The following is a 57,671-nucleotide window of genomic DNA, read 5'->3' as shown; positions in this document are numbered from 1 at the left end:
AAGAGAAAATAGCAGGTTTGCCGATTCCGGACAGTACCTTCTGGTTCCACCAAACCGCCCTTACCAATGAATCTGCAGACCGGCCAAAGGCCCCTGCTGCAGTGCATCATAGGCATAGGTGTCCCTTCCCGAGCCGCTGTCAAAATCGTAATCGAGCCAGCGGTAGCCGAAAAAGACGGCTCCCCAGTCATTGAACCGGTAATCCAGTATCAAACTCGCGTTCCAGACGAAATCTGAATCACCGGCTCCGATGTCCAACCGGCTGAGCAGCGTCCACTCCTCATTGAAATACGTCCAAAGCCTTATGCCGCCAAAGACATCCCACCAGTCTTCCTTGGCGCTGATCAGTTCCACTCCGCTGCCGGCCTTGGTTTCAAGTTTCTGATAGGCCCAGCGCGCCCCGACAATCGGCTCTACTTCAGTATTCCCCCAGGTGGCCACCCGGTAACCAGTGCCCAGTTCACCCGCCTGGATAGTAAAATCTATATCTACGGTTCCTCCACCCGGTGTTGACGCGCCCGGCTCCAGCTTCACATACTGGTACTCGGAAAAGAGCACCAGATCGTTTTTATGAGCCTCGAAATGCACGGTAAATACCGCACCCAGATTTTCCAGGACATTGTCTGTGAAATCCAGGTCAAGAGGTGCCTCCACCGGCCCGATCTGGGCGGTACCGTCGACACTTATGCCCCAAAGAAACATCGGCGCCAACATGTAGTGCCATTCGTTCGAGCGCCGGTCGGAGCCTGCCTGTACCGAGGCTGTGGTACCGCACCAGATCAATAGCGGCGCCAAAAGTCCCAAAATAATCCGCTTCATTTCTCTCCTCCAGCCTCATTTGATAGAATATCCTGAAATAGTGACACTATTTCTACAGGCATCTGTTGGAACAAACCAGTTCATCCGCCAATCACCACGTTTTGCCGAACCCACTTTCTCCACCTTAACCTGACAATCAAACACACCATCAGGTTTTGTCATTATTCAAAATATGCCTCTCCTTAAAGCAAGGCATCAGCTATTGCTCCATAGTCGATGCGTCGTATGAATACACCACCCCGCACCCCTCCCCACATTTGCCATTCCTCACTCCCATTGCTAAACTGAAGCATACAGTTTTATCTGTATTTCATGGTCCCTGAGGTCAGACACCGCTGGCTGGCAACTTTCTCACCTTGGTGACATGACCTGGACCAGGAAAATGTTTTTACACTATAAATAGGGAGATAACGGCCATGAAAAAGTTCCTGCTACCAACCATAGCCCTATTTCTCATCTCGATCGGCTATTGGTTCGGCCATTCAGACGGCATCAACGGAACTTCCCCCCGCATGGGACCACAACATGCGCTTGCGGAAGAAAAACAGGGAAATGAGATGGAGGTATCACCGACCAAGGCCCGGAAGCGGGACACGTACTACCCGAATAGCGAAGATCTGGCCCCTGATGAAATGCGGGTCGTAGCCTGCGGTACAGGTATGCCCACCACCCGCGCCGCCCAGGCGGCCGCCTGCTTCCTGGTGGAGTTGGGCAACGGCGACAAGTTCCTGTTTGATATCGGCTCCGGCTCCGCCGAAAGGATCAGCTCCCTGCAGATCCCCTACAACTATCTCGACAAGGTCTTCATAGGTCATCTGCACACCGACCATTTCGGTGCGCTGCATGACCTGTTCATCGGTGGGGCCTTGATGGGTCGCAACGTGCCATTGCAAATATGGGGCCCAAACGGTGCCTCACCCGAACTGGGTACCCAGTATGCCATGGACAGTATGCTGAAAATGCTCACCTGGGATCTGGCCGGCAGAGTCGGATTAATCGATTTTCGTGGTTACAAGCTTGAGGTGAATGAGTTCGATTATAAAGGCGAAAACACTGTGGTCTATGAAGATAACGGGGTGACGATACGTTCTTTCCCTGCCATCCATGCAATAGACGGCTCGGTTAGTTACAGTCTGGAATGGAACGGATTGAAGTTTGTCTTTTCCAGCGATACCTACCCCAACAAGTGGTTTATCGAGTACGCCCAAGATGCCGACCTGGTGGTGCACGAGTGCTTCGTCGCGGTGCCCGACCTGGTAACCAAGATGTTCTTCACGCCTGAATCGGCGCTGCTGGTCGGCACCCAGGTACATACCGCGCCGGAGGCTTTCGGCAAAATCATGAGCGAGTTAAAGCCGCGCATGGCGATCGCCTACCATTTCTTCAAGGACTTCGACACCACCGCCGCCGTCTATGAACGCATCCGCAAAACCTACGATGGTCCGTTAAGCCTGGCCGAAGACTACATGGTGTGGAATGTGACCAAGGATGAGATCCGGGTGCGCATGGCCGAAGTCGACCACCATACCTGGGCACCGCCCCTGACCAGCCCGGCCGAACCACCAAAACCTGAAGACAGGCAAGCGCAGGCCCAAAAGCTGGGTGTGGACAGTCTGGACTTCAGCCCTTTTATCGCCGAAGGGGTGTGGGACGTGGACGATGTACTGCGGCCGATTTACCAGGAGGCAAGCGAGAAACTGGGACGGGAGTTCACCTATCCCGCTGATGTGAAGAAATAGCCTATAATCAACGACAAGTAACTGGCATCAAGCTTCCTTCCTCAAGGCTTGATGCCAGTTTCGTAAGGTGAACCGACAGAAACACGAGTCACTCAGCTGCCACCCCCAATAACCATTCGATATTTGCCACATTGCTGCTCATAACCGAAAGAAAATCCCCCTCTACCGGTCGGGCAAAACAGGGGCAAAATACCAGACTTTCAACCCCCAGCTCCGCCAGCCGCTGCCCCGACTCCGCCAGGGGCGTATCTTCCCAGAGCATCGCTTTCGCCGGATGATGCGCAAGCAGCTGTTCAAGCTTTTGCCATTCTCCAGCCCCAGGCTCCTCGCCCGGCTCCCACATCATCATCTCCAGGTTCAAGTCATAGCGTCGGGCAAGGTACTGGTAGACCGGATGGGAACCGAGTAACGGCACCCCATCACTTTTCGCAAAGGCAGCGGTCATACGCCGGTCCAGCTCCTGCAATTCCTCTTTCAAGCTGCCAAAATTCGCCGCATACTCTGCCTTATTCGCCGGATCTTTGCGGGCAAAAGCCTGGTAAACCGACTCCGCCTGCATCACCGCCTGGGAGAAATCGAGCCAGGTGGTAAACGCCGTGCCGGTGTGGGAATGCTCGCCTCCGGGTCCGTGACTGTGGGTCACGGTGGACTCGGTCTCGACGAGCTTGTCCCGGAATTGCCTGGAACTATCGATGGTGCGCAGCATCGGCAGGCTGACATTATCAAGCCATTTTGCATACCCGGCGCCGTTTAGAATGATGAGATCGGCATTCTGGTAGCTGCTGATTGTCGCCTTATCCGGCAGCCAGAAAGCCGGATCGATTCCGGCAGGTGCCGGAAACACGACCTCGACATTGGCGCCGCCGATACGCTCGGCAAAATAGGCGAGCGGATAGTTGACGACATACACCTGCAGTCGTGCTTCGGCGTGACCTGCAACAGGCAAAAACACGGAAAACAGAAACAGGAGCAGAGTACATGCTTTGGCCATGGCGTTGTTCCTCTTTGAGCTATTATTAAATGAACATATTGGTTACCAGTACCTGGTCATACTGTCTGATCGCCGTCAGGATAACTGCACTGACCAGAGAACTGCCCAGAATCAGCAAAACTATCTCGGCGCCCAGCAATTTCACGGTGGTCATCCTGCTGCAGCCAAGTTTGGATATGACCTCGATCTCTTTTTCGCGCAGCCTCAACGACAGAGAGAAAACGAGGAGCAGAGCCAGCATGGTGGCGATTCCGACCAGCAGGATGACCGCATCGAGCACATTGCGGATCTTGAAGATCGTGGCCAGCAGGGTATCGACCACATCCTTGGGCCGTATCAGTTGCAGTGTTGTCTCCTGCTCCAGATACCGGCCGCGGAGGATGGTGCCCGATTTTTCGTCATTGGCCACCACCAGCACGGCGGTGAGAGGCAGGGAGTCCGGCTTGCCGTGCAGATGAAATGAACCGATGTTTGCTTCGGTAATCTCGGTAAACTCGATGAGCTTGGCGTTGGCGGTGACGTTTTGCTCCTCACGCTTCAGGATTACCGTGCTGTCTTCGGTACGGGTGACGTCCTTATGGCCGTGGGAAAGTCCCTGGATCACCCAGGCGGTCTTGACATCGACGAAGACAGCCCGGTCATCCGGGCTGTGGGCCGGCTCCAGCACACCGGTGATCTGCATCTTCAGGGGATAGACCCCGGCGATATCGAACATGGTCTCCGGGGAGCTGACCAGGCTGTCTCCCACAGCCAGATTCAGGCTTTTGGCCACCTCGGCGCCGATAACGCATTGCCCCAGCATGGTAAACATATCCCCTGCGGCGAGCTCAAGCTTCCTGAAGGAAAAGTAATCGACAGAGGTACCGACAATGGGAAAGTCACGGGCCTCAAACATCACATGCATCGGGATGGGGCCGGCCAGGCCGCTGTCTGCCACCTCCTCCACTGCGGACATGCTCATCGCCTCAGGGGCTTCATCGCTGAAATAGAGGGAATTCATCACCAGATCCAGGGCGCTGCCCTTCATGCCGAGCAGCAGGGGGCTCGCTTCAGCGCGCAGAGCCAGCTGCCGCTCGCTCTCCTGGAGAAGAATTTCGAGCGCCAGAGGCAATACGGCAATGATGGTGATGCAAGCCAGGATAACCAGCGACTTGGAGGCGTTGAACTTCAGATATTGCCAGGCAAGATAGAAGCTGTTCATACCTCCTCCTTAGCGGCAAAAAAGTCCCGAAAATCGACTACCCGGTCAAAGTATTGGAGCAGCTCATGATCATGGGTTACAGCCAGGACCGTGGCACCCTGCTCGTCCACGGCCTGAAACAACAGCTGCAGGATCTGTCTTTTATTTTCTGGATCGAGATTTCCCGTCGCCTCATCGGCCAGAATTACCTCAGGGCCCGGCAACAGTGCCCTGCAGATGGCAACCCGCTGCCGCTCACCATGGGAGAGATCGGCCGGGTGATGATGAAGCCTTGTCGCAATTCCCAACTGCTCCGCATACCAGTGGGCTCTTTGCCGCACCTCGGCATTCAGCTTGAGCGCACTGCTCACTCGAAAGGGGTGAAGGATATTGTCCATCACCCTCAGATAGTCGATAAGTCCAAAATCCTGGAAGATAAAACCGATATTGGTTATACGGAAATTCCTTCTCGTCGAAATCGAAGCACCAACCGTTTCAAAACCGTTTACCGTGACCATTCCCGCCCCGGGAAGCAGGATGCCGGCAACCAGGTTCAGCAGCGTAGTTTTGCCCGAACCGCTTGGCCCAATGATGGCAAGTTTCTCTCCCCGATCAATACACAATTCTGCTACAGAGAGCTGAAAATCTCCGCCGGGATAGGAAAATTCAACATCGTTCAGCCTAATCATCGTTTCAATCCGTTGGTCTTTCATAGCCTGTTGACCCGGGAGCAACCCGCTCCTCCCCCAGCACTTCGATGCCAATGATTTTCCAGGACCCATTCACCGCACCGATGGTGAGGATCGCCTCATAAACGTTCTGCCGCATGTGCACATGTCCCCAGTGCCCCACCTTCCCCAGGGCGGTCCACCTTGTCCTGACATCAAGTTCACCTTCCTGCCTGACTGCCTCAACCACATCCGCCTCAAGCACCTCGACCTGCTGGATTTTCGCCTGGGCACCTCCGGCCTGCTCGATCACCATCGATTTTCTGCTCTCAAGATAGATCTTCGAGAGCATCTCACCGCTGACACTGATTGCCAGCTTGTCGTAAACATCCTCCTCGTCTCTGAAATCAAAGGCCCGATAGATGTTCTTCAAGAGGCTTTGGGTTATCAGCCTGGCATCTTCCGAACCGATCCAGCCCGCCCGCGCCTGGGAGCCGATGTAAATTCGAAAATGGGGCAGCATGATGCCGCCGATGAGTAAAAGTAGAGCTATCACAGCAAGGTGATATTTGATCCTCTTCTCCTGCCGGTATCTGATAACAGCGACAATCAAGAGCACAATGACCAGCAAACCGCAGACCAGGCTTACTACAGGCAGCCTAAAACCTCTGTGTTTGTCGGCCACAGCAACGCTATTCACGGTGGGTATCCGGTATTGCTTCAGGTGGTTTCTCCACCTCAGAATATTGTCATCCGGCGTAAGAGAGTATGGAAAGGGGCCCGCCGGATCGGTCATGCCTGCAGCCACCGTATTGACACGCTCGGAAAACAGATCCCAGCTGGTAACCACTTCCTGGGGAATCCCTTTGGTAAGGTAGGTGATGACCACACCAACCATGGCGGTGTTGAGCGGTAACCGCTCGGGGATCTCTATAAAACGGCTCCAGGTCGGCGAAGATTCCACAAAGGCGGTCCGGTCGAGTATCGGCTTGAGCCTCTTGCCGTCGATCAGCACATTTTCCCGCTCCAGAAAAAACTTTGCGACCTGCTGCCGAACCCGGTCGAACTCCTCTTCTTCGATAAACTCATTCCCCTTGAGGCTGAAGTCGAGCCAGCTCATCATGTCCTTGACGCGCACCAGTATCTCGTGGCGCACTTCATACGGCTCGATATAGAGGTAGGTGCGAACCCCGGCCTGCAGCGCACGCTTGAGCTGACGCTTTTCAAAAGCCGAATACCAGGGATCATCCCAGTCGAGATTGACAGTGTTGCTGGACGTCAGGTTGCGAAAATCGACCACCGGTACCCCCTGGTGATAACAGATGAAACCGATCGAGGCAATTGGCAGCCCACTTGAATCCAGCTCAGGGATGATGGTCAGTGAATCCGGACGCCGGGTGAAGGGATAGGTCAGTTCCACATAGAGCACCCGTTTATCGTCAGGCGGGCCGGGGATCGGCCGCCGGGTATAAGGGTTGAGCTTACCGGCAAAGAGCGAGGTGCGTTTCACCCGCAATCTCGGCTCAACCAGATCGATCCGGGGTATCAGCCTGTCACCGCTGCCGGTTGAAATCTGTAACCGTTTTTCGGAAAATCGCTGTAGCCGTTCGCCAAGGTCGGGCCTGTCATGGGAAGCTTTTCGGAACAGCTCGTCTGGAATAAGCTCTTTAAAGAGCAGTAAATCTTCAACAAATATCTCCAGCTTGATTTTTACGTGATCCCGGTTCACGTAAATTTCCGCAATATTCCTCGCATTTTCCGCACCGGTAAAATTCACCCAGTCCGCATTGGCATAGGGTGCGGAATGCAACAAAGTTACAAGCAGCAAAAAAGTTCGAATGGTGGTTCTCAATTTTCGGTGCTATCTGTACTCTTAGGGGTTAATTGGATGAATTATGATGAGTATATCAGCTTGTCAGGAAAAGCCAAAATAGCCGACAGATATGAGCCTTTTCCCTGTCAGGCATCATGACTTCACAGCTCCTTGCCCTGTCCTGCCATCAAGTGAGATTTTCCGTAACGACCTGCGTGTCGGCAGGGTGCTGGCAATGGCCGTGACCAGGATCGGAAGGAAAATGATCGACTTCAATGCCGTGGACAACCCCTCCTGATCCGCCAGGTTCCCCAGCAGAGGGGCCACCATCCCACCTATGGAAAATGCCACCCCCAGGGTCATGCCTGACGAGAAGCCAATATGGTTGGGGAGGTACTCCTGTCCCAGCACAACAGTTGGCCCATAGGTGAACAGGAGCAGCGCACCGACCGTTGCGATCAGCACATTTGCCGCAAAAACATTTTCTACCAAAAGCAGTGCGGGAAGCAAAGGTATCAGCAGACAGCACCCCCCAACAACGATTTTCTTGTGGCCGAACCGATCTGCAAGACGACCCCCCAACAGGTTGCCGAAAACACCACCCGCAGAAAAAACGGTGAGCGCCGCAGCACCTGCAATCTGCGATTGCTGGAGCACATCGGTCCAATAAAGCGGAATAAAGGTAAACAGACCATAATAGATAACAGACTTGCCGATGATGGTGAGCGACAACGCCGTAAACGCAAGCCAGTTATCGTTTCTGCAGCCCTCACCCTCCTGATCGGTGGTGCCGACTGCTCCCCGCAGCTGCCGCAGCCGATCATGCTGCAGGATAATGAGTACCGCCACCAGGGAAGCGGGCAGCATGGTGATCGCCACTCCCTTCAACCCGAATGCCAGTACCGCTGCGGTTATCGCGAACGGTCCGATCAGAAAGCCCAGAACACCTCCCACCCCGAAAATACTCATGGCAGTGGCCTTTGCCTCACCGCTGGCATAATTGACCATGCCGGCGGCATCCGGGTGAAACAGGGCACTCCCCAGACCGCTCACAATCACTGCGGCAATGAGCAAACCATAATCCGGGGCTACTCCTATCAGGGCAAACCCCAGACTGGTCAGCATCACCCCTGCGGAGATGGTCCATGTCCCGCCAAACCTGTCCGACAGATAACCGAACAACGGCTGCATGATGGTGGCGGTGCCGGTGAAGGCAAAGACAATAACGGCCGCAGCGGAATAGGACATATCATGCCGCAGGATCAAGAACGGTAACAAGGCTGGGATCGCGCCCTGGTGCAGGTCGTTCACCATGTGGCCAGCGAAAAGAAAGCTCAAAATTCTTGTATTCATAGCATTTTTCCAAAAAATTGGATTGAGGATTTCCACAAAGTATGTTGACTGTAGCAAAAAACCACAGATCCTCTTAACGCTATGACGACAAAAAATATCGATTTTCAGACAGATGTTTATGGGGCCGACTTTCCGGATATCCTGATGCGCAGTTCCAGGCAGGTCATGTCGATGTATGCAGATTATCCCGACGGATTGTACTACTCCATGCACCATCACCTCCCCTGCCAGTTTTTCTACGCCTCCAGGGGGGTGCTCACCGTCAAAACCGAAAAGGGCACCTGGATCGTGCCGCAATCGCACGCAGTCTGGATACCTTCCAATACCAGCCATCAGGTATTATCTCCCCACCACCTGACTCTCCGAAATATCTATATCCGGCCCGGGGCTGCACCAAACCTGCTCAACGAATGCGCCGTCGTCACAATGCCGCCCCTGCTCCGCGAACTCACTGTTTATGCAGCTGACTTTGCAACTGAATACAGCACCGACAGTCATGAAGAAAGGGTTATCGGGATTATCCTGGACCTGCTCCAGCAACTGGAAACCGTTCCTTTCCTGCTCCCCTCTCCCCGGGACAGGCGGTTGCAGGTTATCACCTCAGCTTTACTCGATAACCCAGGTGACACTCGAACACTTGAAGAATGGGGCCAGAAAGCGGGTGCGACCAGCAGGACGTTGAGCCGCCTCTTTCGCCAGGAGACCGGTATGAGTTTCAAACAGTGGCGTCAACAGGCGCGACTCATGGAAGCAATCGTCCGCCTGACCTCGGGAGAATCAGTCAATCTCATTGCCTTGAATCTTGGTTATAACAGCGTCAGCGCCTTTGTCGCCATGTTCAGAAAGCACATGGGAATCACTCCCGGCAAGTATATAGATCGCAACGAATTTACTCATCTGGAGAAAACTCCCCGGCCAGAGTAACACCTTTTGTCCGAGGATCCGGCTCTAAGCCTTGAAGTCGACAAAATCCTCAACCATTTACCAGCACAACCAGCGGCAGTGCAGTGCGGGGTTGAGACGGTACCGTTCCAATAGAGTCTACCAGCTCGGGTTAAAACGCTTCGTTGATATTGAAGTAGAACCCACTCTCCCCATCACCGAAACCCAGATCGAGGCGCAGATTCATTCTTGGCTTCACTTCAAAGCGATAGCCGACTCCTGCGGTCGGTAATATCTCGTCTGCATGGAATTCATCAAGGCTCGGCGCAATGGCTCCCGCTCCCGCCCAGGCAACCAGTCCATGTCGGCCGGCAGGATTATATCTGTATTCAGCCTGGGCCATAACGAAGTGTTTATCCCTGTAACGTGACTGCTGATATGCTCGAAGATGGTCTGAACCACCTGCAGTAGAAAGCTGGTACCAGGGGACATCACCCATGGTAAAACGGCCAAAGGCCTGCCAGGCAACGACATCATCGCCCTGCCCAACTCGCTGATAATCGCTGTATTCAGCCCTGACGACTTCAAAGTTACTGTCACTTCCGAGATCTTTACGGTAAAGGGAGCCTTCCAGTTGGACCAGTCTGCCGCGATGCGCGTTGGTGACCATGTCTCGACTGTCATGGGATAAGAGCATGGTCAGCCCTGAGCTGGTACCTGAACTCATAAGTTCACTCAAATCCAGATCCGTTCCGCTCTCCTCAACCCCCTTGGCCTTCTGGTAATTGAAGTCATAACCAAAACCCAGATAGGTGTCCCGGGCAACCCGTTGCATGAACATAGGGGTCACATGAAAGAGCTGGATATCGATTGAGGTTTGATTGCCACCGCTACGATTCTGGTGGTAGCCGATTCCATAATAATCCCTGGCTTCATTGGCTATTTCCACATCAAAATAGAGCCGCTGTCTGTCAGAGTTGAGAAAGCTCTTGTTGGATACTTCCAGACCATAGGAGCCGTTGGTTGATGCCAAACTGGTGATAACAAGCGATGAGAGCTGTGTATTGGGGTCATAGGCACCCGGCTGATAGGCGCCTACCGCGACCAGGGCCAGGCCGAACTCTTTATCCGGGCTGTAAAATGGACCCGGCAGAAAACTGAAGTCGATTGTTTTGTCAGGGTCATACTCCCCATCCGCACCCAGCCGCTCAAGCAAGTCGGAAACAAACCCTTCACTCATCTCCTCTTCACCGAATGCAAAGGTGTTACCCGGTAAAAACACCAGAACACTTACCCCGAACGCTGCCGATAACATTGCGTTTTTAAATACTTTCATCTCAATCATTCTGTTGTTTTTGTAGTTCCATCTGGTCAACTCTCCTGTTTTCTTTCGCTATTCGGCCAAACGCCTCCTGGGTAAAACCATTACGCCAGATATCTTTCGGAATATGGGAAAAGGAGAGTTGATACCCGGCCTCGACCCAAAGCCATTGGACCGCCAAAGTATCCAGTTGGTAACCATGCACCTGCCGGGGCAAGCGCAAATGCAGTGGAGCCGCTGGTTCGAGATAAAAATCCGTCAACTCAGACCAGCCATTGTGAATTTCGGCGAGAGATCTCGGTACCAGATAGGGACTTTGACTGTCTCCCATCTGGTAATGACGCTTCAGCAGCATAAACTTTTCCGGCAGCGGCTTACGGGAGTCCCACCAATGACCATCGACAACATCCCAGAGCAAGTCTGTCCTGTCCTGTTCAACCGCTCCGAGCTGCTCAAGGACAGCATACAGCCAACTGGTCATGTGCTGGTTATACTGGTCACGGGTTGTGGTGAGGTTATTGACGATCAGGGCATAGGCGATTTTGGCGCCCAGCATATTTGAATACAGATCCTCGAATGAGTACGCTGATACAGCTTCCGACCAGGGTTTCCAGCTGCGATAACCATGCCACTGGGCCAGTTCATGAGCTTCAGCCATGAAATACGCCTGCCGTGCTGCCAGTTGCGCACTGATCTCCAATCGTTGCTGCGAACTCAACTCACTGCTGTCAAATGCGGTGAGCCGGATCTCTCTGGGGCCAATTTCTTCAGGTAGGGAGATAGTCTGTGATTCACCCAGATCCCGAAATATTCTTTGAAAAAGGGCGATAGTGTTATCCGCTGTATCCCGCACATGGGCAAGGTCAATAAAGCCGCCGCGCAAGGTATAGATCTGCCCGTTGCCCTCAGTGGCGCGGCGCCCCCCGGGCTCTTTTCGCTGGTAACTTAAAACACCTGCCTCATATGCATGAGCGCCAAGGCTGTCTAACTCCAGGGTGTTTGCGTATCGAAACAGCGGTACCTGAAGGCCTGCGACCTGAACCTTCTGTGCATTGCCCACAGCGCAGCAAGGGCGCACAGCCTCGGGTATCCGCGCCAGAGTAAAATTGTGCGGCGCCACCAACTGCAGTTCGGAAGTAACCGGACTGTCTTTCAATGCTTCGCCGATTGACACCTCTGTCGGCTGTACCACTGTCTGCCAACCATTCCTGCCGCAGCTGGCAAGTATAAACAGGATCAGCGCAATGGCCGATGCACGTACTATATATTTCATAATCTCGATCAGAACCGATAACCAAGTCCAAGCATCAGGCTACGGCGATCACCGAAGCCGGCTTCAATGAGGAGATCTATGTTATCCGTCACTCCTACCTGGCCACCGGTGATAGTATTCCACTTATTGGTGAGGCGTTGCTCCACCTCGAAACTGCCATCAAGGTTTATGCCTACATCCCTGATATTACCGCTGAAACTCTGTTGCACATCCTGGTACATCATGCCACCCCACAATTGAACATCATGATTGTTGACCTTGAACCGGTAACCAACACGCGGAGCAGCCACAAAGGTGAGTATCTTTCCATCAAGAATGTCCAGATCCGTATAGGTGTAATTTGCATCCACCAGGGCAAACCAGTTCCCGATACCACCCGCGATGGTGGTGCCAGCCCCATAGGTCATTCCCTTAAATTTCAGGTTGAAGTCTGCAACATGGGTGTTGTTCACTGTTATAGGTGCAACACTGCTTCCCCTGGTATGTCCCAGTACTGCATAAACATTGAGAAAAGGGAGCACCCACATGTCACCTCTCAGGGTAAGCGTCTCTGAATCCTGACGAGCCTTGGATATAGAATCACTGAGATCGAGATCAGGGCAGTTAAAAGGCCCGCAGAAATTTAAACCGGTAACATTGACCCCGGTAACCTCCAGCGGTTGATCCATTGTCATGTAATTAACCGTCAAACCATAAGGTTTCGGTAATTCATGCCCACGATCGTATGCTTCCTGTCCCCAGATCGGGAACAGGCGATCATAAACGAATCGCTCCTGCACATCGTCTATTTCCGAAAGCTCCTCACTGGCTAGAGCAACATTGCCGAAAAACAAACAGCATAGAACCAGCAGTAATTTCTTCATTTTTTCAACTCACACACCAGATGAAATTGCTGGCGCAATCAGGCTGAACCGAACTGCACAGTCATAACGACACAACGGCAGCGGCTGCAAATAATTTATAATAACAAAGTCTTAAGAGGATAAACGTACGGAAACAAACCGAAACTGCATTGACACGGCTCTTTTAGCCGATAAATGAAAGATCCTGCACGACATCTGAGGGCGTGACTCTAGCTGTTTTGCACTTCACTGGCAATCTATTTCGGATCTGAAAAAGCACAAGACAGCGGTACAAGACAGCAAATTGCCTGACCGGCAACATGTAACACTTTGAAAGATAACATAAAGCATCCATATCAAAGGGTTTACTGTAAATCACAGTAAACTGACTTGCGGCAAAGGCCGCTGAGAAAATCGGACTCAAGGTGAGCGAGCAAACCCCGTATTTTTCGATGTGGGGTCGGCTATAAAAGTTCAACTCAGGTTCTCAATCCCGGCAGTTTTTCATAAGCGTCGAACAACAGAATCATTCTGGTTGAATACCCAAAGTCTTCTATAGGCGGATCACAAAACACCGACCCCTGGACGAAATACACGAATTAATACTATTGAATATAGATATTTAAGAGAATCGTCCGTCTCTACAGGTATACTTCATCTACTTTCAGGACAACTGATTACCCATGGCGTTCATTGAAAGGTAGAAACGCTTGTCCCGTGGCCAACCCGAACTGATTTACCCGCAAAACGTGCCATTGTTCTCTCATAATTCCGATCCCTTTTTAGAAAGGGGGAGCACCTCATGACCTACACCGACTTCAGACCAGTGAGCAGGCGACTCCATTCTGCACTCATTTCCCTTCTCCTGGTGCTTGCCTTCAGTCAGCACCTTTATGCGGCCCAGCCAGACAATACACTGATGTTAGCCAAAACCTACCAGGGACAGGTATTGGATGAACAGTGGCTCTGGAGTGAAAAGCTGGATGGAATCCGGGGGGAATGGAACGGCAGCAGGATGTTGACTAAGCAGGGTAACCCAATAGACGTGCCTGCATATTTTACTGAGAACTTTCCACCTTTTCCGCTATCCGGTGAGATATGGGGCGGAAGACAGACTTTCGAGAGTACCGCAGGTATAGTCGCCACCTCCGGCGAGGATAAAGGCTGGAACAGCTTGAAATTTGGAATCTTCGATGCAAAAGACTCCACACAGCCCATCGAAAAGCGTATCAACAGGGCCCGTGAATGGTTTGCCAAACACCCTTCCCGATATGCCTTCGTTATACAACAATCCCCTGTGCATGGAGAAGAGCATCTACAATCACTGCTCAAAGAGATCGAGGCAGGAGGCGGCGAAGGTATTGTACTGATCCGCAAGGGCTCAAAATACCGGCAGGGACGATCGGTCGATATACTCAAGGTCAAGAATTTCACTGATACAGAGGGAGTGGTAATCGGCTACGTTCCCGGCAAGGGGAAACATGAAGGGCGAATGGGCTCACTTGTGGTCGAGCTGTACCAGAATAGAAATATACGGTTTAAAATCGGCACCGGTTTCTCCGATCAACAAAGAAGCATCCCCCCACCAGTTGGCGCGCTGGTCACCTTTAAGCATACGGGCTTCTATAAATCCGGCAAACCGAGGTTTCCTTCATTTATACGCATTCGCAGCATGAGCGGCGAAATGCTGTAGAACTCACTGACAGGCCTATTCAGCACCGCCAAACAGATATATTATTACAAGTGTACTATCTTCTCAGAGGAGGTCCCGCCGGCACTTCCTCTGGGAAGATAACCATCGCTGTCTGCAGCGAGGTGGTTTGTGGCTGAAGAGGTGACCCGCCAAACTCATCACTGAATGAGCTTACCGTCTCCATAACTCTCTGGCCTTGAAACAAATCCAGCTGATTTAGATAGTATTTCCCCTTGGAGAAAAATTCACTTTGACCTGCAACATATAACCTGAACGGACAAAGCCATTGGACTACATGATGCCCGCAGACACAAAAATTGACCTTGTATTGAACGCTATCCGGCTGGCGGAATACGCCCACAGAAACCGGCCACAAGGCCCTCATTTTCGCAAGGCCCCGCCAGGGCAGGATCGCCCCTGTTATTTCGTCCATCCAGCCGAAGTAGCCTGGCTGCTCGCCGATGCCGGCTGCAGCCATGAAGTTGTCGCTGCTGGTTACCTCCATGACGTCATCGAGGACTGTGGTTATACTACCGAACAACTTGCCGATGAAATCGACAACACCTACGTAGCAGAGCTGGTTGAGTGGGTTTCACGGCCGAACGCAACAGCCCCAGACCGCCTTAAACCCGCCTGGGAAATACGCAACAGCAATTATCTGGAACGGATCAAACGGGCTCCGATCGACGCGCTGAACCTGAGCTGTGCAGACAAAACTGCTAATTTGCGCGAAATGTGCCACTGGTCAAAGAAAGGTTACCTTGTCGATGAATTCACCAGCCGGGACCACTCAACCCAGCTGGTGAAATTTATTGCCTTGAATGAGGTTTTCCACGACAAAGTTATCCCTCAAATTTACACCCGCTTTCAAAACACCCTAGCTTCCTTTCAAGGCCTGGGTCAATAACCAGCCCTGCCATTCACCAACCAGCACTCATTCAAAAGGATTATGGAGTGTTTTGTTTTCAGCTAGCAACCGATGATTTTACGGCGAAACTTCATTTAGGGTGTCAGCCCCTTCAACTGTTTCAATGTATCTGGCCTAAGTGATATACTATTAGTACGAAGACCGTCAGAGATACGCAGGGGCTTTGAGAGAATGCAATTCAAAACAGTTCAGCGGTGAGATCTGCCGTTAATAATACTGCTGCCGCCATCTCCGTTGCATCGCCATCGACATGTAATCAATGTATCGGCCAGGCAGCCATTCTCGACCATGGAGGGATTGCCATGAAAATTGAAAACATTCTCCTGCCGTTTGACGGCTCCACCCATTCAGTAAATGCCGCAAGGTATGCACTTGATTTGGCTAAGTTTTACAAAGCGCACATCAACATTCTTCACTGCTATGACGAGTGGGATGCAAATTTAACGGAAATTCCTGAAAACCTGATCCTGGAAATCAAGGCAAACAGGAAAAGAGAGGCGGACAAAATGTTGCAAAAAGCCGAGGAGCTTTTTAAAGACCAAGGTGTTGGCTACTCTCTGGAAACAATCAGCGGTGAACCCGGCCACGTACTGTCAAGCCGATCAAAATCCAAGAAGTATGATCTCATTATCATGGGCTCTCATGGCCATTCCGACATCGCCGGGTTATTCCTGGGAAGTGTCACCCATAAAGTGCTCAACACCATTTACTGCCCGGTATTGGTTGTGCCATAAGCTGCCGAGCCGGATATCAGATCTCCTCAAGGCAAACATCGAGACCGTACTCTCAAGATGAGTTCGGCCTCGATGTGGAATGAACAGAAATACAGGCCGTCTACCTTTCGCAGTCAACCGTAATCGACCTGAGATCTGCCCAAAGGGCCTGTCGGAAAAACTCCTCTGTGCGCAGTCCAGCTTTACCCGCTTTTCCGGATTGAGTTGAGCAGAAATTGCAATTCGCCCAACCCCATCAGTAAAATGGGTTTGGGAAATATTTCTTGCCGTCGAAACTGTTGAAAAAAACGTTTGGCGGTTTCGGCAATCCGGCTATTTTCCAGGCAACCATCGGATTGCAGAACTGCTCCGTTACACAGTCCGCCGTGGAAGCATGAACATTTTTGCACACATATCTCATAATCGGAAAGTTATCGAATTTCCGGTGATACGCCCTCATAAACATGATGATGTCTCGTTGCTCTCTCCCCAAATGGTCTATTCCTTCCTGTGCCGCCAGGGCCTCGGCAACTTCCTCGTTCCAATCCTCGGCGTGGCAGAGAAATCCTTCCACATCTATCTCTATATCAACATTTCCAACATGTAACTGTCCCATAACAAACCTCCGTGGAAAAAACTTTTCCCTTCAATCGGAAGATTAGCCTCCGATCATAGTTAAAAAGTAATAGCTGGCGGCAGGTTGTCAAATTTGGCCGGCGGTGCTGAAACCATGTAAAGTCCCTAAATTACAATCTGTTAATCCTGTTTTCACAAACAGAGCAGTAATAATCCCAAGAGACTCCATCTTGAGATAGTGTTCAAACCGAATTGACACATCACAGCCACGGCTTTACTGCACCTGCTGTATCAATGTTATGGCTTGATGAGTGAGGAATAATTCGAATGAGAAATGCTCGACATGACGGGGCCGGCGACGATTCTAAAGCAGGCATTTTTTCCCGTTGATCGACGACGATCAAGTGTATGTAATAGATTGGATATTCAGCTAACGTGCAAATCTTATCTTCTGTGCCTCATTGATGCCTTGATGGTGTCACCGGGCGACTCACCGTACGCTTTTTTATAAAGCCCGGCAAAGCGACCAAGATGGGCAAATCCAAATTCATAAGCAATCCGTGTAACCGAATCATCCGGAGCTGGACACAACAGACGCCGTCGGACATTCTCCAAGCGTACCTTCCTTAGAAACTCCGAAGGGGTATATCCCCTTTCCCTCTGGAAAGACCTGTATATTGAACGAAGACTGTGCCCGGTTGCCAAGGCGACAGTTTTCATATCCAATGGGTTCCCGGCGTTTGCCTCCAGAAACTCTTCAACTTTCCGCACCTCTTGCAAGCTTGCAAACCTTGTCTGCTTCTCCATTATTTTCGAAATGCTGGAAGGCAATTCCAGTAAAATAAAAGAATAGAGTGCCTGCTGGAAACTCTCCTGGGCAACCGGTGAATCAAGCATGCCGTTTTTTCTGTTCAATTCGTTGATAAAATTAGAGAAAATAGCAACAAATGAGCTGACTTTCGGTGACTGCAGGTTGAGCTCAGGCTTGAAAAGAATCTTTTCTGTAAATTTTTCTCCACTCCAATCGAAAAGAAAATCCCTCAGCTTACTTTCATCCAGAAAACAGACCACGGACAGAGTATCGTCTCCGGAATAATACTCCACTTTTTGATTGGGGGACAATACGCTTACCCTGCTATGGTCAGCTCTTGAGACTCTGGTGCCATTAATGGTACAGAACAGGCTCCCCCTTATGCAGAATTGAAAAGCCAGCTTCCCTAATGCCCCCTCCGGACCGCCAGTTGCAATCTCTTTGGTAAAGCAATTTGAAATGATCGTCATTTTCGACAGCTTTCGTGCGTAGCTGTGCGCTATGAATGGCCGCTCCCCTTTCCCCGGTTCGATGACTACTTTCTGCTCAAACACATCAGTTAAAAAACGCCTGGTACCTTCTACACCAGCTTTTTGCAATACTGGAAATTGTGAAAGCGGTGTTCCGGCAAAACCTAAGGTTTCCATAGCTATCATCAGTGGTTGTAAGGGAAAGGTAGAATGCTGTTCGTATCATTTACCCACAACCCAGCCTAACTGTCAATCACCCTCATCTTTTAAACCTGCCAGCAGGATGACAAGCTAAAGGATCGGCATGGTGTTTTCCTATAGCGCACATTCATGGAGATAAACAGCTTGAGCTACCGCTCCAGTTCGACGAACACCGGGGTCCCCCGAGTCCATTCCCCGCCACTTTCTGGCAGAAATCGGATAGCAAATGAAACGCTGCAACTTGATAATAAAGAGCATGGAGTCGCATTAACCGGTTATTTGGCAGCTTTTCCTACTTGAAGCCACTCCGGGCCAAAGTCATCACCAAAGGAAGCACTCAGATAAAAGTAAACATTACCAGGTAATTACGCCTGCATCAAAGGAGGGGGGGCATGACAAAATGGGAAGTCTTGAATTGGTTAGGAACATCATCGCTTCTGATATTGTCAATCTTAATCACTCACACCAGCTACGCGGAAAGTACTGCCACAAGTATGGATGATCCCAACCTGACCGAAGAATGTCGGCGCCTCCGTTCCGACATTAACGCTGATCTGGGAGAGATTCTCGGGGCCGGCTGTGAACCTACGACCGGCCAGATGTCCAAGCTCATGGACAACCCGCTTGGCAATGTGGCCATGTTCATCAACCAGTTCGACGTCTATTTCATGGAAGACCCAGCCACCGGTATAGACGAAGTAAAAAGTGGCTATACCGGTATCCTGCAGTTTCCCAAAGGAATCGGAAGAGAATGGAACATCATCAACAGGGTTGTTTTTACAGTCCCGAGCATGCCATTGGATCAGGATAAAATCGACGCCGCCGGGGCAGGTAGCGACTATGGTGAGGGCCAGGGCCCGATCCTCCCCCCCGACAGCAACGGCCCCTTGCTTCCGGTTCAGGCCTTTGATGGTCGCACCACAGGTTTTGGAGACATGTATTACGTGGGGCTCCTTTCCCCGAAAGCAGGGATAAAGCATGAAACCGGCGGCACCTCTGTCTGGGGACTCGGCTTCGATCTTGGGCTGCCAACAGCAACGGAGGATGTGCTCGGCACAGGCCGTTGGTCTGCGGGGCCCTCTGCTCTTTACGCCTATCTTGGCCCCAAATGGAAAATCGGAGGGCTGTTGCAGCAATACTGGAGTTTTGATGATGATGACCGTAATGATGTCAATCTGACCAACCTGCAGTATTTCGTCTACTACGCGCTGGACGATACAACATCACTCGGTGCCGGGCCGAATATCATCGCCAACTGGGAGCAGAGCAGCGGGAACGAGTGGACAGTCCCTGTCGGCTTTGGCGTCAACAAAACAATCCAATTCGGCAAGATACCGGTTCGATTCGCGCTTGAAGCACACTATTCGGTCATTACACCCGACGATGTGGTCGGGGCTGAATGGGATGTCCGTTTTATGATTATCCCCGCAGCCCCGTCGGCATTATTCAGCTGGATGCAATAAAACCTGTCCCAAATGCATGGGTATCTGTGGAACTTATGGTGCCTGCCATCGGTTCATTACGAATACTGGCACCCCTGGTCAGGCTGGGCAGGTGGACGACAACACAAGGAGATTTATAATGAGATCCAGAACGTTGCTGTTACCCGCTTTACTGGTTTGGCTGCTCCTGCCGGCTCCCTCCCCGGCAGAACAGGCAGCACCCATCCAGCATGATTCTGAGCATTATGTTCTTCTCCACCAGTACCAGGATCAATGGGCGGCGGAGGATAAGGAAATCGACGACATGCTCGCTGAAATCCGCAGCGCAAACGGTGGCAAACGGCCTAATATCATATACATTCTGCTTGATGACATGGGCTTTGGTGAGTACGGAATTCCGGCATTGACCAAGGTCCGCGGAGGCAGAACACCCAGCATCGACAAACTTGCCAGCGAGGGTGTTACCTTTACGCGGATGTACGCGGAAAACATTTGCACTCCGACCAGAGCAGCATTCATGACCGGCCGACTCGCTGTCCGAACCGGTATGGAAGTCACCAAGGTCACACCACCGGAGGGAGTTGGCCTCAACGGTAAGGAGATCACAATAGCTGAGCTGCTGTCTGCGGCAGGCTACGCCACACATCATATCGGCAAATGGCATCTGGGGGATATCAAGGAAGCCTATCCAATCAATCAGGGTTTCGATTACGCCTCGTTCCCGATGCACAATCAGGTCTCATACAGTTTCACCACACGTGACGCTGAACTTGATGGAAAAACCACGGCCTTCACGCCCGAGGCTATCGACCCTGAATATGGACTCGACAAGACCTTTCGTTTATACGACTGGGTGACCCAGGTCGAGGGCCAAAAAGGTGGAAAACTGCGTGAATGGGGGATCGAGCCCGGTCAACGGCCTGACATGGAATTCTACAAGCGTGTCAACGATCGGCTCCAGGAGCAAGCGCTCGATTCACTGCGAACACTGGCCCAGGGAGACAAACCGTTCTTCCTGAATTACTGGCCACAAATTCCCGTCGCCGTTCTTCGTTCCACCGATGATGAGAACCAGACCCCCAATGGCGGCCGCTGGGTAAACGCCATGGCGGTTGTCGATGGTTACGTTGGCGAGCTCATCGCTGAATTGGAGAATCTCGGTGTCGATAACAATACCCTGGTCATCGTGATGGGCGACAATGGTGTGATGTATCAGGAGCTCGGCACGTCCGGCTATTCTGAATGGATTTTTCGCGGTCATAAGGGCAGTTCGCTGGAGGGGGGCCACCGTGTCGGCGCTTTTGCCAGGTGGCCGGGTGTCATTGAGCCTGGTTCGATGATCGGTGACATGATCTTCGTTGGGGATCTGTACACCACTTTTGCCCGCATCGCAGGTAACACCGACGGCATCCCACGAGACAGGATCGTGGATGGTATCGACCAGACCCCTCTGCTGCTGAAGGGAGACACCCATGGCCGCAGAGACTACATCCATCTCTACGAGATGGATCAATTACGGGCGACGGTGAAGCAGCAGTTGAAAATTCACTGGCCGGGCCCGGGGACCAATCCTGCCCTGGCCGGAATTTATAATCTGTATTGGGATCCGCGCGAGGAAAACCCGCTCAGGACTGGTGGCGTCTGGGCAGGTACGTCATTCGTGCGCATGCGCGTCCAGCACCTGCGAATGAAGGACAAGTTCCCTGACTGGAAACCTGCCCGGGGCATGCCATACGAAGATGTTGAAAATATTCGACCAGAATCTAAAAAAATGGTTGAAACCTGGCTCCAAATATATGGAGATGCCAAAGATGTGGTACTTGGTGTGGAATCAGCTGGCAACTAAGCTGTTGCGATCACTCATCGTTTCATAGAGAATATCCATGAAACGATGAGTGATTCCGTAAACTGCCGTATGGCTACCAGTAAATCTGTAAACCGGCCAGGGGGCCCTGCTGGAGTGCATCACAGGCATAGCTCTCCTCGCCGGAGCCACTCACAGAATCATGCCAACCAACACCTCCCCCATCGCTCCTCTGGTCAAAAACTATTGTAAAAGGTGGTTCTTTACCACCACCGCGCGTTATTGCTGCCGTTCCTGGTATCCAATGCATACTCAGAAAACAGGTAGCCCCCGTTTCAGTTATCTCCAGGCAAAACCATTCGACGTTAGTCACTTAGAGCCAATCTTACTTAAAGTAGGTGAGGGCAGACTGGAGGCTCAACAGTTTCAATAATCTTCTTCTAAATACCAAAGCTAAACTTCACGAAGTAAGCCGTGAGGAGCAAGGAGGGAGGGGGAATCAGATTCAATAATGCCATCGCATGCCTAGCCAAAATACTGAGCCAAAACGCTATGCAACATCTCAGTCTCCTAAGATAATTCATAGAAGCTGAACGACTGCAAATGTTGAAGAGCCATTAGAGATAATTAAGAAATTCATCATGATTCATGGTTCATGTTTCGGCTAGGCCCATTGCCAGGGATGGACTCAAACACGCTGGCCTGACAAGAGCTGTCAGCGGTTTCATACCCGCTTTTGAGATTGGAAAAAATCACTTTCTTCCAATCTGATTTTGTGAAAGAATTAGGCATATTCTTGATTTTTTATCGCTTCGTCCATCGTTCATTACCCAGAAGTTTTTTAGTTACACGCAGAAACACACTGGCCGCCAAGCACGCCATAACCGCGGCCATTCGATCTACATTCAGAATGTAAACTCAGTGCGGTATTGCGCCATACATATCCGGCAATACCGTCGAGCAAGGTTTCGTGGTAAGAACACCGATTACAATCTATATTTCGGCTCTACAATTCTACCCGTGCTAGAGAAAAACAGGAGAAGAGTATGCAGAAATCAACAACGTTCGTGATCAGCTGTTATTTTTGTGGGGCTATTGCCATACAGTTAGCCATACAGTTAGTTTTGGCATCTTTGGCCGGAGCGGCAGGCTTGTACCTCAACGAATTTGGTACACCGACCATGGCCACTGCCGGCGCAGGGGCGCAAGCCCTTGCCGACGACGCCTCCACCTCATTTCATAACGCCGCAGGCATGACTCGTCTTGAAGGCAACCAACTCATGCTTTCCGGCGGTCTTGTCTACACCGATATTCGATTTGATCCGGATCCCAACACCCCGGTGCCTGGCAATGACGGCGGCCAGGCGGGTGGCCCGGGGCCTATTCTCGGCGGCTTTTATGTGCACAGCCTGAGCGATGACCTGAAGCTTGGTCTGAATGTAATATCCATCTCCGCAGCCATTTTGGATTTTCAAGACGACTGGACCGGTCGCTACCTGCTTGAGGAGGTGACAATTTTCACAATCAGCTTAAACCCGTCAATCGCCTACAGGGTCAACAAAAAACTCTCCATCGGTGGCGGTGTTGCCATGATGTACGGCAGCCTGGACGAAACAGTTGCGGTGCCAATACAAGGTCAGGAAGACGGCTCGGTGAACATTGATGGCGATGATACCGAGTTCACCTTCAACCTCAATGCCCTGTATGAGTTTACCGATAGAACCCGTATTGGTTTATCCTATGCCTATGAGATAGAGCCCTCTTTTGGGGGCGACGTCACCTTGGATCCGATTTCGCTCTCCGCCGGAATAGATGCCACCATCACCTTCCCACAATTTATTAAACTCGGCCTCTTTCATGAGATAAATGAAGACTGGGCTTTTCTTGGCACCATCGGCTGGGAGAACTGGAGTGCTTTTGAAAATGTTATCATCTCAACCGCCAGAGGGGATCAGCGCCTGCCACGGAATTTTGATGATACCTGGTATTTCGGCGCAGGCTTCCAGTACACCATGGGCGAAGATTGGATCTTACGATTTGGCGCCGCCTACGACACCAACCCCATTGATGATCCCAAGGACAGAACCGTCGACATGCCGTTTGATGAACAAATTCGCCTGGCTTGCGGGTTCAACTATGCCTGGAGCGAGAATATCAACGTCGGGGGCGCCTTTACCTATGCCTATTACGGGGAGGCAGAGATTGAAAACAATCTGCTCATAGGCGAATTCAAAGATAACGATCTATATTTTCTCTCCATGAATGTGAGCTGGAAATTTTAGATCGAATACTTGGCAGTTAGCTTGCCAGCGTCTGATTCATAGGTAGCTGGCCCCCGCAGCCTCCTGTCCGCTCTTTTTCGAGCCGGGCGGGAGGTTTTTCTACGGCTGGCACCTGAGCCACCAGAGACCAGCCGGCCCTGCCCTCCAACCTTATGACAAATTCATCCCGCTGAGATCTAGATAAATTACTTCTCAATATCCCAGCCTCCTAGCTCCTAATCCCCTAACCCCATTTTAGTGTCGACCCGGAAAATGATATACTATTTGTAAGGGGTTTGTCGGAAATTCGGCACTATCCCCGATAGCAGGCTCTTTATGAATTGCCCAACGGTGGAAACCGTTGTGGAATTTGCAGCCGCCATCCCTGCGACACCGGGCCGGGCGCTTGCTTCGGTTTCGCAAGATGCGCACTCTCATTCTCGCTAGAGGAGGACTCGGCATGAAAATCGAAAAAATTCTCCTTCCCTTCGACGATTCCGTCCATTCCCAAAATGCTGCGAAGTTTGCCCTTGACCTAGCCAAACGCTATTCCGCCCACGTCAGCATCATCCACTGTTATGAAGAATGGAACGCCAGCGTCGCAGAGATTCCGGAAAAACTGATTATGGAAATCAGAGCCAACGCCAGAAGAGAAGCTGAAGCCCTGTTGCAAAGAACGGAAGAATTATTCAAGAATCAGGGCATTGAATATTCCCTGGAATGCGTCGACGGTGAACCAGGTCACGTGCTTGCGAACCGCTCAAAATCGAAGCAGTATGATCTGATCATCATGGGTTCCCATGGCCACTCCGACATTGCCGGGCTGTTTTTGGGAAGCGTCACCCACAAGGTGCTCAATACCATTTACTGCCCGATCATGGTTGTTCCGTAACCCCGGATCCCAGGTGGAGCACTCAATCATATCTGTGAACATCCAGCAGCCATGTGCAGATGACTTTATCCGGTAGTGCCCGATCTCCATGCAAGGGGGATGGAGGTTCGACAAGATGATGGATCAGCGTAAATTGCGCAAGGCGAAATATTGCCCACCAATAGAGGCCTTACTCCAATTTCAAATTTCCGATGATATCTCTAATCATTCGTCTACAAACAAAGAAGTTTTGAGCGAGTTCGATGACTGCGGTCACACCAACCTTGCCTGGAGGGAATTACACCATGATCAGACAGATTCTCTTGGGAATATTGGCGCCACTTCTTGCCCTGGGTGTAGCGAATAGCTCTCAAAACAGCGCTCAGTCGCCGGCCATCCAGCCCGAAGCGTTGGAAATACTGCACCAGATGAGCGATTACCTTAATTCGCTTCAGCAATTCACTTTCCATTCCGACAATACCATCGATACCGTGCTGCAGTCGGGGCAGCAGATCCAAATGAGCGCCCGGGCGGAGGTAACGATCAAGCGGCCAAACCAGTTCCGGGTCTACCGGCAAGGAGACGATTTCGACCAGGAGTTTTATTTCGACGGCCAAGCGATGACCTTATATGGCAAGACAATAAACTACTACGCTTCCATGAAGCTGTCGAAAACCGTCGATATAAACACCGCACTCGAGCTGGCCCAGGAGGAAGTCGGGCTCTCAATACCCGGCTCTGACCTTGTCTATCATGACGCCCACCTGGAACTCCTGGAAGATGTACAGTCCGGAATGGTGGTCGGCTCTAGCGTTGTTGATGGGGTGGAGGTGCACCATCTGGCTTTTCGGGGCAGTGAGGTGGACTGGCAGCTCTGGGTGGAAAAAGGAGAAAAACCGCTGCCGAGAAAGTATCTGATCACCTCGAAGTGGGTAGCCGGCGCGCCCCAGTATACTGCGGTGCTTTCTGACTGGAATACCTCGGCCGAGGTGGATGACTCCCACTTCTCCTTTTCGCCGCCCCCAGAGGCTGAAGAGATCGGCTTTATCCAGCTACGCCGCCGCCCCGGAGCCAATACTGGAGGTGCCCAATGATCAAGCATATGACAACCATTGCCATCGCAGCGTCCTTTTGCCTGTGTGGACCAATGCTGGTTGAACTTCCCTTCAAACCGATCCAGGAACTCTCTTTCCTCGATGTCGCCTACGCCGCTCGTCCGGCAGTGCATCGGCGCGCACACAGGACCGCGCGTCCGGTCAGAGGGCGAACCAGAGTCGATGTGGATGTTGATGGCCGCGGTCGCGCCCGCAATGTCGATGTGGATGTGGATCGTTACGGCCGCCATCGTAATGTGGATATCGACGTTGACCGCCGTCCCGCAGTCGGTGCTGTTGCCGTAGGGGCCGCCTTGGTCGGGACCAGGGTAGCGACCCTGCCAGGAAGCTGCACCAGAGTCGTGGCCAACACTGTGACCTATCACAATTGCAATGGCGTCTATTATCGGCCGTATTACCAAGGGAACGAGGTGGTATACGTTGTGGTGGATAAGCCATAAAAGATGCCTGGATATGCACTGTTAAACAGGCCCTCGGCAAATACTTTTAAGGTGGGATGTATTATACGAATCCTGGAGGCATGTTATACGCTTCCTGATTTGACCAACTCCCTGGCAAACAGGGCTCCCAGAATCCCAAGAGATTCCATATCGATATAGTGTTCAACTGACTCCCGGAACAGGATTGAACATTGGGCAGGAAACTCGTCATCGGCATCGTTGAAACGTAAAAACAGTGGTATTCGCGACAGCAACTGAAACTGGATGGAGAGATCGAAAGCTCCAGCTTCTGTGCTGACACCCCCGTCTATCGCCAGGCACGCCTGCCGCAGTTCCTGTAGCCTTCCAGCAAAGCAACGCTCTATCGGGCCGGTTGTTTCCCTGGCGAAATAGTGCAGGAGAGGCTGTGCATCCCTAAACGAATGGTAGGCCGTCCAGCCACCCTCTTCCGGTATTTCAGCGGGACACATCAGCAGGTATTTAAAGATCGCAATACACACCTCAAACCTGGCCCGCCGACCTTCAGTATCGACAATCCCGGCTTTCGACGCCCGATACTCATCGCCCAGCAGGTTAACCTGCAACTCTTCACCTGAACTCCTCAGATTCAGTGTGGCAGCCACAGCAGCAAAATCAACATTCTCAAGCTGAGTCAGATACTCGGTGTACGTTTTGTCGAATACTTCGTTCTTCATGTTCATGGATGCCTCAGGTGTACTTTCAGCCCACATTTTTTTATTGATTCAGGCACGGGCTCATCATTTTTAAATTCCCACAAAAAATTGGAAGTTGAGTTGATCAGAAAGAATGTATTGCCAACAAGACTCTTTAGCCAATCCTGCATATCACACCAACCCCGGTTCATGCAATTTCTGCAGGCTATCATGGGAGAATATCACCTCAATATCTTAAATTTTGAGATCGATTTAACCGTCAGGTTGAGTAGAATGCAATGGTTTGAAACCTGGTACTGCTGTCTTTTATCCATCATAACGATAAATATTTAGGTTGCTATGCAAAAGTTTCTCTTTACTTCCATACTGTTGTTCACTCTTTTCCTTGTTCCGCATACTCTTTTCGCCGAAGCAGTTCAGCCAACAGCCGAAGCGGAAAATGTCCCGAAAGTTGAGAACGGACCATCTAACATGCTTGCCTCCCTGCTTGATCTGCAAAAAAATCTTAACGAGCAGATTCAACTTTCTAAAAAGAAACTGCAGGAGAGCACTTCCGAGGCAGAAAAAAAATCCCTGGAAGCTGAAATCGCCCAGCTCGACAAGCAGCTATCTGAAACAGCCAACGATTTCGAACGAATTGCCACCGGCGTTGAGCTTGAACTGTTCATTCAAAAGAAGCCCCAGAGCTTCAGCTGGAAAGATGAACTGGCGAGTCTTGTGGAGCCGGCCATCAAGGAAATGAAGCGATTTACCGTCAAGGCCAGGCAGAAGTCCAACCTCAAGGAAAAGATTTCGGAATTGGAACTGCTGACTCAAAAGGCGGAAGACGCTGTATTACACCTTGATGAGACCTTGAAAACTTCAACCGACAAGAGGGTTCAACGGGAGGTGAGTGCATTGCTGCCTGAGTGGCAGAATGTGCATAGCAGGTTACAAAACAAACTCGATCTCTCTATTGCCGAACTCGCCAATCTCCGTGCCCAGGAGGTCTCCCTGGTTGAAGCGTCGAGTAAATCTGTACGAGATTTTTTCCGGGCCAGAGGGCTGTACCTTATTGTTGCCATCACCACCTTTTTCGCTATTCTGCTTGGTTGTCGTTTGTTATACCGCCTCATTGTCAGACTGAATTTCAAGGTCAAAAAACGTGATGGCCAGCCGTACCAGTTCAGGATGCTCTATATCATCTTTCAGGTAATGTCCGTCATCCTGGCAGTAATGGGGCTCTTTTTTGTTCTCTACCTGGCCGAGGACTGGTTTCTGCTCTCCATGGCGATCATCTTTTTCCTTGGCCTTGCCTGGACGATTCGCCAGGGCCTGCCCCGCATGTGGCAGCAGGCCCGCCTGATGCTGAATATCGGTTCTGTTCGCGAAAAGGAACGCCTCATTCTGCACGGCGTTCCCTGGCGGGTTGCCTCCATCAATGTTTTCTGCAAACTGGAAAATCCAGCCCTGGATATGGAACTCCGGGTTCCTATTGAAACAATCATCGGTCTCGTTTCCCGTCCCTATCATCCGGAAGAACCCTGGTTTCCCTGCCGTAAAGGAGACTGGGTTGTGGTTAACGGAGGTTCACGCGCAAGAGTCGTGAGTCTTTCCCATGAACAGGTCGAAGTGGTTGAACGAGGCGGACGCAGGTTGACCTACCCGACAGAAATTTTCCTCGAGGCCTGTCCCGCCAATCTCTCCCGCAATTTCAGACTGCGCGTGCCTTTTGGCGTCAGTTACGGACTGCAGGATAAGGTGACCTCTACAATTCCTGCTGTATTCAATCAATATCTGCAGGAAAGGCTTGAAAAGGACGGCTACGCCGGGAATTGTCTGAATCTTCAGGTGGAGTTTCTCCAGGCCAACGCTTCCTCGCTTGATCTGATCGTGCTGGCGGACTTCGATGGCAAAGTTGCAGATATCTGCAAACGGCTCGAACGAGCCATCCAGAAATATTGTGTCGACTGCTGTACAGAAAACGACTGGGAGATCCCTTTCCCGCAATTGACTGTACACCAGGCAGATGAGGCAAACCTGCCGGACAGTCAAAATGACCCGACACCAACCATTGCCCAGTAGGGTTCGTTTGAAATAGCTGGTTCCTGTCACGAAATCAACAGGAACCAGCAAGGAGTCAGGCCTACGTGGCAGGTGCATGGGCGGTATACGTTAAACTCATATACTTAACGGCACATGCGCCTGATGTTACTACGCCAAAAATCCCCTATCTCCTCAGCCTCACTGGTGCAACACAACCGAGTCTCCCATCCTTTTTCGTCGGAGAGCCTGCTGCTTCAACGCCTGAATCACCCGGTCTGTATTGTAATACTTTAACCATAAAGATAATGGCAGCGCCTGAAGCATATTGTAGCGCTCGCTATTCATGATAAAATTACAATTTAATTACCGGATCCCGACTCGTGATCAACTTTTTATTGGCCCGTTCAGCTCCCCATGGGGTTATAATAAAGTTACCTCTTGGGTATAACCGGATCGTCATTATCCCCGCAAAGTGCAGTAAGGCCAAAAGGAGGGAATCGCATGGACCAGAGAAAAATAGCAGCTGCAATAGACGGCTCTGATTATTCGGATAAAGTACTTGATAAAGCAATTGAATATGCTCGCCTGCTCGACGCCAGGATCCTTCTTATTTACTGCCACAGGAAATTTCCGAAAATTCTGGGTCACCCTTACAGAGATCATATTATCTCCGCGATAATGGACGAGACCAATGAGACGGTAGCGCCATTCGTGAAGAAACTCACCGAAAGCAAAGTACCTTTCGAGGAACGATTCATGGAAGAACCGGCAGGATCGATGATTCCCCAGATTGCCGAATGTGAGCAGTGCGAACTTATAATCATGGGCTCACGCGGACTATCCAATATCGAGGGATTATTGATAGGTAGCGTCACCCACAAAGTTCTGCATATCGCCCACTGCCCGGTGCTGGTGGTGAAATAACGTCTCGCGGGACGTTTGCTCAAGGTGATGCTCAACGACACCGAATTCAACCTGATACTGGATCGCTACAACAGGCCCTGGAAAGGTTATAGAAAAGTCCGCAAAGGGCCTAAGAAACGAATCAGTTTACACATGGAGTCACTCGACTGCAGATCTGTTGATGAGTACCTGGATAAGCTTGCAGGCAATGCGGCTGAAGAAGAGGAACTGCTTTCATTTCTGCGTATAACCATATCCAGGTTTTTCAGGGATAGACAACTTTGGGCCAGTCTCAAAGATATGGTTTTTCCATCCCTGCTCCAACGAACGGATACGCTTGACATCTGGTCCGCAGGCTGCAGTTGCGGTGAAGAGGTCTATAGCCTGTGCATCCTGCACCATCTCCATTTTGCCGATTCAGGTTCAATTAAAATCCTGGCGACCGATGCCAACAACACCTGTTTAGAACGGGGCCGGAAAGGGATATATCAAAAAAGCAGCCTCCGGGAAGTGGATGCAGGTATATTCTCGACATACTTTTCACCTTCGAACAAGCGAAATGAATATGTAATTAAACCGTTGTTCAAAAATCGCATCATCTGGAAACAGCACGATTTCTTCACAGCACCGCCCGACAAAAGGTTTGATCTCATCCTGCTTCGCAACAACCTGCTCACCTATCATTCTCCGCACATACAGGCAGAAGCCCTGGACCGGATCCTGCGCACATTAAAACCGGAAGGGTTTCTGATAACAGGCTCCCATGAAAAACTGCCGGAGCTGTCATCCAACCTTATCCAAACAGATTTTTGCAGCATGGTCTATCAGCTCGTTGCCTGAGCATCTGCCTCCCACAGTTTAGCTATTTCCCCTGCTATGCTTATGGAATTGCACCCTTGGCCAGTTCATCAGAGGCCTTTGCCGAACGCACGACCGCACTTGAGGTTCTATCCCCTCCCCTCATTGGATTATTCAGGTGCAGATACCGACCTTCAGATCTTTCAATTTCAGTTAATTGAAGGAAGGTCAAGACTGCAGCAGGAGTGCACCCCAGAGCTATTAACTGTCTCTGATTCATTCTTCTGGGAAAAATCATGCATATACAGTTTGATTGCCTGACTACACGTTATTATAAGTGAAGAGGTGTGGTTGTGTTTAATTGTTGAGCAAACTTCAATAACCGCAGAAGACATCGAAAAAAATGGAATGGAGGAAATTTGCAACAGAATATCACCACCCGTCAGCCGTTTTGGGATCTTCTACGACAATTACCATCAGAAGAAGAGTCTTATCTTGAAAGATGGTCACTGCGTATGCAGCAGGCAGGTTACCTGAGCCTGACCACCGCTAAACGCGATGACTGTATGAACGCTCTGGATTGTTTTATCAAGCCCATGCAATCACATTACCAACTGGGGGTGACCTCTCCGGATTTTGCCTGGCTCATCCAAAACCATGACCAATGGGCTCAGCCGCAAATTGAGACAGCCCGCAATCATCAGGGAAGGGGTGTAACCTGGGATATGTATCTTGGGTGTTTTAAAACATTCCTCCATAGCCTGTTCGATGTGATCGACCTTCTGAAAGCCGGAGAGGATGAAAAACATGGTGCTCGCAACCATATTCGACTCTATGGTGATGCACTTGAAGTTCTCTTTGTAAAAGACTGGGTTCAACGCCAACCTGAGGCGGCATCACACCAGCTTGACCAAGTAAATCGACTTCTAACCCTGGAAAAATGCCGTTTCGAAAATATCCTCAACACCACTTCGGACCTGATCTTTGTTATCGACAGTCACGGGATCGTCTCCAATATCAATACTGCTGTGCAACAGGTATTACCGAATAATGAAGTTCTCAATGCTCCAATCTGGGAATCACTGCCCATCGAGGGGCGGACTATGGATGAAATTCTCAAATATTATCCTGTCACCACTGCATTTGAGGTAGCTCCCTTTGATGATGGCAACATATATAGAATGCAGCTCAGCCCAATCAGTAATGTAAGCCTCGCAAGTGACGAATATCTCCTGCTTCTATCCAATATCACTCCACAAGCCCTTCAACGGGAAACCCTGGAGCGAATTGTCTCCGAGCGAACAGAGGACCTATTAACCAAGACCTCCCAGCTTGAGGAAATGAACATCACACTGCGCAACATACTCAAAAGTATAGACAAGGAGCAGGAAGGTATAATCGACGACATTTCATCCAAGATCAGCACCTTCGTACTACCTGTACTTGATCGGATCGATGCCGAGCCCGACAGTTCGATACGTAAAGGATATGTCACCATAATCCGTGATCAGCTTGATCGACTCGTACATGGAAGTAAACTGGCGAACCCTGTTCTTTTGAAGCTGACCTTTATGGAAACCCGGATATGTCAGTTTATCCAGGCCGGGCATAGTTCCAAGGATATTGCAGACAACCTCAACCTTTCACTGGAAACAATTCAGACCCATAGAAAAAATATCCGGCGAAAACTAGGGCTCCATGGGAAAAATGTCAGCCTTTACGCTCACCTCAAGACCATTGGCCTGACCTTTTAAGCCATAATCTCACCCGACATCACTGACCGCTTTCCACAAGCATTTCATACAGGTCACGTATATTCGGTGCCGGTTCTGTTCTGCCATCATCAGATCCTTTTTGATAGCACTATTGATAACATAGCATCTTTTTCATCACTGGGTATATAGACATACCCACTCTTTACCCATCTTCTCGTCTATGACTCTTTCACGAACCCGGTATAGTGGATCAAGATTGATGTTGAACTCCGGTCATGTTGTCTCGGAGACATCATGAGATAGCAACACTCGACCAACCACCCTGGAGGTTAGGCTCAATGAACAGAACCATTGCCTGCAAAAAGGCCGCAGCTTTGAGAAATTTCTTCTCCGCCATTCATTCGGAGCATCTCAGATCTGCAACAGATCAGATTTCCGAACTTTTCGAGATTGATTTCGAGGAGCCTACCGACTGGGTAGAAGTTGAATACGATTTCAACCGCCTCTTCGTAGGCCCGGGCACAGTGCCTGCGCCACCGTATGCTTCCGCCTATCTCGACGAGCCCACACTCATGGGAGCCCCCTCACTGGAAGTCAGGCAATTTTACGTGCGGCTTGGAGTTGCTGTCCCCGATCAGGGAAGCACCCCTGATGACTTTCTCGCGTTTGAACTCGATGCAGTCTCGGTTCTCGATGCAGCCAAATTCCACGGTGACCAGGAGCTGGAGCCGCATATCGACGAATTCATCACCACCCACATGTGTGGCTGGATACCCAGGTTCATTGATGCTGTAGAGAGCCAGGAGAACGTCTCTTCTCCTGTATCCACAGCAATTATGGCCTTGTCAAGCTGGCTCAAAAACGACTGCCCTGCTTTTAGAGCACCGAACAAATAACCGCGTTTATCAGACCACAAGAGGTACATTCAATGAAAGACAGGACAAACCTAACACTTAGCAGACGCTCTCTTTTGAAAGGAATGGCAGCTGCCGGAGCCGCATCCATCTTACCCTGCAGGCTGCTGACCCCCAAAGAGGCTATTGCCGCGGGCTTTGATCCAAATGAGTATCAGACCTTCCGCAACGCCTGCCCGAGAAACTGTTATGACACCTGCAGCATCAAGACCTACGTTCAGGACGGGGTCATCAAGTATATCGAGGGAGCCCCCGAGTCCACCTACACCAAGGGCGGACTCTGTGTAAAAGGCTATTCCTATCCCCGCAGGGTCTACAGCCCGGATCGAATTAAATACCCGATGATCCAGGATGGCCGTCGTTCCGGCAAATGGCGTCGGATATCCTGGGATGATGCCCTGGACCGTATTGCCAAAAAGATCCTCGAACTCAAGGAAACCGATGGCAACCTGCTTGGAATGGGGTTAACCAAATATTCCGGCAATTTCGGTATCACCAGTTACGGTGTCGAGGGCATGATGTCTTCGCTCGGTTACACCACCCGCTTTGTGGGCACTCCCTGCTGGCCTGCAGGTATTGACGCCCAGAACTATGATCTTGGCGATATGTGGTGTAACGATCCCGAGGATATGGTGAAATCCAAATACATCATCCTCTGGGGCGTCAACCCGGCCTGGTGCGCAGTACACTCCATGAAATATATTCAGGAGGCCAAGAGACAGGGCGCCAAGGTTCTCGTTATTGACCCGGTTTTCACCCAGACAGCCGCAAAAGGCGATGTATTCTGGCAACCAAAGCCTGCAGGCGACGGTGCTCTTGCTCTCGGTATGGCAAAGCATATCCTCGATAAAGGATTGGTGGATAAGGATTTCGTAAACAGCCATGCAGTCGGCTTCAATGAATTTGCTGACTACCTCAACAACAACATTACAGTTGAATGGGCAGCCGAAGAGAGCGGTATTCCTGCCCAGGAAATCAGACAGATCGCTGAGGAATTCGCTACCGCTGATCCCGCAACCATCTGGATCGGCTACGGTATGCAACGTCATACCAATGGTGGTGCCTCCGTACGCTCCATCGACGCTCTGGTGGCCATGACCGGCAATGTCGGCAAGGAAGGTGGCGGTGCACGCTACGGCCATCTCCAGACCTGGGGATTCAACTACCACGCCATGATTCAGTCTCCACCCGAGGGCTCTGTAGGCTTCACTGGTGCTGCCGCACGGGGCGAGTTTGATTTCACTGAGGGTGACAAGTCGAGCTATTCTGACCGCACCGTCAATATAAACAAAACGGCCCAGGAGATCCTCGATACCAAAGACCCTTCGCTCAAACTGTTCTGGGTAGCCTGTAAGAACCCGTTTGCACAGGATTTTGACCGCCCGAAGATGGAGAGAGCATTCGATACCATCGACCTGGTTGTCTCTGCCGAGCAGTTCTTTACAGAAACCGTTGCCAACTCCGATATCGTGCTGCCTGTAACCACTCTCTTTGAAGAGTGGTCGGTAAACGTCTCATACTGGCATTACTGGATGGGCATCAATGAGCAGGCTATCAAGCCGCTGCATGAGGCGAAATCAAATCTCGAGATTGCTGCAGCTCTCTCCAAAAAACTCAATAGTCTCTCCCCCGGCTCATGTACCTTCCAGGAAGAACTGACCACCGAAGACTGGACAGCAAAAGAGTTCAACCAGGGCATATATGACTATTTCGGCATAAAGGACTGGAAAGATCTTAAAAATGGTCCGGTCAAGGCAAAGCTGAAATCTTCTGCCTCCTGGAGTGATAAGAAATTCGGCACCCCTTCGGGCAAGTATGAATTCAAGTCTGAAATCTGTGCCGAACACGGTCACAAAGCCCTGCCGGAGTTTAAAGAGGGACGCAAAGCGTACGACAAGTTCCAACTGCTTACCCCGCATACTCAGTTCGCCCTTCACTCACAGTTCGCCAATCTCGACTGGATGAAGGAATTCAACAAAGAACCGTTCGTCTACATGCACCCGGCTGCAGCCGCGGCAAAGGGCATAAAAGATCTCGATATGGTCCGGGTCTTCAACAAGGTCGGTGAGCAAAAGGTCAAAGTTAAACTGACCGATAACGTTTCGAAGGATTGTCTCATTATGTACGAGGCATGGTATGGCAAAAATACCGATTTTAACGTCCAGAATCTTGTTGATGATGAGTCTGCCGATATGGGAGCGTACAAAGCCGGTGCCCCGGGTGCTGCTATTCATGGTCAATTTGCCGATATTGAGAAGGCCTAAGGAGCTATATAATGAAGACATCAAATAAATCAAAAAAACAGTACGCATTTCTGGTAGATTCTGAAGACTGCGTAGGTTGCTATTCCTGTGCCATGGCCTGCCGCAACTACTACCACCATGAAAAAGGTGTGGTCTGGAGAAAGCTTTACCCGCTGCAGGAGGAGAGCTATCCGCACCGCGAGCGCGCATTTTTCTCACTGGCCTGTAACCACTGCGAAAACCCTGCCTGTCTGGCCGAATGCCCTGCCGACGCCTACACCAAGCGTGAAAAGGATGGTATTGTGGTCCATCACCAGGAAAAATGCATCGGTTGTCGGAACTGTCTCGACGCCTGCCCTTACGGTGTACCACAGTTCAATGAAATTGAGGATCGGGCCGAAAAATGCAGCCTCTGTCATGAGCGGATTGACGCCGGCCATAAACCGGCCTGCACCCAGTCATGCCCAACCAATGCCCTGCGCCTGGTTGAACTGTCGCAACTGGCGGGAAAAAAAGTGGTTCAGTACCCTGCGGGCCACCCTAAAGAAGAGCAGATCAACCCTTCAACCAGATTCATCCTGCCGAAGGCTCCGAAAATAGTACGTAGATAGCTGTACACGCAGCAATCTGCTGTAAGATATACGGCCCGGGTGCCGGGGATTGACCTTTCTCAATCCCCGGCACCTGCATCTGCACCCATTGGCCCAGCCTTGTCGCGACCCATTCGAATAGAGTTCATGGGAGATCATGAGACATTCGAAACTCAGCGCCATTCCCCCCACCTCTTCGCCCTCATCAACTCGCCGGGATCGTGTCAGTCAGCCCCTATGACCATAGGGTTACCTTTTAAGGGGTCAGCTCCTGTAGACTGCTTTCGGTTGTGGTGGTGCTGCGGCAGCGGCTTTTACCATTGTCCGGTTTTTCAGCTGCACTCTTGAAACATACTTGCGGTTGGCCTTTGTATCAAAAACGATCTCCGGCGGATTTTCTGCGAGGTATTGCTTTTCCTGCTCAGCTGTGACGGTTGCGGCGATGTTCGCTATATCGTCATGAAATTGTGGAAAGTTTTTCTGGATGTGCCCAATCACCTTAGCGGCTTTTACGTATTGCTTCTGCCCGGTATAGAGCGCTGCCAGCTCCGCCCATACCCAACCCTGCTCTTTGGCCTTGAGTGCAGCAAGGTAGTCTCGTTCGGCCAGAGTATGCTGGCTGAGCTTTGTGTAGTGACGGCCACGATACACAAGGTATGTTGATTTTTCAGTAGGCGATGTCGCACTCTCAATAGTTTTGGAGAGCTGTACGATCGTATCCTCAACGGACGCCCCCCAGGCCACCTGAGCAAGCAGGCTCATCATCATTACAAATGCCACTATTTGAAACCGTTTCATAGCATTACCCCAGTAGCAATACTTCCCCGGTGCGTACACTCTCGCCAGTACACACACCTATGTCGCGACGTACTTCTCATAGTATTGAATTCACTAGATATACCAGGATGCAGTAGACCTTGACACCAAAGCTGAGTCAATAGGTACAATCACCTAATTTCCGACAGATATTTTCCTTTTACCTGAAGCCCCGGGAACAACAGGTCAAATCAGAGGATCAAGCAACCAGCTATCTTTTCACACTTTTTCTTCCATGATCAGTAGTGTATTAATTTGATATCACAACACAATGGAGGAAGACAATGACGACAGAAGAATATACGGATATCAGCGTCAAGCATGAAAACGGAGTTACCAGAATTACCATCAGCAGGCCGGATAAGCTAAATGCCATCCGGATTACCACCTACAGGGAAATCATTGCAGCGCTCCGGGCGGCAGATAGATCAGAGGATTGCCGCATAATCGTTTTGCAGGGCGAAGGTGAGCATTTCACTGCAGGCAACGACCTGTCTGATCTGGTCGGCCCGAACCTGCATGAGGTGATGAATTGCGTCCGCGATATTTTCAACACAGTCGCACAACTGAAGAAAGTGCTCATCGCTGCTGTGGAAGGTGTCGCCGTCGGAATCGGCACAACGATTCTTCTTCATTGCGATATGGTCGTCGCTTCTTCAAGCTCCAGATTCAGGGTGCCTTTCGCCAACCTCGGAGTCTGCCCCGAAGGCGCCTCGAGTTCGCTGCTGCCCCTGGTAATAGGACAAAAACGAGCTCGCGAGGTGCTGCTTACCGGCAGGTTCTTCAGCGCTGAGGAGGCACTCTCCTGGGGGCTGATCAACCAGGTTACGGAGCCGGGTGGTACCGGGGAAGCTGCAGAAAAATGCCTTGATACGCTGCTCAAGCAGCCGCTTAGTTCCCTTCTGGCCACCAAAGAACTCATGCACGCATCCCGGCCGGACGTTCAGACCGTTGTTGACGAAGAACTCAAGATATTCGGGGAACTCTTGCAGACAGATGAAACCAGTGACCGGATCAAGGCGCTATTGAGATAATTGCGCGATAGGGTTTGCAAATCAACGTCCAGAGATTTTTGGGTCAAACACAAGAAATAGGGACTGGCTCATGAGCCAGTCCTATTTCCAAATTGCTTTTTCCCCGACAGTGAACGAGATATTTCTGCAAAGCCTGAAATTCTCTTCTCCGCCCTTCTTTAAGGCTCCGGGATCTGTATATACCCCTATATTTCCACACTCCTTTTCTCAGGTGTATATCAATAGATAGCCGACTTTGACATTGCTGTTTCTGCCGCACAGATACAGGTTGCACCTGTAGCAAAGACTACTCCGGAACTCAAAGCCTGCCCCCTTTTGCCGTGACCGCACTTTTCCGCTGAATGGCTTACTTTGACAGGCTATAACCGTGAAGTGGTATAATAGATTTCAAGCAATAGAGTCGAGTTGATCGTTGGAACCATTTCCTTAATTACTACCTATGGATGATGCGCATACCCTAACTACAAATACCAGTGCACTGCAGGAGACAAAGACATCTGAAGATACGGTACCACTTGCTGTTGATTTAGATGGAAGTTTACTCAAAACAGATTCGCTGATTGAATCGTTACTCCAGTTGTTGAAGGTTAATCCTTTGTTTTTCCCGGTATTGTTCTTCTGGTTGTTTCAGGGAAAGGCGTATCTAAAACAACAGGTATGCAGGCGTGTAACGCTGGACGTTAGCAGTTTGCCATACAATTTCAATATATTGTCATATCTTCGAGATCAAAAAGAATCAAATAGAAAAATTATTCTTGTAACGGGTTCAGACCAGCATATCGCTCAACAAATTTTCAACTATCTGCATTTTTTTGATAGCGTCATTGCCAGTGACGGAAAAACCAACATGACCGGCATACAGAAAAAGGAACGCCTTCTGGCAGAATTCGGGCCGCAGGGATTTGACTATCTGGGGAACGAAAAAGAAGATCTTCATGTCTGGCGGATAGCACGACAGAGTCTGGTGGTTGGCTCAAAGAGCTTTACTCAGCAAATCGGCGCCAGCCTGACAAACGTAGAACGAAATTTTGTAATCGAGAGAGCGGGCATATTCGAATGGGCCCAGGCACTCCGACTCTATCAATGGCTAAAAAACGTTTTGGTCTTTATCCCTTTGCTGGCAGCACATCGCTTCCTTGAAGTCCAGCTGTTATTTTCTGTCTTCGTTGCCTTTTTCTCGTTCGGGCTGTGTGCCTCCAGTGTCTATATATTAAATGATCTCATTGACTTGACTGAAGATCGAAGGCACCCCCGAAAACGATTTCGCCCATTTGCCTCGGGTACTTTGCCGCTGGCCAACGGTATCGCAACCTGCATAGTACTGCTTGTGTTGAGCGTTTTAGTCGGCTTGGCTCTTCCTGTTCAATTTTACTACATATTGAGCATTTATTACCTGACGACTCTCGCCTATTCGTTGTGGTTAAAGAAGGTCGTCATCCTTGATGTAATCGTTCTAGCAGGTCTTTTTACAATACGCATGCTGGCAGGATCGGCAGCAGTCAATATCTGGCCGTCTTCCTGGCTCCTGGCCCATTCGATGTTCCTCTTTATCAGTCTTGCACTGGTTAAGCGTTATTCAGAACTTACGACCATGCGACTTGAATATGGTTCATCCGCTACAGCACGTAGCTATGTGGTAAATGACTCTACAGTGCTTGCCATTATGGGGGTAGCCAGTGCATTTGTTTCCGCATTCGTCCTGGTGCTGTACATCATGAGTGCATCTGCTCAGCTCTCGTATGGGCGACATAATGTAATCTGGTTGGTCTGCCCTTTATTGCTCTATTGGCTCTGTTATATCTGGCTGGTCGCACATCGCGGCAAAATGCATGATGACCCGATGATCTTTGCTTTAAGAGATCGAACAAGCAGAATCATACTTCTTTTGATGGCAATAATTATGCTTTTTGCAACTTGACTTCAATGCACAAACACTACCATTCATGGGGGCGTTACCCCTGTTTTCAACAATCAGCAACTCAGTTGAACTGGCGCTGTCAACCACTGCCGATTCCTGCTGGCTCCGAGGTTTCATGGCTGCCATTTGGCAATGGACGCTCCTATGGTGATGTTTGCCTGAACAGTGAAGGTTTGCTGCTTGATACCAAACCGTTGGACCGGTTTATTTCATTTGACCCAAAGAGGGGAATCCTCCGTTGCGAAAGCGGGGTGTTGCTGGATGATATTCTTGCGGTAACCGTCCCTCATGGCTGGTTTCCCCCGGTTGTGCCCGGCACCAGGTTTGTCACGATGGGTGGTGCTATTGCCAATGACATCCATGGCAAAAACCATCACAGCGCCGGCACATTTGGTTGCCACTTGCGATGCTTTGAACTGGCTCGCTCCGACGGACAGAGATTGCGCTGTTCCCGATCTGAGAACCAGGAACTGTTCAATGCCACAATTGGCGGGCTTGGCCTCACAGGCCTCATTGTCTGGGCTGAAATCAGTTTGAAGCGTATCAACAACCAGGTCATGGATGTTGAGGTCATTCGTTTTGCAAATCTTGGCGATTTCTTTGAGATCTCAGAAGATTCTGATCTGGAATATGAGTATACGGTAGCCTGGCTTGACAGTATGGCCAGGGGTAAAAAATTTGGCAGAGGCCACTTTGTCCGTGGAAACCATTCAGCGTGCTGCACCAAACCTATAGCAGCTCCTAAACGCAGGTTGAGTATACCGGTCGAACTGCCCTTTTCCCTGGTGAACCGAACAACGGCGCGGATATTCAACTCATTGTATTACAAAAAACAGGGCCGGGTTCGCAGCACAGCTCTTGTACATTATGAATCATTTTTTTTTCCTCTGGATTCAATTCTTCATTGGAATCGCATTTATGGTTCCCAGGGTTTTTTACAATACCAGTGCCTGCTTCCTCCTGACTCGAGAGGAAAAGATGCTCTTGAAGAACTACTGACTAAAGGAGCACAACAAGGCCTTGTCTCGTTTCTCGGGGTCTTGAAAGTCTTCGGCAATAAGCTGTCACCCGGGCTCCTCTCTTTTCCTCGACCTGGAATTACCCTGGCACTGGATATCTGTATCGATGGAGATAACACTTTTCGACTCCTGGACGATTTTGACAGTATTGTGCAAACTGTTGGCGGTGCAGTTTATCCCTGCAAGGATGCCCGCATGTCCGGAACTGCTTTCAGAAACTATTATCCACAGTTTGCGGAGTTGGAACGCATGCGTGATCCGAAAATCAACTCCAGTTTCTGGAGACGAATCTCAGGGGGAGAGAATGGCCAATAGATTTATATTTGGAGTTACCTCTTCTATTGCCGAAGCTACTGCGCGCCTGTTTGCAGTTGATGGCGATAATCTTTTTCTGGTCGCAAGAGACCAGGTCAAATTGCATATTATCGCGGACGATTTACGGGTACGAGGTGCCGGTAAGGTCTTTACAGCAGTTGTTGATGCACGGGCATTTGATACCCACCGGCAAATATTCGAAGATGCGTTTACCGCCCTGGAATCCATTGATACCATCCTGATTGCCCATGGAACGTTGCCCGACCAGAAATCATGTGAAGCATCTTTTGATGAACTCCGGAAGGAATTTGAAACAAATGGACTGGCAGTCATGTCATTGCTCACACATGCAGCGAATCAGCTGGTACAACAGGGAAGCGGAACCTTATGTGTTATCAGCTCGGTGGCCGGAGACCGAGGCCGGCAGTCCAACTACGTGTATGGGGCGGCCAAAGGTGCGGTTTCGATTTTTCTACAGGGACTTCGCAATCGTCTGAGTTCCAGCGGGGTTCATGTCATGACTGTTAAACCCGGCTTTGTGGATACCCCGATGACCAGAGACTTTGATAAAAACATGTTATGGACAACACCGGAGAAGATCGCATCAGGGATATATAATGCTCTTCAGAAAAAGAAAGACATTGTATATCTCCCCTGGTTCTGGGCATTGATTATGTGGATTATCCGACTTATTCCTGAACCAATATTCAAGCGATTACGTCTTTAACGTTTTGGCATTCGTTTTCACCCTGAAAATCAGCATTCTTTTCAAGGTCGAGGCGCAACCTGGATTTTTACGAGTGGTTTTCTGACGAGAACGAGCTGGAGGGACAATGTTATTGAGACCTCATCACAGGCTGATAACAGAACTGCCCGCTCTGCTGTTGCTACTTTTCACTTCAGTCCTTCTCACAGAAGTGAATGCTGTAGCCGACAGTGGATCACAAAGTGCAGGCAACCAGATCACGTCCGTCGTCAACCTGCAGCCATTTAAAACTGTACAATCAGCTGAGATTCACATGCCAGACGGCAACCTGGCGGAGGTAACACTGATCAATCTGAACTCGAATATTAATCAATGGTATATCCTCCAGCTGAGCGACAACCACAAAAAGGTGGTTGAAGAGTATCATCTCGAAAACCCGTATCCGCATGATCAACGGCTGACGCTTAACGAAAATTCACAACCTCGATTGGCCCTGACCCGGAAGGGGGTCGCGGTGAAAGACTGTTCATCGTTGCAACTGATTGTCAAGGGTGAACTCGAAACAGCCAGAAAATCCAGACAAATCTATGCCCCCCTGTGCAACGGGAACATTTTTCTTCGTAATCCGACCAGAGGGCACCAGACAACCATAGAAACTGTTACCGGTTTTCTTCGCGACAGGCTTCCCGGTGGAGAGAGCGTTGTCGGGTTTGTAAAAGACAATTTTTTCAAAGACGCCTTTCTTGAAAAGGCTCAGACAAAAGAAGCCTCTCACTCTGCATTACCAGAGTCCGAACCAGGTCTCCCCGCACCGGCAGACATCAATCCCGACTTTGCCAATCAGCTGATCTTCCCCGCAGGGCTCGGCCTGCAGCTCAAGAGACGGGCCAAGGGCGTGCTCACCGGTCAATGGTATAGTGTTCAAGATAACCCAGGCATTTTTGTCAGCCTCATTCAACCCAAGGCCATTGCTCCGGCGATCCTCAACAGTCATCGTAATCGTGTTAATCGTCTCGACAACATCGAATCGGGAGCGCTTGCCTACCTGATCGCTTTTGACCTGGACCGGTTTGACCTTGGCTTCACAATCGGGACAGAACACCCACGGGTGGGATGGTCGAACCGAACACGGGATTCTGTGAAAATAAAAGGTATACCCGGGCCTGACGGCATCGAAACAATTGCACCCATTGTGGCCAACGGCATGATCAGCCCTGTTGACTCCGTGAGCACTGTGGCAACATTTACCGGAGGGTTCAAAAGAGCCCACGGCGCCTTTAAGTACGGTGCCTTTGCTGAGCGCAACAGGGGCTCCCATTATGGCTTTATTGAAAGAGGAGTTGTCCTCAGCACCTTACAACCGGAACTTGCAACAGTGCTGGTCTATGATGATGGAACTGTTGCCCTGAAGACCTGGTCGGAAGAGGACAACGTCAATCTTGACCGGATTGTCCATGCGCGACAAAACGGTGTACCGATTCTCGAATGGGATTCAGAATCTCAACAGCCGGTACCCGGCAGTCTTGTCGCCAAGTGGGGGGCAGGTAACTGGTCCGGCTCCCATGACATGAAACTGCGTACCTTGCGGTCCGGTGCGGCATTGCAGGATAGTGGCGGTAAACGGTTCCTCATTTACGGGTATTTTTCAACTGCGACACCTTCTGCAATGGCCAGGGTGTTTCAGGCCTACGGTTGTTCCTATGCTCTTCATCTCGACATGAATGCTCTTGAACATACCTACCTCGCGCTCTATCGGCAAAAAGAGTCACACCTGGCGGTACAGCACCTCATTCAGGGCATGAGCGTTTTAGACAAGACCCGAAAAGGCGCTTATATTCCGCGCTTTATTGGGTATCCGGATAATCGGGATTTTTTTTATCTGATGCGGCGTGATTAGGTATTTCATTTTTATCTGCCAAAATACTCTCCGGGGAAAATACGATGGAATATATTCGGTCAATCCTGCTGGTCATCGCTCTCGTTGCTTCGGGAATGCAGACATCTGGCGCAGCCCAGTCATTGCAAGAGCAGAACGAGAGAATGTTTACCCGTTTAATCGAGGTCCACAACCTGTCTGCTGCACAGGCGGCAATGGTACGTGCGATCTTTGCCGGTTCTCCATATATAGGGCAGGGCAACCCCGCTGTCAGCAGGCACCCCGCTTCAGTTGAGGAATGCAGGGCAAAGCTCGATAGCCTGTCACTCAATTATGAAAATATGCGTTACGAGAAGATCTGCGGTGCCAAGTATATGGCCCCACTTTACGACCCGGAACATGAACGTGCAGAGGATGCTGAAGCCTGCATTGATCAGTTCGAATTTCCCAATATACCCTGCGAATATCCGGTAGTCTGGGTACGCACCCGGGAAGCGGCCGAGATCTGTTCTGCCATGGGAAAACGGTTATGTGATGCCCATGAGTGGGAGGGTGGTTGCGCAGGCGAATTAACACCTCCTGATTATCGGTTTAATCTGGCGAAAGGAGTCACTGCCAATGAAGCTGTCCGTCGCATGCGCATTGCCCACAATAATGCCAATAAAGCAGATAAGACATGGAGCTATGGCCCTCGATACCAAAAAGGCATCTGCGCGGCAAATAGTTCGAAATCTTCCGGCTGTAATGGTGGAGGCTGGAAGCAGTGCGGGTCAAACACCTATCCTGTCGGTTTCTTTCCCGAATGTCGAAGTTCATTGGATGTCTACGACCTTAACGGAAACGCGGCTGAGCATATGAACCTGCCGCTGACAGAAAAGCAGATGGCCAGCAACGGGAGTTCCACCCTGGGCTATACCGAGATGAAAGGCAGTTGGTTTATCTTTGATACATACAGGGCACATGAAGACTGGTGCCGATGGCGGGCACCATACTGGCATGGCAGCAGGGTTATGTCAGAACACAGCCACCATAATTACCATCTTGGCTTCCGTTGCTGCAAAGGGCTTACAGGCGAGAAAGACGCAGAGTGACAGTATACGACCTCAATTTTATCGAAGAGGGCTAGTGGATAACGGTCGCAGAGCTCTTCTTTTTACCCGCCGGCAGCGCAACGTTATCAGGGCTGTAACCGGCAACGATCGGACCTTCATCACTCAACAATGGTGCCAGGTCCGGATCTTTTAAGATGTCGTACACTGAACATAACTCACCATCGACAATAACTGTCTCACTCACCAGGCGAACACCATGGCTGTAATCTGCATATCCGGCGCCATGCACAGTACTGAGTGGCTGGATCGGTTTACCATTGGGCTGGTGCCATCCATAAATAGCTATTCTTCCGGGCTTATTCATTAACTTATTGGTGATGACAACATCCTTTTTATGACCTGAGACAAGCTCCCCCGAAGTAATGCCAAGCGACTCCTGTTGCTGGTCGATCTTCTGATTGTGCCTCTGATAATAGTCAGTTGATCGCATCTGGGCGCCAGGCTGCATGGGTTGAGGTGTAAAGTGATTTTCGGACTGATTGTAAATGGCATCTACCATCTTGCGCGTCGGTAAAATAAAGCCCAACCGGCTGGCCACCAGGCTTGCCGTATGAAAATCCATTGGGGTGCGGATAAAGTCATTCTCAGAGCCAATGGCAAGGTAGTCCGGAGTAACAAATATTGTCGCAGATATCAGGCGTCCGTTGGTATCTCTTGTCTGGAGTTTGACAGGTTTAAGTTCTCTCAAAAAATCCGGGATGTTACCGCTGAGCACTTGTTCGCCAATTACCTTCTCACGCTGCTGCTCGCTCATTTTAGAGGTCAGAGCTACAAACTCCGAACCTGTCAGGGTGTGATCTGGCTTTTGGGGTATGTATTTAGTTAGGCTGCTTGGCAGTTCTTCTGCCACACTGGCTTGTAACCTGGCAGATTGAAGTGATATGGCCACTATCATCATGACAGTGATTGCCAATCGAGCGATTATTGACAGTCTCATTAATAACTTTCTCCTTGAAAAAACAAAACAAGTGCTTCTTGTAAAGTCGGGAAAGATACTTTTACGTGAGTCCTTTTGTCAACATGTTAATTTGCTAAGTGCGTCGTTAATGCGTGCTTTTTTAGATGCGATTCGGATAGTTGGACCACATCACCTAACATGGCTGTTGGGTCGGGGATTGAATTACTACCTGCGCTTTGCCATCACCTCCTTCCATTGCAACCAAGTACATGGTTTTCTTCCTGAAAAGCGCTGCGAGAGAAGGCTCCATCAACGATGCCCTGTTTCCGGTAAATGTTCCCTGGGCACTGTTCTGTGTCCAAAGCCACTCACCTCCTCTCTCGATGTTTCAACTGGAGATATTTGAACTGGATGTTGCTGTTTCAGCCGTATAGATACAGGTCGGGCCTGCGACATAGCCAAAACCAAAATTCTGACCTGATCCCAACGTGTTCCAAGCTCTACCTCAAGCTGGTTATACGCATGCTCTTGCCATTTATCCCATTAATTCGCATGGTGTTACTAGCCGTGTCAGCCATACACTATGATACGAAGTATCCTTTTCTCAATTGCAAGGAGATACCATGCTCATCAACCGAAACCACACTGTAAAGATTATCGCACTGTGTACGATTCTTTTCCTCACCACGCATCTCCCGATAAGCATGGCCGGCGAATCAGAATCACCGCGACCACCTGTGCACTACGACATGCAGGGCACACCACTTTCGGCTGAAGAAGCAGCGAGATTGCAGCCGGGACTGCTCACTGTCTATTTCCATAATTTTTTTGCACGCAACGTGCGGATGCTACCTAAAAGAGGCGGGAAAGAGGGCAAGCCAATATTCGAGCTCAATAACCAGTTCGGAAGGGGTAAGGTATTCGACAGTGGGACCAATCGCGGTATCGGTATTCGCATGAACGGGGCCCTGCATTTCCCGACAACAGGCAAATACATTCTACAGACCCTCTCCAATGACGGTGTTATAATTTACCTGAGCGACAAACTTGTTCTCTCCGATCCTACCCAACATTCGGACCAGTTATCAATCGAATCCGAGCTGAATGTAACCATCGCAGGCTGGTATCCCATACGAATAGACTACTTCCAGAGAAAAGGCACAGCAGCATTGAAATTGTACTGGAAGACACCGGGAAGTGATGAGAAAGTCATTGTGCCTGCCGAGGCGTATGCTCACCTGCCGGCAACTCAATAGTGCGCATTCCGTCCAGACCACTCCTGGCCAGAAATACAATAGCCGCAATCCCGGGAAATTTTAGATTGCGGTTATTGGTGTCTGGCGCGAAGGAAGCGATATACTTAATATGTAAACTTTTTGCTTTTATGCTACAGGCCAACTGTCAAAGGGCTGCTTTTCCAACTTCATAGACCCGTCTTCCCCCCTGTAAATGTTTATCCAGGCTCGCCAGTTCTTCTCATCCACCTCAGGATAATCGAGTCGAAAGTGACTGCATCGGCTCTCTGTTCGCATGATCGAGGCCCTGAGCTTCATCTCTGCGCTGATTATCATGTTTGCGGTCTCATGGGCCAGACGAAGTTCATGGAAGTCAGCAGCACGCAGCATCCCCACATGATGGTCCCTGAGTTCCTCGACGTACGCCAGGGCTGCCTGCAGCAGCTTTTCTTTCTTGATGTAGAGAACAAAGTTCGGAATCATGATCCCCTGCAAGGTCTGGGTCACCCAGGCCGGGTTGTAACCGGCTTCTCTTCCCAGCGGTGCCAACATTTCCTCCTGCACCCTGGCAATCGTCTCTTTCCCGATGACAGGGGCCACCGTACTGGAACAAAAGGCCGCCGCTGCCTCGCCGGCAACAGCTCCCTGAACAGCTGAACCGGCCAGGGAGGAACCGATCTGAGTGTAAATAGCACCCGCCATATATGAACCAAGGGCATCTCCGGCGGCGTAAAGTCCCGGGATAGTCGACTCGCACCTGTCATTAATCGGTACCAGGCCTTCAGACTTATGGATCGCCATGCCAGCTGATGAACCGCCAACGCGCGGCCCTCTCATTCCTGGAGGGGGGCCACCTTTGCCTTGTCTCTGCGGCGTATCATCATGCCGCCCTCCGGCGCCGCCCGGAGGAGCGTTTCGCATAAATTCCAACGGCATATACGGGCCGCCTGCCACTTGGCCTGTCTCTTGCTGGTGCGGGGGTCCCATGCGTACCGGGCCACCTGCGACATACGCCCTGTAGTTCATGTCGACCCCAAGGTCATGTCGTATGTCGACCCCGGTTGTGGTCGGCTTTTGTTCAAACATGTTTCCCCAGCCATCGAAACACGCTGCCGGATTTTCTGCAGAAGCTGGATGCCCGTCGTTCCATTCCTTGCCCGTGACTTTAGCCCCGATATTGTAGGCCATGACAGTCCCGTCGTGCGTGAGGTCGCAAATGGGGAAGCCGTTCGGCTTGAAACCTCCAGCACCTGTACAGAGAATAACGCTTTTTGCTGCGACTAGGTGCACTTTTCCGTCATCTGCACTAAACCCTGCGGCCCCTGCTATCATGCCATTTTCTTTGAGTAAATGGGTCACCATGACACGCTCCAGAAGGGGTATGCTTCGCTCAGCGATTGGCCGTTTAAAACAGTTGTTATAAAGTGGGGATTCAAAAAATCCCCACTCCCGCAGTTCCTTTACCCTGGCGAGGGAGTTTCCCGCCATTTGCCTGGTATATAAAGGGTTATTGCTGCCCAGTGCCGAGCGGGAGACACTGTCAACAAATTCGTCGAGGGTCATTCCAGCGACGCCGGGGTCATAGGCAAATATGCCCTTGGCAAACGGCGTCTGACCTGATGAACCAAGTCTGCCTTTGGACAGGATCATAACGTCGGCACCTGCATCGTGGGCCTTCACTGCAGCAAACAGACCTGCCATACCGCCACCGATGACAAGTACGTCTGTAGTGTCTAGTGCCAGGGAAACATCAGCTGGTGCAACTTTTGGTTTGTTGGCTGCCCAACCTGTAGGAATACCAAACGAGGAGAGCGCTGCAACACCAGCGGCCCCCCCGGCAAGTGTCATAAAAGTTCTACGGGTAAGGCCGCTCATTTCATTCGTACTGTTCATTTTCAGCCCTTTACTCTCAATAGTCTTCTGGCCACGGTTGCTTTTATCGTGAGCAGCATCCCACCTGCCGCCATCAGCACTATCATTATGGTCATGGCCGGGCTTGCATGCCTGCCCAGATTCGCGACGTGCCAGGAGGCAGCCGGGATAAAAGCTATCGACAGGCTTGCATGCAGCCTTCGCCACGAAAGGTACGTCAGGGGTATCCTCTTTTGAAAGAGCGACGTTACCGCCAGCGCAAGCATCAGCCCCCAGCTTGCAAGCCCGGTCAATACTCCCGGAGTAGTCGTGGTGACCATGGTTAAAAACGCCTCTCCAGGGCCTATTCCCGCTTCGAAATATCGCGGTACCACGATCAGCAAAGGATGTACAAGGATCAGCGCAATACCGATGTAGCCAGCAATTTTATGGACTCTTACAAGCTTTGGTGCTCCTGCATCGCGCACAAGGCGTGTATTACATCGCGTGGTATACAACTGCCCCAATAGCTGGAAAAATGCCATCAGGGTCAGGAGAGATATCGTTTCCTTGAGAATTGATCGGCGGGGGAAATCTCCTGTGAGATAGAACAGGAGAGGTATGCCGATAAAGAGCGTGCACCATTGTAGTGCCGGTCGGATTGTGTGCTTTTCCATCTTCAGCCCCATGACACAACCACAGGTATAGACTTCTCTGGTGTTATCCTGATTGCATCCACCGGACAGTACATTCGGCAAAGATGGCATATCTGACAATCTGCCGGATACTGAATAGTCGCCTTGCCTGAGCGCTGGTCCAAACGGATTACATCAGTAGGGCATGTCAGCACGCAGGTACCGCAGCCGATACACCCCTTGATTACGGAAATGGCCATATATTCACCATCAACATACTTCAGTCATAAATGCTTTTCGTACAGATCCGTCGGGAGAAGGCATTCACTTTCTCCCCCCAGACCATCTCGACTAGTGCCCTCTGGCGCCTGATCTCCCTGGCATTGCCAGAACAAGATCACCCGCGATTTCACATGTTGCTTTTATCGACTCACCTCTGGGTCCATCCAGACTGACGCTGTCACCTGCCTGCTTTCCTGCACAGGCCTCGAGATGCTCCTTGGGTACAGCCACAAGCTGAGACTCGATACTCGCGCATACTCCCTCCATCGACTTGCCTCTCCGCCCCTTCAGACTGACCATGTCACCTGCTTCCTTGCCGACGCACGCCTCGTAGGCTTCCGGCGGTGGCCCCTGCATGTTATTGCCTGGGCCACCACCCATTTTGCTGCCTTTTGCATAAACAGGTAGTGCGGAAAATGTTGCCACCATCATCAGGACGGTAAGCCCCTTGATCACCTTGTGTTGTTTCATTACACTGCTCCTTCTGGGTTAAAAGAAAATTGCTCAATTCTTTTCATGGGGGGTCGTTTCATGTTCTTGAATACATGTCGGACATTGAGCGTTATTGAACAGTCTTCGCCATCTTCGTTCTCCATGGCGAAGACTGTTATTCATGAAAGTAACGTGTGAATATGCAGCCAATGTGGAGGAAATGTGAAAGTTGGAAAACCCTGCCTTTTTCCCTCAACCTTCAAAGCCATCCTGGAACCCGGTTGTGTAGTTGCTCTTAATCCAGCCTGTTGACTTATCTGCCAGACGAACCAGGCACCAGGCCGAACTCACCCCTTCAACCTGGACACCAGTACCTTGGGTGAGTTGCTGTACAACGTCATGGTTCAGGCCCGGACCTGAACGAACGTTGAGAAGGTCAACCCTGACCTTGAGTCGTTCACCGATATCGAAAGTAGACCTCATGTGTCTGACAGGTTACGCCACCACCACAGAGCCAGCATCAACCTTCCTGTAGTAAATCCCAGAACAGGCGTAATACTGAATCCCATTGATATGTACCCGTATGGTTGCCGGAGGAAGGGTTCTGACCACCGCACCTATGGGTGCCGGAGCAACAATAAACCCTTTGGGGTCATGCCGGTAAAACAGTCCGTCCAGGCAGTAATAATGAACGACAGCAAATCCGGAAGGCATAGGGTTACCGGGAAAAAAATTTGCTGGCGATGCCACCGATGCCGATGAAGATAATGCCAGTACCAGTGTGACCATCGTCAGTGTACGTAAAGGGCAACGCCTTGCTCTATAAAGCCTGAACATCATAGTTTGCTTCTTTTGGGGGATACGGAGAGTTGTATAATCCTCTGAGACAGCAGGTTCCCCGGCACTTTTGCGAGAGATAAAGGGGAGAGAAGGAGATGTGCCGGGGACCTGTTATCCGTTTACTTCCTGTGAAATAATTACCTCAGTTTACTGGCCGATTTTGCATGAAATATGTAAGAAACAAGGAAAATGTATAAGAGTCTATTTTATCTCCGGCTCAGGCAGGGAAAAGATACCCTTCAAGACACCGTTCAAGCTGCACTATTCATTTATGATTTTGTCCGCCTGCGTTCTGGTACTGCCACCAGATGGTCATCAATCACCTGGCAGGTTGCAACCACCAGCTTCCCATTCTCAGGGGAAAAACTCACCTCGTCTCCAGACCGCTTTCCCTTACATGCGGTGAACGCCTCGGCAGGCAGGGTCATATTTGCTGTGGTGGTCGTATTGTTTATTCCGGGAGGTTCTCCCCTGCGGCCCCGTCCCATCTCCTGTTTACCCATTGCACGCACCTGCTGCCTTTCGCCTCTTTGAGAGGACTGGTCCACTGCACAACCAGATAAGACAAGCCACAGGGCCAATACAGAAATTGAGCAAATCATTAAAAACAAACTACTTCCATCCATCTGAATCCTCCTGGAACTGCGAGCATTATGTCTTTGTTGCCGCCCCCGAACAGCGTACTTCCGACCATTCGGAGTCTTGCTGCCAAAAGCCCGAAGGCTTCCGATCACATCCGGGTAAGATGCTCCATGCAACGTACAGAGCAATAAAGGAAGAAAAATGGAAGAAATGTGAATTAAACGTATGTTCTGACAAATCGTATCAATGAACGGTCTTCGAAGGATCCCACCCTTAAACTCCCGCGTTGTTCAATACCCGCCCCAGGATCTGACTCCAGCATCCACCTCACCCAAAGCTGCAAAATGCCCGAATCAGGTAGTTATTTTGGAAAAAAATGTTTTTTCCGTGTTTGTTCATATTTCTTCCTTAATTTCGAACTATACATTGATACAACTCTTCGTGATAATCATGCATTTACAGGTAAGACCTTGAAACTTAGAATCCGCCACAAGCTTTTCCTTTCCACCCTCCTCACCAGCTCGATCATGGCCGGAGGTATTTTTCTCTTTCTGCAGTGGAGTTTTGACCGTGACTTTCTCGGCTATGTGAACAGCCAGGAATTCAAGCACCTCAACACCATGGCTGAAAAACTTCCGAGTTATTACAGCAAGGAAGCAGGCTGGGAAGGGTTGCAGGGCAATCACCGGCTCTGGACCCGGATTCAAAGGAATATCTTCTTTGATGTAATGCGCGAGTCTGTCGACAAGAAATTATTTGCCGATCGACCTCAGCAACCACCCCATCCACCGATGGACCCAATTCGGCTCGGCAAGCGTATCGTGCTCCTGGACCTGGAAAAAAATCGGGTTATTGGCGGCCCCCCCGAACAGTTGACGCACATAACCACGATACCGATTACCTCGGCCGGTAGCACAATCGGGTTTCTTGGGCTCTTTCCAATCTCCGAAATTTCAGATTCCGGCGACCTGCTCTTTGTAAAACAGCAAAAACAATCGTTTGCGCTCATTGCGTTGATGATGCTGGGGGTTTCAATTATCCTGACGTTCCCAATAACCATTCACCTGCTACGACCTGTCAACCACCTGACAGAAGGAACAAGAAAGCTCATAGGTGGCAAATTTGTAACCAGAATTCCAATTACCAGCGGAGACGAACTCGGGCGGTTGAGCGAACACTTCAATATGCTTGCAATGACTCTGGAAAAAAATGAAAAGGCTCGACAGCGCTGGATTGCTGATATCTCCCATGAGTTGCGCACGCCAATTTCCATCCTGCGGGGAGAGCTGGAGGCACTTCTGGACGGAGTTCGCAAAACCGGTATCCAGACATTGACACCACTGCTTGGCGAGGTTCTGCATATGCAACGGCTGGTGAATGATCTTTATGAGCTTTCCATGTCCGATATCGGTGCCCTGACATATAAAAAGGTACTGGTTGATCCTGTGGGAATTCTTGATGGAACCATTGAACTTCTGGAAAAACGATATGCGGATAAAGGTATGGAGCTTCATCTTCAGGTGCCGGCGGGGATGTCACCGCCTTTGCTCGGAGATCCCGACCGACTGCAGCAACTCTTCACCAACCTTCTGGAAAACAGCCTGAGATATACAGATTCTCCCGGTATGCTTGAAATACTGACAGAACGCTCTGAAGAACGTATTGTTCTATTATTTCAAGATACTGAGCCCGGAGTAGCTGCCGACCAGCTTCCCCTGCTCTTTGACAGACTCTACCGAACCGACCTGTCGCGACACCGTGCAAATAATGGCGCTGGGTTAGGTCTTGCCATCTGCACCAACATAGTTGAGGCCCACCAGGGAAAGATCTCTTCCTATGCTTCACCATATGGCGGCCTGGGGATCAGGGTCGAGTTACCCATTACCAGCTGAACAGCAGACAGAAAAACATGAAAAACAAAACTATATTGATCATCGAAGACGAAAAGCGGTTAAGCGACCTGCTCTGCGACTATCTCTGCCAGGCTGGTTATACAATAGACTGTCTCTATGAAGGACAGGAAGCCGTGGCCAGGGTCAGGGCAAACCAGCCGGCGCTGATTTTGCTCGACCTGATGCTTCCTGGGAAAGACGGGCTCGATATCTGTAAAGAAATACGGAGCTTCTCCGAAGTGCCTATCGTTATGATGACCGCCAGAGTTGAAGAAATAGACAGGCTGCTCGGGCTGGAGCTCGGAGCAGACGATTATATCTGTAAACCTTTCAGCCCACGGGAAGTGGTAGCCAGAGTCAAGGCTGTCCTCAGGCGAAGTAGAGGTGCAGTTCATAGCGGACGGAGTCTCACCCTGGATAATAAGAAATATATCGCAAAATTCCACGGTGAGAAGCTGGATCTGACAGCTGTAGAATTTCAGCTACTTCGAATACTTTTCGAACAATCAGGCAGAATCTTTACCCGTGACCAGCTTATGGATAAACTCTATACCGACAGGCGCATAGTCTGTGACAGAACCATTGACAGCCACATTAAAAAGCTACGGAAGAAAATTGCCATCGCCGCACCCGGACTGGAAATTATCAGGTCAGTCTATGGAGTGGGGTATAAATACGAAGGTCTGTGAAAATCTTCCAGCAGCGGCAACGGGTCGACGACAGGTTGTGGCCGATAACCCTCTGATCTTCCAGGCAATGACCCAATCCATTGAGTTCATAGCTCAATTTGAGAGACGAAGGAAAAGACAGGGCGAAACCGCCCTGCCTCTATAATTTATCAAGGTGGGAAGCTGGCCTACATCAAACTGGCCAGACTCTCTTTCACCTCTGCCAGATCTGCTGAATTGGCCAGGGTCAGGCTACGGTATCCATCCCCTGCAAAGGTGCGATTAAGCTCAATAAGCACATGGGTGCAATCAGCCTGGGGAACAAAAGAAATTTCCACCTCCCGAACACCTGAGAAAAATGCCTTCGGTTTGAACTCAATCTCCTGGTAGCAGCCTGATTCTGATGTATAGCTGCCGCCATTGAGGAAACCCTCCTCCACATCAGCTTTGACCATCTTAAAACCTTTATCGATCATTGCTGTAATGAGATGCTGCATGACAGGCGTTGGGTGGACGTTGAGATAATCCCTATCCGTGGGGTCCAGGGCCAATTCTATGTCCAACGCTGTTTCCAGCCAAACTTTACAGTGATTTTTCCCCACATCCAGCACTGTGACTGGCGTTTCCATATGCAGGGGAAACGAAAAAGGTACTTCGCGATTTTCACCGGGCTTCAGCAGAAGAGCATCGGCCACTTTGTGGCTTGCGATGGTATGATTCAACTCCTCGCTTTCGTCATCGCTCTCTCTTTCCGCAATTGTCATCAGCTTGATAGTTATCGCAGCAACCTCCTGCTCAACCTCTCCAGCCTTAATTTCAACACGTCCTTCCACAAGACCGCCTGGCTCAAAATATTCTGTGGTCAGCACGGCATCCACACTGGCACTGCCAACCCCTAGCCGGGCAAACAACTTTTTAAACATCGTATCGCTCCTTATCTTAACTTATCAATGTCGTCTTTCTTCCAATATAGAGACCACAGCACCACTCTCTCGCTATACGGGGTGTGCCTGCACGGCCTGGTAAGAGTTTTTTTCACAGAGACGGGACTGCAACCCTTGATGCTCTTTGAACATTCAACATTATCGCGTCATAATACGCATCCCTATCTTACAAATATCTGTTGAATAACCAGATACAAGCAGCTTACTTACAGTATTCACCGGCTGTTTCACATTGTTCGTCAACACCCGGTGAATACACCTCATTCATGTCGGCTGCCATATTCCGGCCGCAACCCCACAGCCATGCACCACTCACTCGTCAGGCAGATATTACGTTTTCATCTACCGATGGCTTCAGCTCATGCCAGCATTGGCAGGGAAACAGCAATTTTGCAATTTTGAGGGGGAAAGGAACCGGGACGCCGGCATAGTTCCAGAAGAAAAATTCTGAGTTAACCAGGGATAATTGAAACGGTGGTGTCTTTGACCCGATCGGCCACAAACAGGGCGATATAGAGCATCCAGAGAATCAGGCCGATGTGCAACAGGTCATTTTGTGAAAACCAGATGCCTGCGCCCTGCTCCCACAGCTTCTCTGTGATCTCCAGTTCATCATAGAGATAGTAGGCAGCACTGATGAAAAGCAGCAGCAGCCAGGCACCGACCAACACCAGATCCGCAAAATTTCCCTGCATGCAGTACCTCCAGCCACTTACAATCAACATGAGCACAAAGGCCGGCAGCGAAAAACGGACCATGAAACCGAAAGTTATCAGTGGTTTTACAGGCACGAATCCTCCGATAAAGACCACAATAACGTAGAGTAATGAGCTTGCCATTGCATAACATGACAGAAGCGTCCGCATAGTTCCTGCGGTGCAGCAATAGGCCACTGCAACCAGCATCGCGCTCATACTTATCTGCTGAAACATGAGATAGACCAGCTCCCACCAGCTGGTCCAGCTACACGACTCGCGCCCTGCGCACTTGATCTCGTAACCAAATGCCTGGTAGCTGGTACCGGCGAGAAACGCACCAATCCCCCAGGCCGAGAGCGATATACCCCACCATAAACGAGACAATTCATTGCCCCGAAACCACCAGAAGTAGATGGCTACCCCAATGCACACCACAGCCAGCAGGTAGACGTACAAGGTTGAGGCAGGCTGGCTCAGAAGGATTTCACGTGATGCAATTGTAACCTTGATACATGGCTGTTGCCGGCACCAGTTCTCTGGAGTCAGCTCTGGGTCGCTGTGCCGGATCGATTCCAGGCGACTGAAACAGGAGATCAATGATTTTTTCAGGCCCATGGCGTGGAGCAGTCTCTTTTTCTCGGGCTAAGGGTAAAACAACAAGACTGACTACACTTCAATCATACAGAGTCTTACAACCCGGATACAAATAGTTTCATCTGTGCATCACTTAAAGGCGGTGGGATCAAGACGAATTTACCCACATGCTTCTTTTCGGTGAACTCACGTTGCGCGTCCACAATACGTTCGAGAGGAAACTCTTTCGCCAGGAGCGGTTGTATCTCTCCACCTTCTATATATGAAATAAGATTGGGAAAAACCGGTTCATCCCATGCGGTGCAGCCTATCATCGTCAGGTCTTTCAGATAAAAGGTCCGCATATCGAGCGCTACGATCGGCCCGCCAATGGCACCGGAGGAAACATACCGCCCTCCTCTCACCAACACCTCCAGCATTTCTCCAAAGGAGGCGCCACCCACATTGTCAACCACGACATCCACCGTCTTTTCACCGAGAGCGGCAACGATATCAACACCGCGTTCAATGACATGATCGGCCCCTATTGATTGTACCTGCTCAATTTTAGCCTTCCCGGCGATTGCCGTTACCACGGCGCCACGACGCTTTGCCAACTGCACCGCAGCCGAGCCGACACCACCGGACGCTCCGGCGACCAGGACATGTTCCCCACTCGACACCTTCGCCCTGTGAAGCATGTTTTCTGCCGTGCCGTACGCACACGGGATCGTGCCGAGTTGCCCATCGCTCCACTCACAATTCACAGGGAAAACCTCCCCGGCCGGCACTTTCACAAATTGCGCGAACGCCCCATCGAAGTCTGAGGCCATCCAGATGTTTTCAAGAGACTCCCAGCCGATCGCACGCATGCAAGACCGCACCAGAACACGTAACCCAACAGTGCTTTTGTCACCGTCAGGAGCAACGGCGACAATACGCCCGCAACAATCGGTTCCCTGTATAAAAGGAAATGGCGTAGCTTCGTTCCAGCCACCATCCGCCTGTTCTTTCGCCTTTTCTCTCTCCGTATCTGTGAGACCTTCTGTACTTGCGGTAACCTTACTGGAATACCAACCCAGCCGGGTATTGATTTCGGTGTTGTTTACGCCGGCTGCGAGGACCTGTAACAACACTTCTCCCGAAGCAAGGGTCGGAATTGGCACATCCCGGTACTCGAGTACCTCGTATCCGCCATTACCAGTTGTGACCACGGCCTTCATGCTGCCCTTACAATCTTTGAGATCAAAGCGATCCTTTGGTGAATTTTCTTCTTG

51 protein-coding genes and 1 pseudogene (1 of these 52 only partly in view) are annotated in these 57,671 nt (G+C 50.5%); 27 read left to right on the top strand and 25 right to left on the bottom strand.

The window, feature by feature from the left end; genetic code table 11:
- Window positions 1-60 precede the first annotated feature (60 nt).
- Window positions 61-819, bottom strand: a complete 759-nt coding sequence (locus ACN5NT_RS02245) for a hypothetical protein (protein ID WP_419174330.1) — start codon at window positions 817-819, stop codon at window positions 61-63.
- Window positions 820-1,235: 416 nt separating this feature from the next.
- Between ACN5NT_RS02245 and gntH the strand changes: the two genes are divergently transcribed.
- Window positions 1,236-2,558: a guanitoxin biosynthesis MBL fold metallo-hydrolase GntH gene (gene gntH, locus ACN5NT_RS02240; RefSeq protein WP_419174329.1), complete on the top strand. Its 1,323-nt coding sequence runs from the start codon at window positions 1,236-1,238 to the stop codon at window positions 2,556-2,558.
- 88 nt (window positions 2,559-2,646) lie between these two features.
- On the opposite strand, the gene ACN5NT_RS02235 is transcribed toward gntH, so the two are convergent.
- From ACN5NT_RS02235 to ACN5NT_RS02215, 5 genes and pseudogenes are all read right to left on the bottom strand, one after another.
- The gene (locus ACN5NT_RS02235; protein ID WP_419174328.1) at window positions 2,647-3,549 is read right to left on the bottom strand and encodes a metal ABC transporter substrate-binding protein; all 903 of its coding nucleotides are present in this window, start codon (window positions 3,547-3,549) and stop codon (window positions 2,647-2,649) included.
- Window positions 3,550-3,574: 25 nt separating this feature from the next.
- Window positions 3,575-4,750 carry an ABC transporter permease gene (locus tag ACN5NT_RS02230; protein ID WP_419174327.1) on the bottom strand — a complete coding sequence of 392 codons (1,176 nt, stop codon included), beginning with the start codon at window positions 4,748-4,750 and terminating at the stop codon, window positions 3,575-3,577.
- Window positions 4,747-5,376, bottom strand: a pseudogene (locus ACN5NT_RS02225) (ABC transporter ATP-binding protein); the annotation flags it as partial. The gene ACN5NT_RS02230 and the pseudogene ACN5NT_RS02225, both read right to left, overlap by 4 nt.
- A 46-nt stretch (window positions 5,377-5,422) precedes the next feature.
- On the bottom strand, window positions 5,423-7,249 hold the full coding sequence (locus ACN5NT_RS02220; protein WP_419174326.1) for a hypothetical protein: 1,827 nt from the start codon (window positions 7,247-7,249) through the stop codon (window positions 5,423-5,425).
- 114 nt (window positions 7,250-7,363) lie between these two features.
- Window positions 7,364-8,563: an MFS transporter gene (locus ACN5NT_RS02215; protein WP_419174325.1), complete on the bottom strand. Its 1,200-nt coding sequence runs from the start codon at window positions 8,561-8,563 to the stop codon at window positions 7,364-7,366.
- Window positions 8,564-8,644: 81 nt separating this feature from the next.
- Between ACN5NT_RS02215 and ACN5NT_RS02210 the strand changes: the two genes are divergently transcribed.
- Complete coding sequence (locus tag ACN5NT_RS02210; RefSeq protein WP_419174324.1) at window positions 8,645-9,487, top strand: AraC family transcriptional regulator; 843 nt, start codon at window positions 8,645-8,647, stop codon at window positions 9,485-9,487.
- Between the two features lie 130 nt (window positions 9,488-9,617).
- Here the strand turns inward: ACN5NT_RS02210 and ACN5NT_RS02205 are convergent, their stop codons facing one another.
- The 3 genes from ACN5NT_RS02205 to ACN5NT_RS02195 are packed head-to-tail and all read right to left on the bottom strand — an operon-like array spanning window position 9,618 to window position 12,902.
- The gene (locus ACN5NT_RS02205; protein ID WP_419174323.1) at window positions 9,618-10,781 is read right to left on the bottom strand and encodes a BamA/TamA family outer membrane protein; all 1,164 of its coding nucleotides are present in this window, start codon (window positions 10,779-10,781) and stop codon (window positions 9,618-9,620) included.
- Window position 10,782: 1 nt separating this feature from the next.
- Window positions 10,783-12,039: a DUF4056 domain-containing protein gene (locus ACN5NT_RS02200; protein ID WP_419174322.1), complete on the bottom strand. Its 1,257-nt coding sequence runs from the start codon at window positions 12,037-12,039 to the stop codon at window positions 10,783-10,785.
- A gap of 8 nt (window positions 12,040-12,047) precedes the next feature.
- Entirely contained in the window at window positions 12,048-12,902 is an 855-nt protein-coding gene (locus ACN5NT_RS02195; RefSeq protein WP_419174321.1) for a virulence protein, read from the bottom strand.
- A gap of 781 nt (window positions 12,903-13,683) precedes the next feature.
- Between ACN5NT_RS02195 and ACN5NT_RS02190 the strand changes: the two genes are divergently transcribed.
- The 3 genes from ACN5NT_RS02190 to ACN5NT_RS02180 all read left to right on the top strand — a co-directional run bounded on the left by ACN5NT_RS02190 (window position 13,684) and on the right by ACN5NT_RS02180 (window position 16,236).
- Entirely contained in the window at window positions 13,684-14,574 is an 891-nt protein-coding gene (locus ACN5NT_RS02190; protein ID WP_419174320.1) for a DNA ligase, read from the top strand.
- Between the two features lie 295 nt (window positions 14,575-14,869).
- Window positions 14,870-15,481: an HD domain-containing protein gene (locus ACN5NT_RS02185; protein WP_419174319.1), complete on the top strand. Its 612-nt coding sequence runs from the start codon at window positions 14,870-14,872 to the stop codon at window positions 15,479-15,481.
- Between the two features lie 323 nt (window positions 15,482-15,804).
- A complete protein-coding gene (locus ACN5NT_RS02180) occupies window positions 15,805-16,236 on the top strand; it encodes a universal stress protein (protein WP_419174318.1) in 432 nt (143 codons plus the stop codon).
- 235 nt (window positions 16,237-16,471) lie between these two features.
- Here ACN5NT_RS02180 and ACN5NT_RS02175 read toward each other — a convergent pair whose 3' ends face one another.
- Window positions 16,472-16,831 (bottom strand): TusE/DsrC/DsvC family sulfur relay protein, encoded by a 360-nt coding sequence (locus ACN5NT_RS02175; RefSeq protein ID WP_419174317.1) that lies wholly within the window; start codon window positions 16,829-16,831, stop codon window positions 16,472-16,474.
- Between the two features lie 404 nt (window positions 16,832-17,235).
- Window positions 17,236-18,249 carry a helix-turn-helix domain-containing protein gene (locus ACN5NT_RS02170; RefSeq protein WP_419174316.1) on the bottom strand — a complete coding sequence of 338 codons (1,014 nt, stop codon included), beginning with the start codon at window positions 18,247-18,249 and terminating at the stop codon, window positions 17,236-17,238.
- A 416-nt stretch (window positions 18,250-18,665) separates the two neighbouring features.
- On the opposite strand from ACN5NT_RS02170, the gene ACN5NT_RS02165 reads away from it, so the two are divergent.
- Entirely contained in the window at window positions 18,666-19,736 is a 1,071-nt protein-coding gene (locus tag ACN5NT_RS02165; RefSeq protein WP_136797503.1) for a transporter, read from the top strand.
- A gap of 118 nt (window positions 19,737-19,854) precedes the next feature.
- Entirely contained in the window at window positions 19,855-21,561 is a 1,707-nt protein-coding gene (locus tag ACN5NT_RS02160) for a sulfatase-like hydrolase/transferase (RefSeq protein ID WP_167495766.1), read from the top strand.
- Between the two features lie 73 nt (window positions 21,562-21,634).
- Here the strand turns inward: ACN5NT_RS02160 and ACN5NT_RS02155 are convergent, their stop codons facing one another.
- Window positions 21,635-21,829, bottom strand: a complete 195-nt coding sequence (locus ACN5NT_RS02155) for a hypothetical protein (protein WP_136797506.1) — start codon at window positions 21,827-21,829, stop codon at window positions 21,635-21,637.
- Window positions 21,830-22,565: 736 nt separating this feature from the next.
- Here ACN5NT_RS02155 and ACN5NT_RS02150 point away from each other — a divergent pair.
- From ACN5NT_RS02150 to ACN5NT_RS02135, 4 genes are all read left to right on the top strand, one after another.
- Window positions 22,566-23,801, top strand: a complete 1,236-nt coding sequence (locus ACN5NT_RS02150) for an OmpP1/FadL family transporter (protein WP_136797508.1) — start codon at window positions 22,566-22,568, stop codon at window positions 23,799-23,801.
- Window positions 23,802-24,240: 439 nt separating this feature from the next.
- The gene (locus ACN5NT_RS02145; RefSeq protein WP_419174315.1) at window positions 24,241-24,672 is read left to right on the top strand and encodes a universal stress protein; all 432 of its coding nucleotides are present in this window, start codon (window positions 24,241-24,243) and stop codon (window positions 24,670-24,672) included.
- 284 nt (window positions 24,673-24,956) lie between these two features.
- On the top strand, window positions 24,957-25,745 hold the full coding sequence (locus ACN5NT_RS02140) for a DUF2092 domain-containing protein (protein WP_167495768.1): 789 nt from the start codon (window positions 24,957-24,959) through the stop codon (window positions 25,743-25,745).
- On the top strand, window positions 25,742-26,206 hold the full coding sequence (locus tag ACN5NT_RS02135) for a hypothetical protein (protein ID WP_217907662.1): 465 nt from the start codon (window positions 25,742-25,744) through the stop codon (window positions 26,204-26,206). Before ACN5NT_RS02140 ends, ACN5NT_RS02135 begins: the two co-directional genes overlap by 4 nt.
- Before the next feature lie 83 nt (window positions 26,207-26,289).
- On the opposite strand, the gene ACN5NT_RS02130 is transcribed toward ACN5NT_RS02135, so the two are convergent.
- Window positions 26,290-26,907 carry a DUF3786 domain-containing protein gene (locus ACN5NT_RS02130; protein WP_167495769.1) on the bottom strand — a complete coding sequence of 206 codons (618 nt, stop codon included), beginning with the start codon at window positions 26,905-26,907 and terminating at the stop codon, window positions 26,290-26,292.
- A gap of 312 nt (window positions 26,908-27,219) precedes the next feature.
- Between ACN5NT_RS02130 and ACN5NT_RS02125 the strand changes: the two genes are divergently transcribed.
- The 7 genes from ACN5NT_RS02125 (at window position 27,220) to ACN5NT_RS02095 (ending at window position 36,089) form a co-directional block, all read left to right on the top strand.
- Complete coding sequence (locus tag ACN5NT_RS02125) at window positions 27,220-28,944, top strand: hypothetical protein (RefSeq protein ID WP_136797516.1); 1,725 nt, start codon at window positions 27,220-27,222, stop codon at window positions 28,942-28,944.
- A 462-nt stretch (window positions 28,945-29,406) separates the two neighbouring features.
- The gene (locus ACN5NT_RS02120) at window positions 29,407-29,829 is read left to right on the top strand and encodes a universal stress protein (protein ID WP_419174314.1); all 423 of its coding nucleotides are present in this window, start codon (window positions 29,407-29,409) and stop codon (window positions 29,827-29,829) included.
- A gap of 24 nt (window positions 29,830-29,853) precedes the next feature.
- The gene (locus tag ACN5NT_RS02115) at window positions 29,854-30,648 is read left to right on the top strand and encodes a CheR family methyltransferase (RefSeq protein WP_419174454.1); all 795 of its coding nucleotides are present in this window, start codon (window positions 29,854-29,856) and stop codon (window positions 30,646-30,648) included.
- 377 nt (window positions 30,649-31,025) lie between these two features.
- Window positions 31,026-32,360: a LuxR C-terminal-related transcriptional regulator gene (locus ACN5NT_RS02110; protein WP_419174313.1), complete on the top strand. Its 1,335-nt coding sequence runs from the start codon at window positions 31,026-31,028 to the stop codon at window positions 32,358-32,360.
- A gap of 299 nt (window positions 32,361-32,659) precedes the next feature.
- Window positions 32,660-33,217 (top strand): TorD/DmsD family molecular chaperone, encoded by a 558-nt coding sequence (locus ACN5NT_RS02105; RefSeq protein ID WP_419174312.1) that lies wholly within the window; start codon window positions 32,660-32,662, stop codon window positions 33,215-33,217.
- Window positions 33,218-33,249: 32 nt separating this feature from the next.
- Entirely contained in the window at window positions 33,250-35,499 is a 2,250-nt protein-coding gene (locus ACN5NT_RS02100) for a molybdopterin-dependent oxidoreductase (protein ID WP_419174311.1), read from the top strand.
- Window positions 35,500-35,510: 11 nt separating this feature from the next.
- The gene (locus ACN5NT_RS02095; protein ID WP_419174310.1) at window positions 35,511-36,089 is read left to right on the top strand and encodes a 4Fe-4S dicluster domain-containing protein; all 579 of its coding nucleotides are present in this window, start codon (window positions 35,511-35,513) and stop codon (window positions 36,087-36,089) included.
- A 243-nt stretch (window positions 36,090-36,332) separates the two neighbouring features.
- Here ACN5NT_RS02095 and ACN5NT_RS02090 read toward each other — a convergent pair whose 3' ends face one another.
- Window positions 36,333-36,866, bottom strand: a complete 534-nt coding sequence (locus ACN5NT_RS02090) for a hypothetical protein (protein WP_419174309.1) — start codon at window positions 36,864-36,866, stop codon at window positions 36,333-36,335.
- Between the two features lie 302 nt (window positions 36,867-37,168).
- Here ACN5NT_RS02090 and ACN5NT_RS02085 point away from each other — a divergent pair, with 302 nt between their 5' ends.
- The 6 genes from ACN5NT_RS02085 to ACN5NT_RS02060 all read left to right on the top strand — a co-directional run bounded on the left by ACN5NT_RS02085 (window position 37,169) and on the right by ACN5NT_RS02060 (window position 44,843).
- Complete coding sequence (locus ACN5NT_RS02085; protein ID WP_419174308.1) at window positions 37,169-37,918, top strand: enoyl-CoA hydratase/isomerase family protein; 750 nt, start codon at window positions 37,169-37,171, stop codon at window positions 37,916-37,918.
- 439 nt (window positions 37,919-38,357) lie between these two features.
- Entirely contained in the window at window positions 38,358-39,836 is a 1,479-nt protein-coding gene (locus ACN5NT_RS02080) for a UbiA family prenyltransferase (protein WP_419174307.1), read from the top strand.
- 65 nt (window positions 39,837-39,901) lie between these two features.
- Window positions 39,902-41,170, top strand: coding sequence for an FAD-binding protein (locus ACN5NT_RS02075; RefSeq protein ID WP_419174306.1), 1,269 nt, complete (start codon window positions 39,902-39,904; stop codon window positions 41,168-41,170).
- Window positions 41,160-41,897, top strand: coding sequence for an SDR family oxidoreductase (locus ACN5NT_RS02070; RefSeq protein ID WP_419174305.1), 738 nt, complete (start codon window positions 41,160-41,162; stop codon window positions 41,895-41,897). The genes ACN5NT_RS02075 and ACN5NT_RS02070 overlap by 11 nt, the downstream gene beginning before the upstream one ends.
- A gap of 106 nt (window positions 41,898-42,003) precedes the next feature.
- Window positions 42,004-43,773 (top strand): hypothetical protein, encoded by a 1,770-nt coding sequence (locus ACN5NT_RS02065; RefSeq protein WP_419174304.1) that lies wholly within the window; start codon window positions 42,004-42,006, stop codon window positions 43,771-43,773.
- Window positions 43,774-43,817: 44 nt separating this feature from the next.
- Window positions 43,818-44,843 carry an SUMF1/EgtB/PvdO family nonheme iron enzyme gene (locus ACN5NT_RS02060; RefSeq protein ID WP_419174303.1) on the top strand — a complete coding sequence of 342 codons (1,026 nt, stop codon included), beginning with the start codon at window positions 43,818-43,820 and terminating at the stop codon, window positions 44,841-44,843.
- A 31-nt stretch (window positions 44,844-44,874) separates the two neighbouring features.
- Here ACN5NT_RS02060 and ACN5NT_RS02055 read toward each other — a convergent pair whose 3' ends face one another.
- The gene (locus tag ACN5NT_RS02055) at window positions 44,875-45,801 is read right to left on the bottom strand and encodes a hypothetical protein (RefSeq protein ID WP_419174302.1); all 927 of its coding nucleotides are present in this window, start codon (window positions 45,799-45,801) and stop codon (window positions 44,875-44,877) included.
- Between the two features lie 584 nt (window positions 45,802-46,385).
- Between ACN5NT_RS02055 and ACN5NT_RS02050 the strand changes: the two genes are divergently transcribed.
- Window positions 46,386-47,018: a PA14 domain-containing protein gene (locus tag ACN5NT_RS02050; RefSeq protein WP_419174301.1), complete on the top strand. Its 633-nt coding sequence runs from the start codon at window positions 46,386-46,388 to the stop codon at window positions 47,016-47,018.
- A gap of 126 nt (window positions 47,019-47,144) precedes the next feature.
- Here the strand turns inward: ACN5NT_RS02050 and ACN5NT_RS02045 are convergent, their stop codons facing one another.
- From ACN5NT_RS02045 to ACN5NT_RS02015, 7 genes are all read right to left on the bottom strand, one after another.
- Entirely contained in the window at window positions 47,145-48,890 is a 1,746-nt protein-coding gene (locus ACN5NT_RS02045; protein WP_419174300.1) for an FAD-binding protein, read from the bottom strand.
- A gap of 2 nt (window positions 48,891-48,892) precedes the next feature.
- Window positions 48,893-49,615: a ferric reductase-like transmembrane domain-containing protein gene (locus tag ACN5NT_RS02040; protein ID WP_419174299.1), complete on the bottom strand. Its 723-nt coding sequence runs from the start codon at window positions 49,613-49,615 to the stop codon at window positions 48,893-48,895.
- Complete coding sequence (locus tag ACN5NT_RS02035) at window positions 49,528-49,743, bottom strand: 4Fe-4S dicluster domain-containing protein (protein ID WP_419174298.1); 216 nt, start codon at window positions 49,741-49,743, stop codon at window positions 49,528-49,530. The genes ACN5NT_RS02040 and ACN5NT_RS02035 overlap by 88 nt, the downstream gene beginning before the upstream one ends.
- A gap of 91 nt (window positions 49,744-49,834) precedes the next feature.
- Window positions 49,835-50,236: a hypothetical protein gene (locus ACN5NT_RS02030; protein ID WP_419174297.1), complete on the bottom strand. Its 402-nt coding sequence runs from the start codon at window positions 50,234-50,236 to the stop codon at window positions 49,835-49,837.
- A 213-nt stretch (window positions 50,237-50,449) separates the two neighbouring features.
- Entirely contained in the window at window positions 50,450-50,680 is a 231-nt protein-coding gene (locus tag ACN5NT_RS02025; RefSeq protein ID WP_419174296.1) for an SH3 domain-containing protein, read from the bottom strand.
- 12 nt (window positions 50,681-50,692) lie between these two features.
- Complete coding sequence (locus tag ACN5NT_RS02020; protein WP_419174295.1) at window positions 50,693-50,911, bottom strand: DUF6515 family protein; 219 nt, start codon at window positions 50,909-50,911, stop codon at window positions 50,693-50,695.
- Between the two features lie 395 nt (window positions 50,912-51,306).
- Window positions 51,307-51,663 carry a hypothetical protein gene (locus ACN5NT_RS02015; protein WP_136797547.1) on the bottom strand — a complete coding sequence of 119 codons (357 nt, stop codon included), beginning with the start codon at window positions 51,661-51,663 and terminating at the stop codon, window positions 51,307-51,309.
- A gap of 426 nt (window positions 51,664-52,089) precedes the next feature.
- Here ACN5NT_RS02015 and ACN5NT_RS02010 point away from each other — a divergent pair, with 426 nt between their 5' ends.
- Both ACN5NT_RS02010 and ACN5NT_RS02005 read left to right on the top strand, forming a co-directional pair.
- On the top strand, window positions 52,090-53,511 hold the full coding sequence (locus tag ACN5NT_RS02010; RefSeq protein WP_419174294.1) for an ATP-binding protein: 1,422 nt from the start codon (window positions 52,090-52,092) through the stop codon (window positions 53,509-53,511).
- Window positions 53,512-53,528: 17 nt separating this feature from the next.
- Window positions 53,529-54,200: a response regulator gene (locus ACN5NT_RS02005; RefSeq protein ID WP_419174293.1), complete on the top strand. Its 672-nt coding sequence runs from the start codon at window positions 53,529-53,531 to the stop codon at window positions 54,198-54,200.
- Window positions 54,201-54,367: 167 nt separating this feature from the next.
- On the opposite strand, the gene ACN5NT_RS02000 is transcribed toward ACN5NT_RS02005, so the two are convergent.
- The 3 genes from ACN5NT_RS02000 to ACN5NT_RS01990 form a co-directional block, all read right to left on the bottom strand.
- Complete coding sequence (locus tag ACN5NT_RS02000) at window positions 54,368-55,102, bottom strand: sporulation protein (RefSeq protein WP_419174292.1); 735 nt, start codon at window positions 55,100-55,102, stop codon at window positions 54,368-54,370.
- Window positions 55,103-55,575: 473 nt separating this feature from the next.
- Complete coding sequence (locus ACN5NT_RS01995; RefSeq protein WP_419174291.1) at window positions 55,576-56,436, bottom strand: hypothetical protein; 861 nt, start codon at window positions 56,434-56,436, stop codon at window positions 55,576-55,578.
- Between the two features lie 74 nt (window positions 56,437-56,510).
- On the bottom strand, window positions 56,511-57,671 hold the 3' portion of the coding sequence (locus ACN5NT_RS01990; RefSeq protein WP_419174290.1) for an alcohol dehydrogenase family protein. The gene runs 12 nt beyond the window's last position; the window shows 1,161 of its 1,173 coding nt (coding positions 13-1,173); its start codon lies beyond the right edge, outside the window; the stop codon is at window positions 56,511-56,513.

The sequence above is a fragment of the Desulfosediminicola sp. genome, from assembly GCF_048381775.1.
In the GTDB taxonomy this organism is placed as follows: domain Bacteria; phylum Desulfobacterota; class Desulfobulbia; order Desulfobulbales; family Desulfocapsaceae; genus Desulfopila; species Desulfopila ganghwensis.
This window is presented reverse-complemented; position numbering and strand designations above follow the sequence as displayed.

Bases quoted from the DNA above. Each gene is read 5' to 3' on its own strand.
- ACN5NT_RS02245 (WP_419174330.1), bottom strand. From the start codon at position 819: ATGAAGCGGATTATTTTGGGACTTTTGGCGCCGCTATTGATCTGGTGC.
- gntH (WP_419174329.1), top strand. From the start codon at position 1,236: ATGAAAAAGTTCCTGCTACCAACCATAGCCCTATTTCTCATCTCGATC.
- ACN5NT_RS02235 (WP_419174328.1), bottom strand. From the start codon at position 3,549: ATGGCCAAAGCATGTACTCTGCTCCTGTTTCTGTTTTCCGTGTTTTTG.
- ACN5NT_RS02230 (WP_419174327.1), bottom strand. From the start codon at position 4,750: ATGAACAGCTTCTATCTTGCCTGGCAATATCTGAAGTTCAACGCCTCC.
- ACN5NT_RS02215 (WP_419174325.1), bottom strand. From the start codon at position 8,563: ATGAATACAAGAATTTTGAGCTTTCTTTTCGCTGGCCACATGGTGAAC.
- ACN5NT_RS02210 (WP_419174324.1), top strand. From the start codon at position 8,645: ATGACGACAAAAAATATCGATTTTCAGACAGATGTTTATGGGGCCGAC.
- ACN5NT_RS02205 (WP_419174323.1), bottom strand. From the start codon at position 10,781: ATGAAAGTATTTAAAAACGCAATGTTATCGGCAGCGTTCGGGGTAAGT.
- ACN5NT_RS02200 (WP_419174322.1), bottom strand. From the start codon at position 12,039: ATGAAATATATAGTACGTGCATCGGCCATTGCGCTGATCCTGTTTATA.
- ACN5NT_RS02195 (WP_419174321.1), bottom strand. From the start codon at position 12,902: ATGAAGAAATTACTGCTGGTTCTATGCTGTTTGTTTTTCGGCAATGTT.
- ACN5NT_RS02190 (WP_419174320.1), top strand. From the start codon at position 13,684: ATGACCTACACCGACTTCAGACCAGTGAGCAGGCGACTCCATTCTGCA.
- ACN5NT_RS02185 (WP_419174319.1), top strand. From the start codon at position 14,870: ATGATGCCCGCAGACACAAAAATTGACCTTGTATTGAACGCTATCCGG.
- ACN5NT_RS02180 (WP_419174318.1), top strand. From the start codon at position 15,805: ATGAAAATTGAAAACATTCTCCTGCCGTTTGACGGCTCCACCCATTCA.
- ACN5NT_RS02175 (WP_419174317.1), bottom strand. From the start codon at position 16,831: ATGGGACAGTTACATGTTGGAAATGTTGATATAGAGATAGATGTGGAA.
- ACN5NT_RS02170 (WP_419174316.1), bottom strand. From the start codon at position 18,249: ATGGAAACCTTAGGTTTTGCCGGAACACCGCTTTCACAATTTCCAGTA.
- ACN5NT_RS02165 (WP_136797503.1), top strand. From the start codon at position 18,666: ATGACAAAATGGGAAGTCTTGAATTGGTTAGGAACATCATCGCTTCTG.
- ACN5NT_RS02160 (WP_167495766.1), top strand. From the start codon at position 19,855: ATGAGATCCAGAACGTTGCTGTTACCCGCTTTACTGGTTTGGCTGCTC.
- ACN5NT_RS02155 (WP_136797506.1), bottom strand. From the start codon at position 21,829: ATGCATTGGATACCAGGAACGGCAGCAATAACGCGCGGTGGTGGTAAA.
- ACN5NT_RS02150 (WP_136797508.1), top strand. From the start codon at position 22,566: ATGCAGAAATCAACAACGTTCGTGATCAGCTGTTATTTTTGTGGGGCT.
- ACN5NT_RS02145 (WP_419174315.1), top strand. From the start codon at position 24,241: ATGAAAATCGAAAAAATTCTCCTTCCCTTCGACGATTCCGTCCATTCC.
- ACN5NT_RS02140 (WP_167495768.1), top strand. From the start codon at position 24,957: ATGATCAGACAGATTCTCTTGGGAATATTGGCGCCACTTCTTGCCCTG.
- ACN5NT_RS02135 (WP_217907662.1), top strand. From the start codon at position 25,742: ATGATCAAGCATATGACAACCATTGCCATCGCAGCGTCCTTTTGCCTG.
- ACN5NT_RS02130 (WP_167495769.1), bottom strand. From the start codon at position 26,907: ATGAACATGAAGAACGAAGTATTCGACAAAACGTACACCGAGTATCTG.
- ACN5NT_RS02125 (WP_136797516.1), top strand. From the start codon at position 27,220: ATGCAAAAGTTTCTCTTTACTTCCATACTGTTGTTCACTCTTTTCCTT.
- ACN5NT_RS02120 (WP_419174314.1), top strand. From the start codon at position 29,407: ATGGACCAGAGAAAAATAGCAGCTGCAATAGACGGCTCTGATTATTCG.
- ACN5NT_RS02105 (WP_419174312.1), top strand. From the start codon at position 32,660: ATGAACAGAACCATTGCCTGCAAAAAGGCCGCAGCTTTGAGAAATTTC.
- ACN5NT_RS02100 (WP_419174311.1), top strand. From the start codon at position 33,250: ATGAAAGACAGGACAAACCTAACACTTAGCAGACGCTCTCTTTTGAAA.
- ACN5NT_RS02095 (WP_419174310.1), top strand. From the start codon at position 35,511: ATGAAGACATCAAATAAATCAAAAAAACAGTACGCATTTCTGGTAGAT.
- ACN5NT_RS02090 (WP_419174309.1), bottom strand. From the start codon at position 36,866: ATGAAACGGTTTCAAATAGTGGCATTTGTAATGATGATGAGCCTGCTT.
- ACN5NT_RS02085 (WP_419174308.1), top strand. From the start codon at position 37,169: ATGACGACAGAAGAATATACGGATATCAGCGTCAAGCATGAAAACGGA.
- ACN5NT_RS02080 (WP_419174307.1), top strand. From the start codon at position 38,358: ATGGATGATGCGCATACCCTAACTACAAATACCAGTGCACTGCAGGAG.
- ACN5NT_RS02070 (WP_419174305.1), top strand. From the start codon at position 41,160: ATGGCCAATAGATTTATATTTGGAGTTACCTCTTCTATTGCCGAAGCT.
- ACN5NT_RS02065 (WP_419174304.1), top strand. From the start codon at position 42,004: ATGTTATTGAGACCTCATCACAGGCTGATAACAGAACTGCCCGCTCTG.
- ACN5NT_RS02060 (WP_419174303.1), top strand. From the start codon at position 43,818: ATGGAATATATTCGGTCAATCCTGCTGGTCATCGCTCTCGTTGCTTCG.
- ACN5NT_RS02055 (WP_419174302.1), bottom strand. From the start codon at position 45,801: ATGAGACTGTCAATAATCGCTCGATTGGCAATCACTGTCATGATGATA.
- ACN5NT_RS02050 (WP_419174301.1), top strand. From the start codon at position 46,386: ATGCTCATCAACCGAAACCACACTGTAAAGATTATCGCACTGTGTACG.
- ACN5NT_RS02045 (WP_419174300.1), bottom strand. From the start codon at position 48,890: ATGAACAGTACGAATGAAATGAGCGGCCTTACCCGTAGAACTTTTATG.
- ACN5NT_RS02040 (WP_419174299.1), bottom strand. From the start codon at position 49,615: ATGCCATCTTTGCCGAATGTACTGTCCGGTGGATGCAATCAGGATAAC.
- ACN5NT_RS02035 (WP_419174298.1), bottom strand. From the start codon at position 49,743: ATGGCCATTTCCGTAATCAAGGGGTGTATCGGCTGCGGTACCTGCGTG.
- ACN5NT_RS02030 (WP_419174297.1), bottom strand. From the start codon at position 50,236: ATGAAACAACACAAGGTGATCAAGGGGCTTACCGTCCTGATGATGGTG.
- ACN5NT_RS02025 (WP_419174296.1), bottom strand. From the start codon at position 50,680: ATGAGGTCTACTTTCGATATCGGTGAACGACTCAAGGTCAGGGTTGAC.
- ACN5NT_RS02020 (WP_419174295.1), bottom strand. From the start codon at position 50,911: ATGCCTTCCGGATTTGCTGTCGTTCATTATTACTGCCTGGACGGACTG.
- ACN5NT_RS02015 (WP_136797547.1), bottom strand. From the start codon at position 51,663: ATGGATGGAAGTAGTTTGTTTTTAATGATTTGCTCAATTTCTGTATTG.
- ACN5NT_RS02005 (WP_419174293.1), top strand. From the start codon at position 53,529: ATGAAAAACAAAACTATATTGATCATCGAAGACGAAAAGCGGTTAAGC.
- ACN5NT_RS02000 (WP_419174292.1), bottom strand. From the start codon at position 55,102: ATGTTTAAAAAGTTGTTTGCCCGGCTAGGGGTTGGCAGTGCCAGTGTG.
- ACN5NT_RS01995 (WP_419174291.1), bottom strand. From the start codon at position 56,436: ATGGGCCTGAAAAAATCATTGATCTCCTGTTTCAGTCGCCTGGAATCG.